Consider the following 57164-nt stretch of genomic DNA (forward strand, 5'->3'; position numbering starts at 1 on the left):
TCGCCCCCGGGGGGGGCCGCCCCCGGGCCGGGGGGGGCCCCCGGGTGGGGGGTTCCCGGGGGGGGTGGGGGGGGGGCCCCCCCGGGGGGGGGGGGGGGGCCCGCCCCCCCCCCCCGGCCGGTGAGGTTCGTATGGATGGTGACCGTCCGACGGCGCGAGGCTGGGCGCGACAGGACGTTCGCGCCGCCGGACGGAGTGCGGGGCCCCGGTGCGAGGCAGGGGGGCTGGGACCGCGGCGGCGGCGACGGCACCGGGGGCTTCTTCCCTCAGGTCGAGAAGGAGGCCTCGGGACCTTCACCACCGCACTGGCTCGCACGCCGCCGCGGTCCTCGCCCGGCCCGCCCGGCCGGCGACCACCCCTCATCCGGGTCGCTCGGCGGCGGCGGGCTACGCGTCCGGCGCATGACCTCCCGTCAGGCTCCGGACGCCGTCTTCGTGGTTCGGTCCTCGCGCAGGGCGCGGACCGCCTCCGTCACGCGCTTGCCGTAGTCCTGGTCGGCGGCGTGGAAGTGGGCCAGGTTGTTCTCGATCACGTCGTCGCGGGAGACCTGGGACAGACCGCCCGCGATGTTCGCGACCAGCCGGGACTTCTCCTCCTCCGAACCTTCCGTACGAGGGGGGTAGCGGAAACCTTCTTCCGCTTCATGGAGCTTCCGCTTGGTGGAGCCTGGGTTCGGGCCGTCTGGGCGCCAACAGTTTGTTGAATCTCGTGGGATGGTTCCGGACGGCGCCGCCGCCTGGGCGCGACAGGACAGATGTCGGCGCCGGCGCCGCCCGGAGTCTCGGGGTGCGTCAGACCTGTGCGCCGGAGAGGCGCTCGACGGCCCGCAGCAGGGCCGTGTGGTCCAGGCCGCCGTCGCCCTGGGCGCGCAGACTGGCGACCAACTGGGCGACCACGGCACCGACGGGCAGGGCGGCGCCGACGTTGCGGGCCGCGTCCGTGACGATGCCCATGTCCTTGTGGTGCAGATCGATCCGGAAGCCGGGCTTGAAGTCGCGGTTGAGGAAGTTGTCCTTCTTCCGCGTCAGCACGGTGGAGCCGGCCAGTCCGCCGTTGAGGACGTCCAGCGCCGCCTTCAGGTCCACGCCGGACTTCTCCAGGAAGACCACGGCCTCGGCGCACGCCTGGATGTTCACGGCGACGATCAGCTGGTTGGCGGCCTTCACGGTCTGGCCGGAGCCGTGCGGGCCGCACAGCACGATGGTCCTGCCCAGCGCCTCGAAGAGCGGCTCGGCCTCGTCGAAGTCGGCCTGCTCGCCGCCGACCATGATGGACAGCACGGCCTCGACGGCGCCGGCCTCGCCGCCGGACACCGGGGCGTCCAGCACGCGGATGCCCCTGCCCTTCGCCGCCTTCGCCAGGTAGACCGAGGTCTGCGGGGTGATCGAGGACATGTCGATGAGCAGGGCGCCGGGGCGGGCGTTCTCCAGGATGCCGTCGGGGCCGTATGCGATGGCCTCGACCTGCGGGGAGGCCGGCACCATCGTGACGATCACGTCGGCGTCCCGTACGGCCTCGGCGATCGAACCGGCCGCGGTGCCGCCGGCGGCGGCCAGCCGGTCCAGCTTGTCCCGCTCCAGGGTGAAGCCGGTGACGTCGTAACCCGCCTTGATCAGGTTCTCGGACATGGGGGAGCCCATGATGCCGAGACCTATCCAGGCGACCTTGGGAAGACTGCTCATGGTGAGGGTGCCTCTCTGACTGCTGTGCTGTGTCTGCGTGTTGGCGCTCAGCGGGCCGCTCGGACCTCGGTCGGCAGCCACTCGAAGGCCTCGGCGCTCGGGCGGTCGCCCGGCCTGTACTCCAGGCCGACCCAGCCCTCGTAACCGGCCTTCCTGAGCCGGCCGAGGAGGTCTTCCAGCGGGAGCGAACCCGTGCCGGGGGCGCCACGGCCCGGGTTGTCGGCGATCTGCACATGGCCGGTCCTCGACGCGTACCGCTCGATCACCTGCGGCAGGTCTTCGCCGTTCATGGACAGGTGGTAGATGTCCATGAGGAAGCGGGCGTTGTCGAGGCCCGTGGCCTGGTTGACCTTGTCGACGACGCCGATGCCGGCCGGGGCGGTCACCAGCGGGTAGAGCGGTGACTCCGGCTTGTTGAGGGTCTCGATCAGCAGGATCGCGCCGATCCGGTCCGCCGCCCGGGCCGCGAGCACCAGGTTCTCCAGCGCCAGCGCGTCCTGTTCGGCCGGGTCCACGCCCTCGACACGGTTGCCGTACAGGGCGTTGAGCGCCCCGCAGCCCAGGGACTGGGCGAAGTCCGCGGCCACGTCGATGTTGGCGCGGAACCTCTCCGACTCCTCGCCGGGGATCGACAGGGCGCCACGGTCCGGGCCGGGGAGCTGTCCGGCGTAGAAGTTCAGGCCCGTGAGCCGCACGCCCGCGTCCTCGATCGCCTTCTTCAGGGCGTCGAGCTCGGACTGCTCGGGAGTGGGGGAGTCGACCCAGGGCCACCACAGCTCGACCGCGGTGAAGCCGGCCGCGGCGGCGGCCGCGGGGCGCTCCAGGAGCGGGAGTTCCGTGAAAAGGATCGACAGGTTGACGTTGAAGCGCTGCTCTGCGGCTGTGCTCGATTCAAAACCCGGCATGAGGCTCGGCGCTCCCTTCCGTGGTCGTAATTCCGTATTACGGAAGTTTGTTTCTGCTTAATGGAAGATTGCCGTCGGCGGTCGTCGCTTGTCAAGAGGGGTCGGCGGATGTCGGTGCCGCGCGTTAGGTTGAGCGCGTGCGATTGAGAGTGGAGTTCACGACCGAGCCCTTCGACCTCGAGGAGGCGCCCGCGCATGCGCTGGTGGCCCGCGAGGTCATCGAGGGTGCCGCGCTGGACGCCGTGGACGTCGGCCCGTTCGGCAACACGGCGGAGGGTGGCGCCGACGCGGTGCTCACGGCCGTGGACGCCCTGCTGCGCAGAACCCTGGCGGCCGGTGCCACCCGGATCTCGCTCCAGGTCAACGTGGTCGGGGAGGGCGACAAGTGACCGGCGCCGGGGACGAGCCCTTCATCACGGCCGTGAAGCCGCTGGTCGACGCCATGGGTGGCGAGATGCTCCCGCCCGACGAGGCCGGCCCCGACGACGTCGTGCTGTCCTGGGAGGGTGTCGACGCCGTCGCCGTACGCCTGCCGCAGCTCGCCGACTCCCTCGACCACATCCTGGCCGCCATGGAGCGCAAGAAGGGAAAGCCGCTCGCCGACCTGGACCGCAAGGCCAAGCAGGAGGTCGTGCGGATACTCGAGGCGCGCGGCGCCTTCTCCGTACGGCACGGCGTGGAGACCGTGGCGAGCGCGCTCGGGGTGAGCCGCTTCACGGTCTACAACTACCTCAACCGCGAGAAAGAGGGCTGACGGAGACTCCCGGGTTTCGTTACCCGGAATTTTCAACAAAGTGTTGACGGGGTGTCGCGGAGGGGCGTTAGCTGGCCGCAGCCCGTTCAGCACGAAGGCCGTTCGCGGCCACGGAGGCTCCCGTGACTTCGACTTCCACGCCCCCGGGCCTCGCCCGCTTCAACGACCTCGAGGAGTCCGCGGCCGTCGCCGCCCTCCACGAGGCGTGCGCCTCGACGGCATGGGCGAACCGGCTGTGCACGGCCCGCCCCTACGCCACCACCGGCGACCTCTACGCCGCCAGTGACGCCGCCATGGCCGAGCTGACCGCCGCGGACCTCGCGGAGGCGATGGCCGGACACCCGCCGATCGGCCGCCCCAAGCCCGGCGACCCGGCCTCCGCCCGCGAGCAGCGCGGCATGGCCGGCGCCTCCGAGGAGCTCAAGGCGGAGATGCTCGAACTGAACCTGGCCTACCAGGACAGGTTCGGCCACGTCTTCCTGATCTGCGCCACCGGCCGCACCGGCGAGCAGATGCGCGACGCGGTCAAGCAACGGATCGGCAACTCGCCGGAGCAGGAGCGGGAGATCGTCCGCACCGAGCTCGGCAAGATCAACCGCATCCGACTGGCCCGACTTGTCGAAGAGGACTGACGCAGCATGAGCATCAGCACCACGGCCTCGGTGTCCACCCACATCCTGGACACCAGCATCGGCCGCCCCGCCGGGGGCGTCGCCGTCCGGCTCGCCGCCCGCGCCGGGCGCGACGCCGACTGGCAGGCGCTCGGCGGCTCCGCGACCGACGCGGACGGGCGGTGCAAGGACCTGCCGGCGCTGCCGGAAGGGACGACCCACGTACGGCTCGACTTCGCGGTGGAGCCGTACTTCGAGAAATCCGCGAAGAAGCAAGCCGATGCGCAGCAGGACGCCCCCGCGAGTCGGGACAGCGGTGCGTTCTTCCCCGAGGTGGCGATCACCTTCGCCGTGAAGCCCGGCGAGCACTACCACGTACCGCTGCTGCTCAACCCGTTCGGCTACTCCGTTTACCGAGGGAGCTAGCTCATGCCCACGATTCTGGGACAGAACCAGTACGGCAAGGCCGAGAACCGAGTCGTAAAGATCACGCGGGACGGCGCCACCCACCACATCAAGGACCTGAACGTCTCCGTCGCGCTCTCCGGCGACATGGACGAGGTCCACTACTCCGGCTCGAACGCCAACGTCCTGCCGACCGACACCACCAAGAACACGGTGTACGCCTTCGCCAAGGAACACGGCATCGAGTCCGGCGAGCAGTTCGGCATCCACCTGGCCCGGCACTTCGTCACCAGCCAGGAGCCGATCAAGACCGCCCGTATCCGCATCGAGGAGTACGCCTGGGAGCGGATCGAGACCTCCGACGCCAACTCGCAGTTCATCGGCGCGGACGAGGCCAAGCACTCCTTCGTACGCAAGGGCCAGGAGACCCGCCTGACCCAGATCACGTACGACGGCTCGTCGTGGGAGGTCATCTCCGGTCTCAAGGACCTCGTCGTGATGAACTCGACGAACTCCGAGTTCTGGGGCTACGTCAAGGACAAGTACACGACGCTGCCGGAGGCGTACGACCGTATCCTCGCCACCCAGGTCTCCGCCCGCTGGCGGTTCAACTGGACCGACGACGCGGACCTCATGCCCAACTGGGAGAAGTCCTACGAGCAGGTGAAGAAGCACATGCTCCAGGCCTTCGCCGAGACGTACTCGCTGTCGCTCCAGCAGACCCTGTACCAGATGGGTTCGCGGATCATCAACAGCCGCAGCGAGATCGACGAGGTCCGCTTCTCGCTCCCGAACAAGCACCACTTCCTGGTGGACCTGGAGCCGTTCGGCCTCAAGAACGACAACGAAATCTACTTCGCGGCCGACCGCCCGTACGGCCTGATCGAGGCGACCATCCTGCGTGACGGCTGCGAGCCGCACATCCCGGTGGACCTCACCAACCTCTGACGCGTCCCTCTTTCGGCACCCGTGGGCGGGGAGCCCGCCTCCCCGGCCACGGCACTCAAAACTCCCGGGGTCCTGCCGTGCCCTCTCCACAGAGCGAAAAGGACGAACCATGGCAGCAGCCCAGCGCATCGTCATCGAGAACTGTGCGATCGCGACCGTCGACGCCGGCGACACCGAGTACGCCTCCGGGCACGTGGTCGTCGCCGGCAACCGCATCGAGGCGGTGGGCGCGGGCAGGGCCCCCGAGGGCCTGGAGAACGTCGTACGCCGCATCGACGCCACCGGGCACCTGGTCACTCCCGGCCTGATCAACACCCACCACCACTTCTACCAGTGGATCACCCGGGGCCTGGCCACGGACCACAACCTCTTCAACTGGCTCGTCGCGCTGTACCCCACGTGGGCGCGCATCGACGAGAAGATGGTGTACGCGGCGGCGCAGGGCTCGCTCGCGATGATGGCCCGCGGCGGTGTCACCACCGCCATGGACCACCACTACGTCTTCCCGGAGGGCTCCGGCGACCTGTCCGGCGCCATCATCGGCGCCGCCCGCGACATGGGCGTCCGCTTCACCCTCGCCCGCGGCTCCATGGACCGCAGCGAGAAGGACGGCGGGCTGCCGCCGGACTTCGCCGTCGAGACCCTCGAAGGCGCGCTGGCCGCCACCGAGCGAACCGTCGACGAGCACCACGACGCCTCCTTCGACGCCATGACCCAGGTGGCCGTGGCCCCCTGCTCCCCGTTCTCCGTCTCCACCGAACTCATGCGTCAGGGCGCGGAGTTGGCCCGTAGCAAGGGTGTGCGGCTGCACACCCACGGTTCGGAGACGGTCGAGGAGGAGAAGTTCTGCCACGAGCTGTTCGGCATGGGCCCGACCGACTACTTCGAGTCCACCGGCTGGCTCGGCGAGGACGTGTGGATGGCCCACTGCGTCCACATGAACGACTCCGACATCGCCGCCTTCGCCCGCACGAAGACGGGTGTCGCCCACTGCCCGTCCTCCAACGCCCGACTGGCGGCCGGTATCGCCCGCGTCCCCGACATGCTCGCGGCCGGCGTCCCGGTCGGCCTCGGCGTCGACGGCACCGCGTCGAACGAGTCCGGCGAACTCCACACCGAACTGCGCAACGCGCTGCTCATCAACCGCCTCGGCGCCCACCGCGAGGCCGCCCTGAACGCCCGCCAGGCGCTGCGCCTCGGCACCTACGGCGGCGCCCAGGTCCTGGGCCGCGCGGCCGAGACCGGCTCCCTGGAGCCGGGCAAGCTGGCCGACCTGGTGCTGTGGAAGCTGGACACCCTGGCCCACGCCTCCATCGCCGACCCGGTGACCGCGCTGGTCTTCGGCGCCGCGGCCCCGGTGACCGCCTCGTTCGTGAACGGCCGGCAGATCGTGGAGAACGGGCGGCTCCTCACCGCCGACGAGGACGCGATCGCCCGCTCCACACGGACGGAAGCGCAGCGCCTGGCGCGGATCGCCGCCCAGGGCTGAGCAGTCGAAGGACTCCGGCCGGGAGGGACGGCTCCCGGCCGGCAGCCGTGGACCCGAACAGGGTCCGCGGCGGCCGTCACCGGGGCGCGCGTGGACGCGCGCGCCCCGGCACGGTCACCGTCCCCCTGGTCCCTCCCCCACTCTCGGCTTCTCCCTCATTCTCGGCTCCGCTCGAGCGGGGGGACCCCCAGCGGGAGGCACCCCCATGACCCCACGCACCACCTCCTTGAACTCCGCGTCAGAGCCGACGTGTCACCCACCGGAGGAACCGCCGTGTCCGTTCACCCCGTCGACGAGAAACTCCCCGCCCTCAAGATGGCGACCACAGGTCTGCAACATGTGGCCGCCATGTACGCGGGAGTCGTCGCCCCGCCCCTGATCGTCGGCGCGGCCATAGGCCTGACCGGCACCGAACTGACCTTCCTCACCGGAGCCTGCCTGTTCACCGCGGGGCTCGCCACCTTCCTCCAGACCCTCGGGTTCTGGAAGATCGGCGCCCGCCTGCCGTTCGTCAACGGTGTCACCTTCGCCGGGGTGGCCCCCATGACGGCGATCGTCGCCTCCACCAAGGACAAGTCCGACGCCCTGCCGATCATCTTCGGCGCGGTGATCGTCGCAGGCGTCCTGGGCTTCGTCGCGGCCCCCTTCTTCAGCAAGGCGGTCCGCTTCTTCCCGCCGGTCGTCACCGGCACGGTCATCACGCTCATCGGAGTCTCCCTGCTGCCCGTCGCCTTCGGCTGGGCACAGGGCCCGAACCCCGCCGCGGACGACTACGGTTCGACGACCTACCTCGGTCTCGCGGCCGCGACTCTCTTGATCGTGCTGCTGCTTCGTCGCTTCACCCGCGGCTTCGTCAAGCAGATCGCCGTCCTGCTCGGCCTGGTCATCGGCACCCTCGTCGCCATCCCCTTCGGTGTCACGGACTTCGCCCCGGTCGCGGACGCGGACGTGATCGGTTTCCCGACCCCGTTCCACTTCGGCGCACCGCAGTTCCAGGTCGCCGCGATCCTGTCGATGATCGTGGTGATGGTGGTCTCGATGACCGAGTCGACCGCCGACATGCTGGCGCTGGGTGAGATCGTGGAACGCCCGGCGGACGAGCGGACCATCGCGGCCGGCCTGCGTGCCGACACCCTCGGCACGGCGATCAGCCCCCTGTTCAACGGCTTCATGTGCAGCGCCTTCGCGCAGAACATCGGCCTCGTCGCGATGACGAGGATCCGCAGCCGCTACGTCGTCGCCGCCGGCGGCGGTTTCCTGGTCCTGATGGGTCTGTGCCCGATGGCCGCCTCGCTCATCGCCGTCGTACCGCGCCCGGTGCTCGGCGGCGCGGGCGTGGTCCTGTTCGGCTCGGTCGCCGCCAGCGGCATCCAGACCCTGGTCAGGGCGGGCATGGAGAAGGACAACAACGTCCTGATCGTGGCCGTCTCCCTGGCCGTCGGCATCATCCCCATCACGGCGCCCGAGTTCTACCACGCCTTCCCGGAGACGGCGAAGATCGTCCTGGACTCGGGCATCTCGACGGGCTGCGTGGCGGCGGTGGTCCTGAACCTCGTCTTCAACCACCTCGGCGGGGCTCGTGAGGCCGACGACGACGTCACGGCGCCGATGGAACCGGGTGAGGGGATCGTGGGCGCGCGCACGGCAGGCGCGCACTGACCTGGACGGATGAGGGGGTACGGCAGTTGCCGTCCCCCCTTATCCGTGTGTCAGCCGATCTCGTAACTGTCCCCGTACACCTTCCACCGGAGCGGTGGGTCGAGATCGAGGTTGCCGGCGTCGAGGAACACCCGCTGGGCCGTCTCGACCCGGCTGACGTCGCTGTGGGCCTCCTCCTGCTTCATCGCCCACACGCGGGCGTCGAGGAAGGCGTTCAGGTACGTCGTCTCGTCGCCGCCCTCCGCCGGGGTGTCCGCGTGTCCCCGGGCCCGCTCGCGGATGCCACCGAAGCTGACGGCGTCCGCGCCGGGGCCGTGCATGACCATGGCGTCGTAGTAGACGAACTGCCCGAGCGTGCCCACGCCGTCCTTCTTGGCGCGCGCCACGGCCGGGTCGAAGTAGCCGCGGTCCCGCTCGTCGCACTGGGCCTCGCAAAAGCCCGACGTCTTCGCGGCCTTGCGCCAGGCGTCGGGGAAGCCCGGGTCGAGGCCCTCGTGCGAGTCGCTGCCGTTCACCGTGCGCAGCGCGGGCAGATAGCCGGCCAGGACGTTGCCCGGGTGCCGTTCGGTGTACAGCTCCACCAGGGCCAGCATGTCGCTCGTACCGGAGCAGAAACCGATGATGCCGGCGGTGTAGCCGCGGCCGTCGCCGATGTCCTCGATGTACGCGTACTGCGCCTTCCAGTCCAGGGACGAGTTCTCCGCGCTGGACACCAGCCGCATGGCGATGTCCTTCTTCACCGGATCATCCAGCCCCGTCGCCGCGGCGTCCGCCCCGGCCGAGGGCCACCCCAGGGCCGCCATCGCGGTACCGAAAGCGGCGATCAGGCTGCGACGGGCGGCATGTCTGTGAAAGATCGGCACGTCATCTCCGAAGGGGCGCTGTGGACGGCGGTCGAGACTCGCGTGCCAACATGGCAACGCCGTGAGGTGGCCTTGGCAAGTTACTGTGACTCGAGAGGGACCCGGGTGAACGAGTCCGGTCGTGTCGAGGCCTTCGGTGAAGGCGTCTTCGCCATCGCCGTCACTCTGCTGGTCCTGGATGCCCGGGCGCGTCATGAGATGCGTGAGCGTCTCGGCCCCCAGCGTCGGCGGGCCGCGTCTCGGGGGAGCCGGCCGGTGCGGGTGCGCAGACGGCACCTGACTCGTACGCCCTGACATCGGCGGGTACGGATCTCGCCGCCGCGACGACCTGCCGACCTCACGTCGGCAGGTGCCACGGCGGCGGAGTGCCGGTCCCGCGCCGGCCCTGAGGCCTTCCGCAGTGTGGCCGTCGCCGCGGGCCGTCAGCCCTGCGCCCGCTCGGTGCGCTGCCGGAGTGTCACCGCCGCCAGCGTCAGCGCGCCCGTCGCGATCACCGCGGCCACCCGGAACGCCAGCCGGTAGCCCTCCGCCGTGGCCGGGATCAGCTCCGCGCCCCGGTCGAGCAGTCCGTCGGTGCGGCTCGCCGCGAGCGTCGACAGCACCGCCAGACCCAGCGAACCTCCCACCACCTGCGTGGTGTTGAAGAGGCCGGAGGCCAGCCCGGCGTCCTCCGCTCGCGCTCCCGACATGGCGAGCCCGGTCAGCGCGGGCATCGCGGCCGCGAATCCGACGGCGAGCAGCAGCAGCGACGGGAGTACGTCGGTGACGTACGAGCCGTCGACGGGGGCGCGGCTCAGCAGTGCCATCCCGGCGATGACGAGCACCAGCCCGGCGAGCAGCACCCGGTACGCGCCGAACCGGCCGATGGTCCGCGCGGACAGGCCCAGCATCAGCACCCCGATCGCGATCGGCGCCGGAAGGAAGGCCGTACCGGTGGTCAACTCGTCGTAACCGAGGACGCGTTGGAGGTAGAGCGCGCCGATGAACTGGAAGCCGTACATCGTGGCGATCATCAGGACCTGGACGACGTTCGCCCCGCTCAGCAGCCGCGAGCCGAACAGCCGCAGCCGCAGCAGCGGGCGTGCGGTCCTCGCCTGGCGGACGGCGAACGCCACGAACAGGGCCAGGGCGAGCGCCGCCAGCAGCAGGGTGGCGGTGAGCCCGCGGTCACCGGCGCCGACGATGACGTACACCGTGAGCATCAGTGCGCCGGTGACCAGCGCGGCGCCCGGATAGTCGGCGCCCCTGCCCAGGCCGGCACCCTGCTCCGGCGCGAGGACGCGGACCGCCGCGAGCAGCGCGACCACCCCGATCGGCAGGTTGATCAGGAAGATCCAGTGCCAGTTCAGTGCCTGCGTCAGCGCCCCGCCCAGGAACGTGCCGAGCGCCCCGCCCGCCGCCCCGACCGCGCTGAACACCGCGATGGCACGGGCCTGTTCACGCGGCTCGGGAAACAGCGCGACCAGCATGCCGAGCACCACGGCCGCGGTCATCGCCCCGCCGGCGCCCTGCACGGCACGCGCCGCGATCAGCACGCCCTGGCTGGTGGCGACCCCGCACAGCACGGAGGCCGCGGTGAACACGGCGAGCCCGGCAACGAACATCCGCTTGCGGCCGACCAGGTCGCCGAGGCGGCCCACCAGCAACAGCAGCCCGCCGAAGGGGATCAGATACGCGTTGACGACCCACGCCAGACCGGGCCCGCCGAAGCCGAGGTCGCTCTGGATCGCGGGCATCGCCACGGTGACGACGTTGCCGTCCAGGATCGTCATCAAAGTGCCCGCGCACAGGACGACGAGGGACGCCCAGCGGGAGTACGTTCGGGGCAGCGTCGGCCGTGTCGGTGACTCGGCCCGGCTGGACGTGGACATGGACGTGGACATGGCCTGCTGGCCTCCGCATTCTCCGTAGGAACCGCGCGTGCCGTTGGTGCACGACTTGTAACGGAGTTCATGGTGGGTGACCATGGAGGCAGACGTAAGGAGGCAGTCGGATGTCCCAGAGGAACACCGGTGTTACCTCGCAGGTCGTGAACGCGCACGCCTGCCCCGTCCGCGAAGTTCTTGACAGGGTCTCGGGGAAATGGAGCGTGCAGATCCTTGTCGCGGCCGCGCACGGCCCCATTCGCTTCACCGAGTTGGAGCGCAGCATCGAGGGCATCAGTCGCCGCATGCTCACGCTCACCCTGCGCAATCTGGAGCGCGACGGACTCGTCACCCGCACCGTGCACCCGACGGTTCCGCCGAAGGTCGAGTACGAACTCACCCCGGTGGCCCGGGAGTTGCACGAGACCCTGCAGCGCCTGACCGATTGGGCCGAGCGGAACCGGGTCTACATCGCTCAGGCGCGTGCGGCCTACGACACCGAGCACGAGCCGGAACTGGTGTGACCTGCAGGCCGAACAGGCGGGGGTCCGACGCCAGTTCCTTGGAGTGGTCCTGCGGATTCCCCGGCATCCGTTTCTTTTCGACAAGAAGGCGAAGCCCTGGACGCCGATCTGGGCATGTCTGTCACACCCGGCGTGGGGAAGCCAGCAGATAGCGAGCTCTCGTACGGGGATCGGTGTGCTCGCCGACCTGCCAGCCCGCCTTCTCCAGGGTGAGCGCGCACGCCCGCAGCGCCCCGCCGTCCGGCTCGTGCACGGCGACGGCCTCCGGCTGCGGGGTCGCGCGGACCCGGTAGCCGTCCGTGTCGCGGCCCGCGGGCCGGTGTCCGGCCGCCTCCAGGGCGAGCGCGGCGGCCCGCACCAGGTGTGTGCGCTCCCAGTCGCACGGCAGGTCGGTGGCGCCGCCCGGGTTGGTCATACGGCGCAGCTCCAGCAGGCCCTGCCAGGCGCTGTGCACCTCACGGACTCGGGCGGGGCCCGGGGCCGCGTCCGGCTCGTCCTCGCCCCCGATGCGCGCGGCGAACACCCCGGCGGTCGCCGAGGTCCCGGTCGCGGAGGTCCCGGCGGCGGGTTCTGGGGGCGGCTGGGCCGCCGCCTCCCGTATCCGGTGCCCGGCCGGCGTCAGGAAGTGGTCGTGCGGCGGCCGAGGGTGCCGGAAGGCGAGGCCCCGCTTCACCAGGGCCGCGAGCTGCGTCTCCGTCCCCCGCAGCCGTCCGGTCACGGGGTCGGCGGCATCGATCACACGCCGCTGGGCGGCGGTCGGCGGTCGTGTCACGGCATGCCCCTCCCTGGCGCGTGGACCCGGCGCCTGGGCCCGGCGTATGCAACCGGCCCATGGGTGGCCCTGGCGCACGGGCCGCCGGACGACGACCCACCTGAAGGCTACGGCCGGGGTCTGACATTCCAGCCCGCGATCACCGGCCGCCCGTGCTCCGTGCCCAGCCTGGACAGCGCCCCCGTCCCCAGCTGGAACAGCGCCCCGCCCGCCGGCGGCAGCCCCAGCCGGCGGGCGGTGAGGACCCGCAGGAAGTGGCCGTGCGCGACCAGGACGACGACGCCCTCGGTGTTGGCGAGCGCGGCGTCCACCTTGGCCAGCACGCGGTCGGCGCGCTCCCCGACCTGCTCCGGGGTCTCCCCGGGGTGGTCGGGCGGCCCGGGCGCGACACCGTCCGTGAACAGGAACCAGTCCGGCCGGGTGCGCTGGATCTCGACGGTCGTGACGCCCTCGTACCCGCCGTAGTCCCACTCCTGGAGATCCACGTCGATCCGCACGTCGTCGAGCCCGATGAGCTGCGCGGTCTCCCGTGCCCGCTGCAGGGGGCTGACGAAGGCGGCTCCGACGCGGTGCGAGCGGATCAGCGGCACCAGCAGGCGCGCCTCCTCCCGGCCGCGCTCGGTCAGCGGGACGTCCGTCCGGCCGGTGTGCCGTCCGGACCGCGACCACTCGGTCTCACCGTGCCGGACGAGAAAGAGATCACCCATGGGGCACAGGCTAGGAGCCGCTACTGCCGGTACCCGCTCAGGAACCGCCCGATCCGTCCGATGGCCGCCTCCAGGTCGTTCGCGTGGGGGAGCGTGAGAATGCGGAAGTGGTCGGGGGTCGGCCAGTTGAAGCCCGTGCCCTGGACCACCTGGATCTTCTCCCGCAGCAGCAGGTCCAGGACGAACTTCTCGTCGTCGTGGATCTTGTGCACCTTGGGGTCGAGACGCGGGAACGCGTACAGCGCGCCCTTCGGCCGCACGCACGACACGCCCGGGATCTCGTTCAGCTTCTCCCAGGCCACGGTGCGCTGTTCGTACAGCCTGCCGCCCGGCGCGGTGAGTTCGCGGATGGACTGGCGGCCGCCGAGCGCCGCCTGGATGGCGTACTGGGCCGGCGCGTTGGCGCACAGGCGCATGGAGGCCAGCATGGTCAGGCCCTCCAGGTAGTCCTTCGCGTGCTGCTTGGGGCCGGTGACGACCAGCCAGCCCGAGCGGAAACCCGCCACCCGGTACGTCTTCGACAGACCGCAGAAGGTGAGGACCACCAGGTCGGGGGCGAGCGCGGCGGCCGAGTGGTGGACGGCGTCGTCGTACAGGATCTGGTCGTAGATCTCGTCGGCGAGAACCATCAGGCCGTGCCGGCGGGCCAGGTCGAGGATGCCCTCGACGATCTCCTTCGGGTAGACCGCGCCGGTCGGGTTGTTCGGGTTGATGATCACGACCGCCTTGGTGCGGTCGGTGATCTTCGACGCCATGTCCTCGAGGTCCGGGTACCAGTCGGCCCGCTCGTCGCACAGGTAGTGGACCGCCTTGCCGCCCGCGAGGGTGGTGACGGCCGTCCACAGCGGGAAGTCCGGGGCGGGGATGAGGATTTCGTCGCCGTCCTCGATCAGCGCCTGTACGGCCATCGAGATCAGCTCGGAGACGCCGTTGCCGAGGAAGACGTCATCGACCTCGACCTGCAGGCCCAGGGTCTGGTAGCGCTGGGCGACCGCCCGGCGGGCGGAGAGTATGCCGCGGGAGTCCGTGTAGCCGTGCGCCTGCGGGAGCATGCGGATCATGTCCTGGAGGATCTCCTCCGGCGCCTCGAAGCCGAACAGCGCGGGGTTGCCGGTGTTCAGACGCAGCACGCTGTGGCCCGCCTCCTCCAGCGCGTTGGCGTGCTCGATCACCGGGCCGCGGATCTCGTAACAGACCTCGCTGAGCTTGTTCGACTGCCGGAACTCCATGCGCTGCGCCCTCCGGTTCGTGATGTTGCTTACTTGGTTTTACCAAGTGGCTGCTTGGAAAGTCCAACAACATGTCTAGACTGCGTCGCATGTCACCTCGCCGAAGCTACGACCAGTACTGTTCCGCCGCCCGCGCGCTCGACGCCGTCGGTGACCGCTGGACCCTGCTGATCGTCCGGGAGTTGCTCGCCGGCCCGCGCCGTTACACGGACCTGCACGCCGACCTGCCGGGCGTGAGCACGGACGTACTCGCCTCGCGGCTGAAGGACATGGAACGCGACGGCCTGACCACGCGGCGCCGACTGCCGCCGCCCGGCGCGGCCTACGTGTACGAACTCACCCCACGGGGACGGGAGTTGCTGCCGGTGCTGCAGGCCCTGGGGGAGTGGGGGCAGGCCGAGCTGGGGGAGCGGCGGCCCACCGACGCCGTACGCGCGCACTGGTTCGCGCTGCCGCTGCTGAGGGCCCTGCGCGGGGAGGGTCTCGTCGAAGTCCGGCTGGAGGAAGGCGACTTCCACCTGTACGTGGGTGCCGAGGACGGCCCGGTCTACGGAGACGGGCCCGCGCCCCGGGAGCCCGACGCCCGGCTGGTCCTGGACACCGGCACGTGTACGGCCATCGGCCGGGGCGAGTTGACCGTGGCGGACGCGGTACGCGACGGACGGGTCGACGTGACCGGCGACGGCACCCTCGCCAAGGTCCTGCGGGAGGCGTGAGACGGGCAGAAGGCCCGCCGCAGGGGTGCGACGGGCCTTCTGGTGGGGGTCAGACGGTCGGGGGCACCCGGGACGGCCGTCCCGAACCGCGCGTCAGCGCGTACCCGCCGATGCCCGCGAGCGCGGCCAGCACTCCGCCCAGCGCGGTCCACACCCAGCGGTCGGACCACCAGCCGGAGGACCAGCCGTCGTCGGGCTCGATGCTGGACAGCACCGCCGACGTCGTCGAATCGTCGGACTCGGCCTCGGACTTGACCGCGATCCCCGGCACCAGCGGCTTCGCCAGCGAGCCGTCCACCGCGGCCGAGCCGCCGATGTCCTTGGAGTCCACCCGCACCTCGGCGTTCACCGGCAGGCCCAGGTCGGCGGTCGTCAGGCCCACGACCGTGAGCCGGACGTAGTAGGTGCCCGGCAGCGGGTCGTTGTCCCAGGCCTCCGACCAGGCGCGCACCGTGCGCAGGGTGCAGGCCAGGTCGACGGAGGTCGCGTCCTGGGAGGCGGTGCGCGTCTGCGCCCCGTACTGGCAGGCCTGGCGGCGGCGCAGACCGTCGTACACGTCGATCTGCCAGGACTGGCCGGCGTGCGACTCCGGCAGCTTCACCGTCGCCTTCACGGTCGGCCGCTGTCCGGCGTCCGCCGGGAACGACCAGTACAGGTAGTCGCCCGCGGAACCGCTCGCCGTGGCCGTCCGGCCCTGTTCGATCTCGGTCGCCGTACGGAACGACGTGCCCGCCGAGGTGGGCGCCTTGCCGTCGTCGGACGGACTCGCGGAGGGCGAGGAGTCGGCCGCCGCGGGGCCCGCGGCCAGCCCCAGCGTCAGCAGCGCCAGGATCGACACACGTGTGATTCGCATCAGTTGGTCCTCCAGACCGCGACGCGCCAGCGCGACAGCCAGCCCCACAGCACACCGGCGAGGAAGCCGGCCAGGATCAGCGCACCGAGCAGCCACCAGCCGCGGCCGAGGCCGAAGGAGGCCACGTCGCTCGCCTGGGACGGGCCGTCCACGACGTCGACGGTCAGCTCCAGCGGCAGACCGGGCGTGGTCTTCACCCCGGAGGCCGCGGAGAAGGAGTTGGTCACCTGGAGACACACCGTCTCGGCGGGCGCGGCGTCCTCGTCGCTCTCGGCCTTCGGGTAACGCAGCCCGGTCGAGATGACGTCCGTACGGCCGTTGCCGGCCGCCTCGCCGCGCACGATCTCACGGGCGTGCACGGTGACCGCCCGCAGCAGCACCCCGTAGTCGGGGTTCACGGCCCGGTCGGCCGCCACGCTCACCGAGGCGCGCAGCTCCTGGCCGGGGTTCACGTCCACGCGGTACCAGCGCTCCTGGCCGAACTCCTCGCGGTCGGTGTACAGACCGGACTTCAGGGCCGGCGCCTCGGTGCACGAGGCCGCGCCCTCCGTGGCGACCGGCGTCACCACCGGATCGGCGGCCCGGTCCACCAACTGGTTGACCTTGTCGGTCAGTTCGTCGGTGTGCTCCACCGAGGTGTAGGTGCCGCCGGTCGCCTCGGCGATGCAGCTCAGCTGCCGGCGCAGCTTTGTGCTCGGCACCAGACCGAGGGTGTCGATGGTGAGGCCGATGCCCTTGGCCGCGATCTCGCGGGCCACCTCGCACGGGTCGAGCGGGGCGCAGGTGTCCTCACCGTCGCTGATCAGCACGATGCGCTTGGAGCCGGTGCCGCCGTCGAGGTCGTCGGCCGCCTTCAGCAGGGCGGGACCGATCGGCGTCCAGCCGGTGGGCGTCAGCGTCGCCACCGCCGTCTTCGCCTCGGTCCGGTCCAACGGGCCGACCGGGTAGAGCTGCGCGGTGTCCTTGCAGCCCGTCTTGCGGTCGTCGCCGGGGTAGTTGGCGCCCAGGGTGCGAATCCCGAGCCGGACCTCCTCGGGCGTCGCGTCCAGCACCTCGTTGAACGCCTGCTTCGCCGCGGCCATCCGCGACGTGCCGTCCATGTCGTTCGCGCGCATCGACCCGCTCACGTCGAGGACGAGGTCGACCTTCGGTGCGTCGGCGGTGGTCTCGTCGGCGACCGCCCCGGCCGGGAACGCGATCCCGGCCGTGAGCGCGGCGAGCAGGGCGCAGATCCCCGCCGCCAGCCGTTGTGTTCTGATCATCGGCGGATCTTATTGATCAGACAGGCCTCGCCACAAAGCGGGGTTCGCCTCGCCTCGGAACGGGCCCGTCCCGAACGGACCGGGCAGCTGCGCCCACTGGTCCCCGGCCACCCCCGGCGACAGCCGCATCAGCGTCAACGCCTTCGTCGGCAGCGGCCCTTCGAGCAGCGCCACCAGGTCCGGGGTGCGCGGCAGATCCCGTACGGCTGTCTCGAGCGCCTCGCGCAGCGCGCCCGCCGACCCGGCCGTCCCGGCCAGCGCGCCCGCCACCAGCGAACCGAACAGCTTGCGCCGCAGGGTCGTCACGTCGTCCGTGACGATCCGTCCGGTCAGCTCGGGGAGCGGGATGCCGTGCCGGGCCAGCCGCTCCGGGCTGACGCGGATGTCGGCGAGGTCGCGGTAGACCAGCCGTAGCGGGGTGCCCGTCTCCGACAGCACCACGAGGAGGTTCTGGCCGTGCGCCTCCAGGGCGACACCCAGCTCCAGCAGGCACAGCCCGACCGTGAGCGCGAGCCGGGTGAACTCGGCGAGCCAGCCGGGGGACTGCGGCAGCTTCGTGGTGGCGAGGGCGGCCACCGGCACCACGTGCTCGCCCGGCGCCGCGTACACCTGCGGCGACTCCCGCAGCACGGCCGCCAGGTCGGGCGAGTTCGCCGTGGCCGCGCCCAGCGTGCGGGTGACGTGCAGCAGGCCGTCCGTGCGCGCCGCCAGCGCCTGCGCGAACGCCGACAGGGTCGCCGACATCGAGACCGAGGAGACGGAGATGTCCCGCACCGAGGACGTCAGCCGGGCACTGAGCGCCGTCTTCACGTGCGGCCCGCCGGGCAGGGCGAGGGTGCGCAGGGACATCAGCGGATGCGCGGCGATCCCGGCGTCACCGGCCCGCTCGAGCACGTGCGCCGCCTGCCAGGGATGCACCGGCAGCACCACGCGCTCCCCGTCCCGCAGCCACTCCGGCCACGCGCCCGTCACCAGGCACTCGTCGGCCGCCACCGGCACCAGCCCCAGCTCGACCAGTGGCCGGTGCTCGGGCCCGTACGCGAGCTGCTCGGCCACCGAGAAACCGGGCCGGGAACGGCAGTTGGGGTGAAACGGATGCCCGTCGACCACCCGCTGCTCCCACTCCCATCCGCTCGCGGGCCACTCGTCCGTGTGGTCCGGCTGACCGGCCCGGGACAGCGCCAGCGACGCGACACTGTGACCGAGTTCCGCCGCGAAGGCCGCGCCGTGCGGCACGGCGAGCGCCGTGAGCAGCAGCTCCGGACGGTCGTACGCCACCTCCTCCAGTCGGACGGCGGTGACGTACGCGGCGGTGGCGTACGGGTCCGGGGCCGGGCCGTGCAGCCGGCGGCCGTCGGAGAGACGCAGGGCGACCCCGTCCCGGCCGGGCTCGCGGCGGGTGATCCACGGCAGCGGCTCATGGGTCAGCGCACGCCACAGCCGGGTCAGGACGGCCGCCCGGGCACCGGGCAGCTCGGCCGCGAACCGCGACACGAGGTCGGGGCGTACGGCGGCCAGTTCGGCGGCGACCTCGGCCTCGGCGTTGGGGGGTCGGTACACGGTCGGGCTCCTCGGGTACGAGTAGGGCGTCACGGCGGGCGGTGAGGACAGCGATACTGATCGTCTCCGCCCGACTGGACCGTTAGGGAACGAGTGGATCGCGTGGACCTCCTGCCTCCGCACGCCGGCGGCGACGCCGTACCGCACCACGGCGCCGCCGCGGTGCTCGACGGCGTCGCCGACCTGGCCGACGCGTACGCGGCCGCGCCCCTGCTCAATTGTCTGCTGCGCGAGGTGGCCCGCCCGCTGGACGACCCCGGCGGGCGACCGGTCCACCGGCTCCCCAGCGGCCGTCTGCTGCGGGTGCGCGGGACGCGGCGGCCCGCCGAACCCGAGGTCCACGCGGCGGGCGCCTGGCACCGCCTCGGCCACACCGAGCTCGTCAAACTCGTCGCCGAGGAGCTGCGCGGGCACACCGGCCTGTCCAACCACGAACTGCCCGCCGAGATGATCGACAGCCGGGAGGCGGTCGCCGCACTGCTCGCGGCCCGCGCCCGCGCCACCCCGCCCGACGGTCTCTACCTGCGCTCCGAGCAGTCCTTGATCACCGGCCACCCCCACCACCCGGCCCCGAAGGCGCGCGGCGGCGGCCCGGTCGCCGGCTGGCTGCCGTACGCCCCCGAGGCGTACGCCCGCTTCCCGCTGGTGCTGCTCGGTGTGCGCGAGGACACCGTCGTCGAGGAGGGCGACACCTCGGCCCTCGACTCCCTCGGCGAGGCCCCGCCCGGGTACCGGCTGCTGCCCGCCCACCCCTGGCAGCTCGACCTCGTCGGCCGTGAACTCGCCCCCGCCTTCGCCGACGGCCGTCTGATCCGGCTGGGCGCGACCGCGTCCGAGGCGTGGCCGACGGCCGCGATACGCACGCTGTACGCCCCCGAGCGCGACCTGTTCCTGAAGTTCAGCCTGGACGTCCGCATCACCAACGACATCCGTCGGCTGTGGCGCCACGACCTGCTGAAACTGCGCCGCACCGATGCCGCGGTCGCACGTGCGTTCGCGTCGACCGACGGATCCGCGGCCTGGCTGAGCGACCGCGGCTACCGCACCGCCGACTTCGCCTTCGAGGAGCTGGCCGTGCTGGTCCGCGACGGACTGCGCGACCACGTCCGCCCCGGCGCGACGCCGCTGCTCGCAGCGGGCCTCGTGGAGGGCTTCGCGGGCAGCCCGCTGGACCGTACGGCGGACCCGGCGGCCTGGTGGGGGGCGTACCTGGGCGCCGTCGTACCCCCGGCCCTCGCGGCCTTCGCCGACCACGGCGTCGTACTGGAGGCGCACCTGCAGAACACGCTGGTCGCCGTCGACGCCGACGGCACGCCGGTGCAGGCGCTGTTCCGGGACGCCGAGGGGGTCAAGCTGCTGCCGGACGTGTCCCGGGCGGCCGGCTGGGAGCGGTTGGTGTACTGCCTGGTCGTCAACCACCTCACCGAGGTCGCCGGGGCCCTGGCCGAACGCCACCCCGGCCTCGACCCCTGGCCCGCCGCCCGCCGGGAACTCGCCCGCCACGACCTCCCCGAGATCGAGGCCCTGCTCGCCTCGCCGACCCTCCCCGGCAAGACGAACCTGCTGCTGCGCTGGACCGGCGCGGACGGCGCGGAGGCGCGCTACCTGCCGCTGTCCAACCCGCTGGCCGGGGCAGGGTGAGCGGCTGGCTTACCCTGGCCGGTGTGCTGCGGGATGTGACTGCTGTTCGATACGTGACCCCTCTGCGGTCCGGCGGCTCCGTGCCCGGAGTCGTCGAGGCCGATGACCTGGGCACCTACGTCGTGAAGTTCACCGGCTCCGCGCAGGGCCGCAAGGCGCTGGTCGCCGAGGTGATCGTCGGTGAGCTGGCCCGCGCGCTCGGGCTGCGGTTCCCCGAGCTGGTCCTGGTGCGCTTCGACCCGGAGATCGGCGCGCACGAACCGCACCAGGAGGTCCGGGACCTGCTGAACGCCAGCGCGGGCGTCAACCTCGGCATGGACTACCTGCCGGGCGCGAAGGACTTCACGCCCGAGGTGGCCAGGACGTTCCCCGTCGATCCGCTGGAGGCGGGCAAGGTCGTCTGGCTCGACGCCCTGACCGTGAACGTCGACCGCACGGTCCACAGCTCCAACCTGATGGTGTGGCCCACGTTCGGGACCGCGCCCCCGCGCCTGTGGCTCATCGACCACGGGGCCGCGCTCGTCTTCCACCACCGCTGGTACGCCGCGGCGCCCTCGAAGGCGTACGACTTCCGGCACCATGCCCTCGGCCAGTACGCGCCGGACACCCGGGCCGCCGACGCCGAACTGGCCCCCAGGGTGACCGAGGAACTGCTGCGCGAGGTCGTCGCCGAGGTCCCCGACGCCTGGCTGGCCGGCGAGCCGGACTTCGCCACGCCCGACGACGCCCGCACCGCCTACGTGGATCACCTCCACGCGCGCGTGCGGGCCTCCGAGGCCTGGTTGCCCACCGACTTCCCCAGCCGGGAGGAGCTCGCCGCCGAGGAGGCCCGGCGGGCGGCGAAGACACAGGAAGGCCGGCCGAACTGGCTCAAGCGGGTCCCCGACCTGCACGGCAAGCCGGCCGCTGAACAGGATTGGTCGGTGCACCTGGGATGACGGACGTCCAGCGCGTGGAGATCGAGTACTGCACCCAGTGCCGCTGGCTGCCGCGAGCCGCCTGGCTGGCGCAGGAGCTCCTGACGACCTTCGAGGCCGAGCTGACCGAGCTGTCGTTGAAGCCGGGCAAGGGCGGGGTCTTCGTCGTCCGCGTGAACGACGAGATGGTGTGGGACCGGCGTGAGCAGGGCTTCCCGGAGCCCACGGAGGTCAAGAAGGCCGTACGCGACCGAGTGGCCCCGGGGAAGTCCCTGGGCCACTCGGACAGGTGAGGGTGCTGAGGGCTCAGCCCTTGAGCTGCTCGTAGGCGGGCAGTGTCAGGAAGTCCGCGTAGTCCTCGTCGAGGGAGACCGTCAGCAGCAGGTCGTGGGCCTGCTGCCAGTGGCCGGCCGCGAAGGCCTCCTCGCCGATGTCCGCGCGGACGTTCGACAGCTCCTCCGCCGCGACCTTTCGGGCCAGCTCCGGCGTGGCCTTCTCGCCGTTCTCGAACTCCACACCCGCGTTGATCCACTGCCAGATCTGCGAACGGGAGATCTCGGCGGTGGCCGCGTCCTCCATCAGGTTGAAGATCGCGACCGCGCCGAGGCCGCGCAGCCAGGCCTCGATGTAGCGGATGCCGACCTGGACGGCGTTGACCAGCCCGTTGTACGTCGGCTTGGCGTCCAGCGAATCGACGGCGATCAGGTCGGCCGCCTCGACGTGGACGTCCTCGCGCAGCCGGTCCTTCTGGTTGGGCCTGTCGCCGAGCACGGCGTCGAAGGAGGCCATGGCGATCGGCACCAGGTCCGGGTGGGCCACCCACGACCCGTCGAAACCGTCGTTCGCCTCGCGGTCCTTGTCCGCCTTGACCTTCTCGAAGGCGACCTTGTTGACCTCCTCGTCGCGCCGCGACGGAATGAACGCCGCCATACCGCCGATCGCGTGCGCGCCGCGCTTGTGGCAGGTGCGGACGAGGAGTTCGGTGTACGCCCGCATGAACGGGGCCGTCATCGTCACGGCGTTGCGGTCCGGGAGCACGAACTTCGCCCCGCCGTCACGGAAGTTCTTGACGATGGAGAACAGGTAGTCCCACCGCCCGGCGTTCAGCCCGGAGGCGTGTTCGCGGAGTTCGTAGAGGATCTCCTCCATCTCGTACGCCGCCGTGATCGTCTCGATGAGGACGGTGGCGCGGACGGTGCCCTGGGGGATGCCGACGTAGTCCTGCGCGAAGACGAAGACGTCGTTCCAGAGGCGGGCCTCCAGGTGCGACTCCGTCTTCGGGAGGTAGAAGTACGGGCCCTTGCCGAGGTCGAGCAGGCGCTGGGCGTTGTGGAAGAAGTACAGGCCGAAGTCGACGAGGGCGCCGGGGACCGGCGTGCCGTCGGCGTCGACGAGATGACGCTCGTTCAGGTGCCAGCCGCGCGGGCGCATGACGACGGTGGCGAGTTCGGCATCGGCCTTCAGGGCGTACGACTTTCCGGTGCGCTCATCGGTGAAGTCGATGTTCCGGGTGTAGGCGTCGCTCAGGTTGAGCTGGCCGTGGACGACGTTCTCCCAGGTGGGCGCGGAGGCGTCCTCGAAGTCGGCGAGCCAGACCTTGGCGCCCGAGTTGAGGGCGTTGATGGTCATCTTGCGGTCGGTGGGGCCGGTGATCTCCACCCGGCGGTCGTTCAGGGCCGCGGGGGCCGGGGCCACCTTCCAGGAGTCGTCCGCGCGGACGGCCGCGGTCTCCGGGAGGAAGTCGAGCGTGGAGGTGCGGGCGATCTCGGCGCGGCGCTCCGCTCGGCGGGCGAGGAGCTCGTCCCGGCGCGGCGTGAAACGCCGGTGCAGCTCGGCCACGAAGGCGAGCGCGGCGTCGGTGAGAACCTCGTCCTGCCGGGGCAGGGGCTCGGCGTCGACGATGGCCAGCGGGGACGGCGCTGGTGCGGACATGAGCTGTCACTTCCTTCAGCGAGCGTGGCACCGGGTGCCAGTCGACCCGGGTAGGGGAAGGAACGCCCGAGGAGCGGGCGGGCGCTTCTGAACAGTGGATACTAGTTTCCTCATGGTGGAAGTTCAATGTTTTGTTGATGTCGAGATTCTCCGAGTCGAGGCAAGGTGGCGCTCGGTGCCATCCCGCTCACTCAAGGTGGACCAGGTCGGCTTCCGTGTCGATGTCGTACGGCCGGGCCACGTCCCCGCACTCGACGAGCGTGATCGCCTCGGCGTGCTCCGTCAGGTAGCCGCGTGCCCCCCGGTCCCCGGTCGCAGTCGCGGCGATGCCCGCCCAGTGGTCGGCGCCGAACAGAACGGGGTGGCCGCGCACGCCCTCGTAGGCGGCCGAGACCAGGGACGTCGCGTCCCGGAACCCGGCCAGGACCCGCCCCACCGCCTCCGCGCCGATGCCGGGCTGGTCGACGAGCGAGACCAGCGCCGCCCGTACGCCCGTCCCGGTGAGCGAGTCGAGTCCGGCCCGCAGTGAGGTGCCCATGCCCCGCTCCCACTCCGGGTTGTCCACCAGCACGCAGTCGCCGAGTTCCGCCCGTTCCCGTACGGCGGCCGCCTGTGCCCCCAGGACCACGTGGACGCGGTCGCACCCGGCCGCACGCAGCACCGCCACCGCATGCTCCACCAGCGGCCGCCCCCGATGCGTGAGCAGTGCCTTGGGCCGGCCGCCGAGCCGCCGTCCGCCGCCCGCGGCGAGCAGCAGCCCCGCAACCGCGGGCGTCTCCCGGGTCGTCTCAGGTGTCGTCATGGACCCTGCATACCGCATCGTGCGGGTGGTGGCCGGAGCGGCGCATGGGGTTGGATGACGCCATACGAGGACCGGGGACGAAGTGGGCACTGGGGAGCGTGAGTTGGACTCGGCAGCGAATGCGGCGGCGAACGAGGGAGTCTTCAAGCCGCTGGAGGCGGGGGACCCCGAGGCGGTCGCCGGATACCGGCTCTCCGCGCGGCTCGGCGCGGGCGGCATGGGCAAGGTCTATCTGTCGTACACACCCGGCGGCAGGGCCGTCGCGGTCAAGGTGATCCGGCCGGAGTTCAGCGAGGACCCCGAGTTCCGGCGCCGCTTCAAGCACGAGGTCGACGCCGCTCAGCGGGTCCAGGGCCTCTACACCGCGCCCGTGATCGACGCCGAGACGGAGGGGCCGCGGCCCTGGCTCGCCACGGCCTACGTCCCCGGTCCCTCGCTCGCCGACGCGGTCGGCGCGCACGGGCCGCTGCCGGTGCCCACGGTGCTGCTCCTCGTCGCCGGGATCGCGGAGGCGCTGCACGTCATCCACGGCGCCGGCATCGTGCACCGCGACCTCAAGCCGTCGAACGTGCTGCTGGCCTCCGACGGTCCCCGAGTGATCGACTTCGGCATCGCGCGGGCAGCGGACGCGACCTCGCTGACGAGCAGCGGCGTCACCGTCGGCACCCCGTCCTTCATGGCGCCCGAGCAGGCAGCGGGACGGGAGGTCACCGCGGCGACCGACGTGTTCGCGCTCGGCCAGGTCGCCGCCTACGCGGCCCTCGGCACCCCCGCGTTCGGGGAGGGCACCGGCCACGGCGTGCTGTACCGGATCGTCCACGAGGACCCCGAGCTGACCGCGCTGCCCGACGAGGTGCGGGAGCTCGTCACCCGCTGCCTCGCCAAGGACCCCGCGGCCCGGCCCTCCGTCATGGACGTGATCACGCTGTGCCAGGCGGCCAACGCGGAGACGTCCTTGCGCCGCCCGGAGGAGTGGCTGCCCAGCGCGGTCGCCGCGGACATCACCTCCCGCGTGGCCGCCCCGGCCCCGCCGCTCGCACCGCCCGCGGCGCCGGCCGTGCCGCCGGCGCCGTCGATGGCTCCCGCCGTACCGGCCGCGCCGCCGGCCGGCTACGTGCCGACGCAGGCCTCCACCCCGACCACGCCCCCGCCGGGCTTCGGCCCGGCCGCGCCGTGGCCCGCCACCGCGCCGCCCACCCCCGTGCCCCAGCTGCCGACCCAGCCGTCGGCCGCCGTGACCGTGCCCGCTCCCGCTCCGGCGCGCCGGAAGGGCCGCCTCGTCGCGGCCGCGGTGGCCGGGATCCTCGTCTTCGCGGCGGCGGGGGCCGGGACGGCGTACGTCCTGACCAAGGACGACGGCTCGGACAAGGACCCGCAGTCGGCCCAGGGCGCCGGGGACACCGCGAGCCCGGCGGGACACGACACGACCCCGAGTACGACACCCGGTGACGACGGGACGCCCGGTGACGACGACGGGCAGGGGAGCGCGAGTCCCGAGCCGACCGGAACGGCGAGCAGCACGGTGGACGCGGGGGCGGCGCCGGACCTCGACAAGAGGGGCGTCAACGTCGTCGACAGCTACCACCTGACGTTCACCGACGACGCGCTCAGGCCGGTCGGGGACGATTCGGAGAGCGATGTCGGCTACAGCTGGCAGTCGGACTCGATCCAGACGGACGGCCGGCTCATCCTGCTCTCCCGTTCGGAGGCGGGCACGCTGGAGACCTGCCGCACGGAGACCCGCTACGCCTCCAGCGTGGGCACCGACAGCCTCTCCAAGGGACAGCAGATCTGCGTCCTCACCGACGCCGGGGACGTCGGCCTCGTCACCTACCAGGGGCTCTCACCCGACTCCGACCCGAGCCGCTACGTCACCCTCGACGTGAAGGTGTGGCGCGGCGCGCTCTAGGCCCACGACAGCCGTACGACGGCCCTGTGACGCAAGGAAGTTGACGACGCGCCGGACTGGCGTCCGCGGGCTCGCGTGGCGTTTACTGGGCGCCCTCACGGACCGGCCGGGCGCACGACCAGCGCCCGGTGCGGGGCATGCGGCAGAACGGAACGCGCACAACGACGTGCGAGGGGGAGGACTGTGTTGCGGAGTGTGGAGCAGAGGCCTGTGACCGGGAGCGACAACGATCCGCGGGTGACGGAGCTGTGCTCCGCCGTGTCCCGGCTGCGCCGCGAACTCGCCGCTCACCCTGCCGAGTTCCCCGACCGGGGCATCGCCGAGGAGGAGCTCGCCGCACTGAACGCCATGGCTCTCGGGGGCGCCCCCGAGATACCGCACCTGCGTCGCTCGCTGCTGCTGATCGCGGGCGCCATAGGCTCGGTCAGCGCCCTGGCGCAGGGGCTGTCGGACGTCCGCACGGCGGTGGAGGTCTTCGGTGAGCCCCCACGCCGCTGACGTCCGGCGCGTCTCCGGCCGCGTTACGCGCCGTTGCCGCCGCCCGAGCTGGCCAGGGCTTCGGACAGCTCGGCGGCCACCTGCTGGAGCACCGGCACGATCTTCTCCGTCGCCGCTTCCGTGACCCGGCCCGCCGGGCCGGAGATCGAGATCGCGGCGGCGGTGGGGGAGTCCGGCACGGAGACCGCGAGGCAGCGCACGCCGATCTCCTGTTCGTTGTCGTCGACCGCGTACCCGGCGCGTCGTACGTCCTCCAGCGCCGCGAGGAAGCCCTCGGGCGTCACGATCGTCTTCTCCGTCGCCGCGGGCATGCCGGTGCGGGCGAGCAGGGCGCTCACCTCGTTGTCCGGGAAGCCGGCGAGCAGGGCCTTGCCGACGCCCGTGGAGTGCGGCAGGACGCGCCGGCCGACCTCGGTGAACATGCGCATCGAGTGCTTCGACGGCACCTGCGCCACGTACACGATCTCGTCCCCGTCGAGCAGCGCCATGTTCGCCGTCTCACCGGTCTCCTCGACCAGGCGGGCGAGGTAGGGGCGGGCCCAGGTGCCGAGCAGCCGGGAGGCGGACTCGCCGAGGCGGATCAGGCGCGGGCCGAGCGCGTACCGGCGGTTGGGCTGCTGGCGTACGTAACCGCAGGCCACCAGGGTGCGCATGAGGCGGTGGATGGTGGGCAGCGGCAGCCCGCTGGTCGCGGAGAGCTCGCTCAGCCCGACCTCGCCGCCCGCGTCCGCCATCCGCTCCAGCAGGTCGAAGGCGCGCTCCAGTGACTGGACCCCACCACTGGCGGACTTGGCGGAGTCGGTGGTGCTGGCGCTGGACGTCGGCACGGCGCGTTCCTTTCGGTGGCAGGGGGAGCAGCAGCCTACCCGGCGGTCGGTCGACTCCCCGCTTGTGTGGAGCTACGTTCTGCCTGCTGGAATTCTAATTCCGCTTTGTGGAAACGTCCAGAGCGGTCGCGTCCGGCGCACTGTGGAGAAGTGTGCTCTTGACGGCGGGAGGGTGGGAGTGAAGACTCCTTCAACAGAACGTTGAATTCCGTTACGTGGAAGTAAATCCCGCGTCTCGGAAGCGAACGGCGGCAGAGAGAGGGGTCCGGGTGTCCGACGCTGAACTGGTGCTGCGCTCGACGCGCGTCATCACTCCGGAAGGGACGCGTGCCGCTTCGGTCGCCGTCTCCGCCGGGAAGATCACGGCCGTACTGCCCTACGACGCCGAGGTACCGTCCTCAGCGCGCCTGGAGGACTTCGGCGACGACGTCCTGCTGCCCGGCCTGGTCGACACCCACGTGCACGTCAACGACCCCGGCCGCACCGAGTGGGAGGGCTTCTGGACCGCCACGCGCGCGGCGGCGGCAGGCGGCATCACCACCCTCGTCGACATGCCGCTCAACTCCCTCCCGCCGACGACGACCGTGGACAACCTCCGTACGAAGCGGCGGGTCGCCGCCGACAAGGCCCACATCGACGTCGGCTTCTGGGGCGGCGCCCTGCCCGACAACGTCAAGGACCTGGGCCCGCTGCACGACGCCGGCGTCTTCGGCTTCAAGGCGTTCCTGTCGCCGTCGGGCGTGGACGAGTTCCCGCACCTCGACCAGGACCGGCTCGCGCGGTCGCTCGCGGAGATCGCCGGGTTCGGCGGGCTGCTGATCGTGCACGCCGAGGACCCGCACCACCTCGACGCCGCCCCGCAGCACGGCGGTCCCAGGTACGCCGACTTCCTCGCCTCCCGCCCGCGCGACGCCGAGGACACCGCCATCGCCGGCCTCATCGCCCAGGCGAAGCGCCTCCACGCGCGCGTGCACGTCCTGCACCTGTCGTCGAGCGACGCACTGCCGCTGATCGCCGCCGCCAAGGCCGAGGGCGTACGCATCACCGTCGAGACCTGCCCGCACTACCTGACCCTGACCGCGGAGGAAGTCCCCGACGGCGCCAGCGAGTTCAAGTGCTGCCCGCCCATCCGCGAGGCCGCCAACCAGGACCTGCTGTGGCAGGCGCTCGCGGACGGCACGATCGACTGCGTCGTCACCGACCACTCGCCGTCGACGGCCGACCTGAAGACCGACGACTTCGCCACCGCCTGGGGCGGCATCTCCGGCCTCCAGCTGAGCCTGGCGGCGGTCTGGACCGCGGCCCGCGAACGCGGCCACGGCCTCGAGGACGTCGTCCGCTGGATGTCCACGCGTACGGCGCAGCTGGTGGGGCTGGACGATCGCAAGGGCGCCGTCGCGGCGGGCCGCGACGCCGACTTCGCCGTGTTCGCGCCCGACGAGGCCTTCACCGTGGACCCGGCGGCCCTCCAGCACCGCAACCGCGTCACCGCGTACGCGGGCCGGACCCTGTACGGCGTCGTGAGGTCCACCTGGCTGCGCGGCGAACGCATCGTGGCCGACGGCGAGTTCACCGAGCCGAAGGGCCGGCTCCTCACCCGCACCCCCTGACCCGCCCGCACCCGCAGCGGCCGACTCCCGAAAGGAACCCCTGATCACCGTGACGGCGACTCCGACTTTCACCGGCGACGCGAACCCCTACGGAGGCGGCGACCCGTACGCGGACTACCGCACCGCCGACTTCCCCTTCACCCACCACGCCAACCTCGCCGACCGGCAGCTCGGCGCCGGTGTCATCGCCGCCAACGACGAGTTCTTCGCCCAGCGCGAGAACCTGCTGCTGCCCGGGCCGGCCGAGTTCGACCCCGAGCACTTCGGGCACAAGGGCAAGATCATGGACGGCTGGGAGACGCGCCGCCGACGCGGCGCCTCGGCTGAGCACCCGTGGCCGACGGCGGAGGACCACGACTGGGCGCTGGTCCGCCTCGGCGCGCCCGGTGTCGTACGGGGCATCGTCGTCGACACGGCCCACTTCCGCGGCAACTACCCCCAGGCGGTGTCCGTCGAGGGCGCCTCGGTGGCGGGCTCCCCGTCCCCGGAGGAGCTCCTCTCCGGCGACGTGAAGTGGACGACGCTGGTGCCCCGTACACCGGTCGGCGGCCACGCCGCCAACGGCTTCGCGGTCTCGGTCGAACAGCGCTTCACCCACCTGCGCGTCAACCAGCACCCCGACGGCGGCATCGCGCGCCTGCGGGTGTACGGCGAGGTCGTACCCGACCCGGAGTGGCTGGCCGTGCTCGGCACCTTCGACGTGGTCGCCCTGGAGAACGGCGGCCGGGCCGAGGACGCGTCGAACCTTTTCTACTCCCCGGCGACGAACACCATCCAGCCGGGCCGCTCCCGCAAGATGGACGACGGCTGGGAGACCCGCCGCCGCCGCGACCAGGGCAACGACTGGATCCGCTACCGGCTGGCGGCCCAGTCCCAGATCCGCGCGATCGAGATCGACACCGCCTACCTGAAGGGCAACAGCGCCGGCTGGGCGTCGGTGTCCGTGCGGGACGTCGGTGAGGGCGGGGCGGGCGACTGGCGCGAGATCCTCCCGCGCACCAGCCTCCAGCCCGACACCAACCACCGTTTCGTCCTGCCGGCCCCCGCCGTCGGCACGCACGCGCGCGTGGACATCTTCCCGGACGGCGGCATCTCCCGGCTGCGTCTGTTCGGCTCCCTGACGGAGGACGGCGCGAGCCGCCTCGCGGCCCGCCACCAGGAGCTGGGCGGCTGACCCGCCCCACGCGCGCGTGGCGCACGCCGGCCGGACAAGCACCGGCCGACGTGCTCCACGTCGCGTCAGGCGGCGTGGCCGCCGTCCACGGCGAACTCCGCACCCGTGACGTAGCTGGCTCCCGCCAGGTGCGCGACCGTCGACGCCACCTCGTCGGCCGTCCCGAAACGGCCGAGCGCGGTCAGCGCCGCCTGGCCGGACGCGTACGGGCCGTCCGCCGGGTTCATGTCCGTGTCGACGGGACCGGGGTGGACGATGTTCGCCGTGATCCCGCGCGGGCCGAGCTCCCGGGCCAGGGCCTTCGTCAGGCCGATCAAGGCCGCCTTGCTCGTCGCGTACAGCGTTCCGCCGGGGCCCGGCACCCGCTGGGTCATGCAGGTGCCGACGGTGATGATCCGGCCACCGGCCGCCATCCGCGCGGCGGCCGCCTGGGAGGCCAGGAACACGCCGCGCACATTGACGGCGAGGACACGGTCGACATCGGCGGGCGTCAGGCTCTCCAGCGGCCCGAGCAGGCCCACACCCACGTTGTTCACCAGCACGTCCAGCCCGCCCAGCGCCCGCGCCGTACGCTCCACGGCCCCCGCCGCCTCGTCCGCGTCCGCGGAGTCCGCGCGCAGGGCCACCGCCCGCCGCCCCAACGCCTCGACGGCCCGTACGACGTCCTCGGCCGCCCCCTTTCCGTTCACGTAGGTGACGGCCACGTCGGCGCCCTCCCGGGCGAGCCGCAGCGCCGTCGCGGCGCCGATTCCCCGGCTGCCGCCGGTGACCAGAGCCACTTTGCCGTCCAGAATTCCCTGTGAGGTCATGGCTCCATCCCAGCGGCATCACCCCCGAGGTGCTGGCGGCGAACGGACACCGATGTCACATGGCCGGAACTCTTCCCTCCGTGTCCTGCGTTCTGTCCTCGTGACCCTTAAGCAAGAGATCGTCGGCAACGCCATGCAGATGGCGGTCGTCAACCTGTCCCCCGGCCAGACCGTGTACTGCGAGGCGGGGAAGTTCCTGTTCAAGACGACGAACGTGACCATGGAGACCCGCCTGAGCGGCCCGTCGAACAGCGGCGGGCAGTCGCAGGGCGGCGGCTCGGGCGGCTCCGGCGGCATGGGCGGGCTGCTGCGGCAGGCCATGGGGACGGCCATGCAGGTCGGCCAGCGCGCCCTCGCGGGCGAGTCGCTGGCGTTCCAGTACTTCACCGCCCAGGGCGGCGAGGGCACCGTGGGCTTCGCCGGTGTGCTGCCCGGCGAGATGCGTGCCCTGGAGCTCGACGGCAGGCGCGCGTGGTTCGCGGAGAAGGACGCCTTCGTGGCCGCCGAGTCCTCCGTCGACTTCGGCATCGCCTTCCAGGGCGGCCGCACCGGCAGGAGCGGCGGTGAGGGCTTCGTCCTGGAGAAGTTCACCGGCCACGGCACGGTGATCATCGCCGGCGCGGGCAACTTCATCGACCTGAACCCGGCCGACTTCGGTGGCCGCATCGAGGTCGACACCGGGTGCGTCGTCGCCTTCGAGGAGGGCATCCAGTACGGCGTCCAGCGCGTCGGCGGCCTCAACCGCCAGGGCATCATGAACGCCGTCTTCGGCGGCGAGGGACTGTCCCTGGCCACCCTGGAGGGCAACGGCCGCGTCATCCTCCAGTCCCTCACCATCGAGAGCCTCGCGAACGCCCTGAAGAAGGCCCAGGGCGGCGACAAGCAGGGCCCGACGGGCGGGCTGTTCTCGACCCACGCCGGTTGAGGCGATCGGCTCGTACGAACTCCCGGACAACGGCTGGCGCAGGTTAACTTCCCGAAAACTCATGGGACTTGACGGGAAAATCTGTGAGGTTGACATTGACATGCCACGGTCTACGCGCGTCATCATGAGGGCATGAGATTCCCCCCACGAATCACCCGCATCGGCGCCTCGGCCGCCGTCCTGTCCGCCCTCCTCGTCGGCGGCACCGTCTCCGCCACGACGGCGCACGCCGCGGTCGGCAGCGTCTGCTACACCAAGCTGCCGTCCCAGGCGTACGACACGCTCGAGCTGATCGATCAGGGCGGACCGTTCCCGTACTCGCAGGACGGGGCGGTCTTCCAGAACCGGGAGGGCGTCCTGCCCTCACAGTCGACCGGCTACTACCACGAGTACACGGTGAAGACCCCCGGGTCGTCGACGCGCGGAGCGCGCCGCATCGTGACCGGGCAGAAGACCGACGAGGACTACTACACCGCGGACCACTACGTCACCTTCAACCTGATCAACTACGGCTGCTGAGCCGACTGCCCGATCATGGTTGACCACGCAGGAACGGCGCGACCGGCCGGAGGTCCACCCCCCACTCAGCCGGACCTCCGGCTCCCCGCGGCCGCGAACGGCGCGAACGCCGGCACGACCGGCGCGACGCTCGCGTAGACCTCGTAGCCGTCGAGGAAGCCCAGCCGCTGCACGAGACCCGCATGCCGAGGGGCGAACTCGTGCACCAGGCCCAGGACGCCCCGCACCAGGGCGATGAACAGGACGCCCTGCACCAGGGCGATGAATCCGAGTAGCTCCAGTAGCTGTCTCATGCCCAGCCCCTCGCCCCGCGGACTCCCCACACGCATCGGCCGCGGGGCGAGGCACCTGCGACGGAAGTCTCCCGCCGGCCCCGCCGGCCGCGCCGAAAGTCCGGGGTGCCGCGAGGCCGCCGACGGCGGGGCGGTCGAGGCGCTCGTCGACCGCACCCGCCCCCACGTCGTGCTCATGGACGTCCGGATGCCGTCGGTGCACGGACTCACGGTCCCGCAGCGGCCGCGCGGACGCCCCTCATCCGGCGCCCGCCCGCAGGGCGCGCAGCACCTGCTCGTCGGCGTGGGATTCGTCCTCAAGGACACCCCGCCCGCGGAACTGTGATCGGCGAGCTGTGATCGGCGGGTCGGCTCACCGCGACGCCGAAGCCACCCCGCCCGGGATCTCCGCCAGACTCACCGCTCTGCGCTCCCGTCGGGACACGTCGCAGGCCTCGGCGATCCTGAGGGCCTGCAAGGCCTCGCGACCGTCGCACGGATTGGCCGACCCGCCCCGCACCACCTCGACGAACGCGCACAGCTCGGCCTCGTACGCGGGTCCGAAGCGCTCCAGGAAACCGGTCCACGGCTTGTCCGCGGCAGGCGGCCCGGTCGGCTCCGTGGACGCGATCGGCGTGCGGTCGTCCAGGCCGACCACGATCTGATCCAGCTCCCCGGCCAGCTCCATGCGGACGTCGTAGCCCGCGCCGTTCAGCCGCGTCGCCGTCGTGGTGGCCAGCGTGCCGTCGTCGAGGGTGAGGACGGCCACGGCCGTGTCGACGTCGCCCGCCTCGCGGAACATCGCGGGACCGGCGTCGGACCCGGCGGCGTAGACATCCACCACCTCGTGGCCCGTCACCCAGCGCAGGATGTCGAAGTCGTGGATGAGCGTGTCCCGGTACAGCCCGCCGGACAGCGGCAGCCACGCAGCCGGGGGCGGGGCCTGGTCGGACGTCACGGCGCGGACCGTGTGCAGCCGGCCGAGCCGACCCGAGCGGACCGCCTCGCGCGCACCCGCGTAGCCCGCGTCGAAACGGCGCTGGAAGCCCATCTGGAGGACCGTACCCGCCACCTCGACCTCGGCGATGGCCTGCAAGGTGCCCGGCAGGTCGAGGGCGATGGGCTTCTCGCAGAACACCGGAAGCCCCGAGCGCGCTGCCCGGCCGATCAGTTCGGCATGGGCCGACGTCGCCGTAGTGATCACCACGGCGTCCACGCCCCAGGTGAAGATCTCGTCAACCCCCGGCGCCGCCGTCTCGCCCAGCCGGTTCGCCAGCTCCTGGGCCCGCGCAGGGTCGACGTCCGTGAGGATCAGCGATCCGACCTCGCGATGGCGACTGAGTGTGTTCGCATGGATCGTGCCGATGCGACCCGTACCGATGACGCCGATGCGCATGTGAACAAACTGAGGGCAGACCTGGCACCCTGTCAATGTGCATGTCCGGACAATCGAACTACACGACTTCCCGTCAACCGGCCACGGGGCTACGCTCGGCCCGTGCCGAAACCAGATGTGGACCCGCCCGTGCAGCTCGAGCTCAGTGTGGACCGGAGTTCGCCCGTGCCGTTGTACTTCCAGCTGTCCCAGCAGTTGGAGGCCGCGATCGAGCACGGCACGCTCACTCCGGGCAGCCTGCTCGGCAACGAGATCGAGCTCGCCGCACGGCTCGGCCTGTCCCGGCCGACCGTCCGCCAGGCCATCCAGTCGCTCGTCGACAAGGGCCTGCTGGTGCGCCGTCGAGGCGTCGGTACGCAGGTCGTGCACAGCCAGGTCAAGCGCCCGCTGGAGCTCAGCAGCCTCTTCGACGACCTGGAGGCGGCCGGACAGCGCCCGGCGACCAAGGTGCTCGTCAACACCGTCGTCCCGGCCTCCGCCGGGGTCGCCGCCGCGCTCGCCGTGGCCGAGGGCAGCGAGGTGCACCGAGTGGAGCGGCTGCGCCTCGCGCACGGGGAGCCTATGGCGTACCTGTGCAACTACCTGCCGCCCGGCCTGCTCGACCTGGACACCGCGCAGCTGGAGGCCACCGGCCTGTACCGCCTGATGCGCGCCGCCGGCATCACTCTGCACAGCGCCCGCCAGTCCATCGGTGCCCGCGCCGCCACCGCCGCCGAGGCCGAGCGGCTCGCCGAACCGGAGGGCGCCCCGCTGCTCACCATGCAGCGCACGACCTTCGACGACACCGGCCGCGCGGTCGAGTTCGGCGACCACATCTACCGGCCGAGCCGCTATTCGTTCGAGTTCCAGCTGCTCGTACGGCCCTGAACCGCGCCCGTTCTCGGTCCCTGTCTCCCGCCTGCCCTCGGTTCCTGTCTCCCGTCTGTCCCCCGCCCGCGTTCGTCGCATTGTCCGGACAATGCGACCGTCTTGCGGTCCCCGGTCACCAGGCGTGTGGTCCCTGTGCTCCATAATGGGGCGTTTGGGGTAGGTGGTGTCACCGTCGGTGAGGCTGCCCGCCCCTTGCGTACCACTGAACACAGCAAGAAGGGCACCGCCTCGTGGCACGGTTTCGGACCTGGGCAGGGATCGCGTTGGCGGGGGCACTGTGCGTCTCCCTGGCCGGGTGCAGCAGCACCGGCGGAAAGCGCGCCGAGGACGCCCGCAAGGCCGCCGCGGCACAGGGCAAGGCGGCGGTGAACACACCCCGCTGGACCTTCGCGATGATCACCCACTCGGGAGACGGCGACACCTTCTGGGACATCGTCCAGAGCGGCGCCGAACAGGCCGCCGTCAAGGACAACATCAACTTCCTGTACTCCCACGACGACGAGGCCCAGCAGCAGGCCCAGCTCGTGGACGCGGCCGTGGACAAGAAGGTCGACGGCATCATCGTCACGCTCGCCAAGCCCGACGCCATGAAGGCCGCCGTCGCCCGGGCGGAGAAGGCCGGCATCCCGGTGATCACCGTGAACTCCGGCTCGGCCGAGTCCAAGGCCTTCGGCGCGCTCGCGCACATCGGCCAGGACGAGACCGTCGCCGGCGAGGCCGTCGGCGAAGAGCTGAACAAGCGCGGCCGCAAGAAGGCCGTCTGCATCCTGCACGAACAGGGCAACGTCGGCCACGAGCAGCGTTGCGCCGGAGTGAAGAAGACCTTCGACGGAGAGCTGGAGAACCTCTACGTCAACGGCACCAACATGCCGGACGTGCAGTCCGCGATCAGCGCCAAGCTCCAGGCCGACCAAGCGATCGACACGGTCGTCACCCTCGGCGCGCCGTACGCCGACACCGCCGTGAAGGCCCGGCAGGACGCGGGCAGCAAGGCCGAGATCGACACCTTCGACCTCAACGCCAAGGTGGCCGCCGAGCTCAAGGACGGCACCCTCGGCTTCGCCGTGGACCAGCAGCCGTACCTCCAGGGCTACCAGGCCGTGGACCTGCTGTGGCTGTACAGGTACAACGCCAACATGCTCGGCGGCGGCCAGCCCGTGTTCACCGGACCGCAGATCATCACCAAGGACCAGGCCGCCACGCTGGAGGAGTACACGAAGCGGGGCACCCGATGAGCGCGACGGCTGACGAAAGGATTCTGCACACCTCTCCGCTGCGCAGGCTGCTGGGCCGCCCCGAGCTGGGCTCGGTCGTCGGCGCGATCGCCGTCTTCGTCTTCTTCGCGTTCGCGGCCGACAGCTTCCTGCGTGCCTCCAGTCTCAGCACGGTCCTGTACGCGGCCTCGACGATCGGCATCATGGCCGTCCCGGTCGCGCTGCTCATGATCGGCGGCGAGTTCGACCTGTCGGCGGGCGTCCTGGTGACGTCGTCCGCGCTGATCTCGTCGATGTTCAGCTACCAGATGACGGCGAACGTCTGGGTCGGCGTCGGGGTCTCCCTGCTCGTCACCCTGGCGATCGGCGCCTTCAACGGCTTCATGCTCACCCGCACCAACCTGCCGAGCTTCATCATCACGCTCGGCACGTTTCTGATGCTGACCGGCATGAACCTCGGCTTCACCAAGCTGATCGACAGTACGGTCTCGACCAAGACGATCGCCGACATGGAGGGCTTCCCGACGGCGCACGACGTCTTCGCCTCGACCCTCACCCTCGGCGGCGTCGACTTCAAGATCACCATCCTGTGGTGGTTCGGCCTGGTCGCCGTCGCCTCCTGGATCCTGCTGCGCACCCGCACGGGCAACTGGATCTTCGCGGTCGGCGGCAACGAGGACGCGGCCCGCGCGGTCGGTGTCCCCGTGGACAAGACCAAGATCGGCCTCTACATGGGCGTCGCGTTCGGCGCCTGGATCTCGGGCCAGCACCTGCTCTTCTCCTACGACGTCGTCCAGTCCGGCGAGGGCGTCGGCAACGAGCTGATCTACATCATCGCGGCCGTCATCGGCGGCTGCCTGATCACCGGCGGCTACGGCAGCGCGATCGGCTCGGCGGTCGGCGCGTTCATCTTCGGCATGACCAGCAAGGGCATCGTCTTCGCCGAGTGGAACCCCGACTGGTTCAAGTTCTTCCTCGGAGCGATGCTGCTCCTCGCGACCCTGCTCAACGCCTGGGTCCGCAAGCGCGCGGAGGCCACCAAGTGACGCATTCCACGGAGACCACAGAACGTACGGCGCTCGTGGAGCTGTCCGACGTCAGCAAGCACTACGGCAACGTCCGCGCCCTCGAAGGCGTCTCCCTGGAGGTGCACGCGGGCGAGATCACCTGCGTCCTGGGCGACAACGGTGCGGGCAAATCAACATTGATCAAGATCATTGCTGGGCTGCATCACCACGACGGAGGCGTCCTGCGCATCGAGGGTGAGGACACCCGCCTGTCCTCCCCGCGCGATGCCCTGGACCGCGGCATCGCCACCGTCTACCAGGACCTGGCCGTCGTGGGACTCATGCCGGTGTGGCGCAACTTCTTCCTCGGTTCCGAACCCCGCAAGGGCAGCGGCCCCTTCAAGCGCATGGACGTCGAGCACATGCGCAGGACCACCCACGCCGAACTGCTGCGCATGGGCATCGACCTCCGCGACGTGGACCAGCCCATCGGCACCCTGTCCGGCGGCGAACGTCAGTGCGTGGCGATCGCCCGGGCCGTGCACTTCGGCGCGAAGGTCCTGGTCCTCGACGAACCGACGGCGGCGCTGGGCGTGAAGCAGTCGGGCGTGGTCCTGAAGTATGTGGCGGCGGCACGGGACGAGGGCCTGGGTGTTGTCTTGATCACCCATAACCCGCATCACGCGTACCTGGTAGGCGACCGTTTCGTGCTTCTGAAGCGCGGCACGATGGTGGGCAACCACACGCGCGAGGGGATCACTCTGGACGAGCTGACAAGCCAGATGGCAGGCGGAAACGAGCTGGACGATCTACGCCACGAACTGCAGCGCGCATAGGGCGCGGGGCAATATCGATGCGCGGCTCCGCCGTCCGGACGCGACCAGCCACAACGCACACCCCGCTGCTCCCCCGTACGGCACCGGGTGGAGCGGTGAGGCAGAATCGGGCCTGATGAGCACCTACCGCGACCTCAGCGCCCCCATCGGCTCCCGCCGCGCCCCCGTGCTGCGTACCGTGGGCACACGCGAGCGCCGCTCGCACCTCACCGCACCTCGTGTGCCCACGGTCGGCATCGACATCGGCGGTACGAAGGTGATGGCGGGCGTCGTCGACGCCGACGGCAACATCCTGGAGAAGCTCCGCACGGAGACCCCGGACAAGTCCAAGAGCCCGAAGGTCGTCGAGGACACCATCGTCGAACTGGTCCTGGACCTGTCCGACCGGCACGACGTGCACGCCGTCGGCATCGGCGCGGCCGGCTGGGTCGACGCCGAGCGCAACCGCGTCCTGTTCGCCCCCCATCTCTCCTGGCGGAACGAGCCGCTGCGCGACCGCCTCTCGGGCCGTCTGTCGGTGCCCGTGCTCGTCGACAACGACGCCAACACCGCCGCCTGGGCGGAGTGGCGCTTCGGCGCGGGACGCGGCGAGGACCACCTGGTCATGATCACGCTCGGCACCGGCATCGGCGGCGCGATCCTGGAGGACGGCCAGGTCAAGCGCGGCAAGTACGGTGTCGCGGGCGAGTTCGGCCATATGCAGGTGGTGCCCGGCGGCCACCGCTGCCCGTGCGGCAACCGCGGCTGCTGGGAGCAGTACAGCTCCGGCAACGCGCTGGTCCGGGAGGCCAGGGAGCTGGCCGCGGCCGACTCCCCGGTGGCGTACGGGATCATCGAGCACGTCAAGGGCAACATCGCCGAGATCACCGGCCCGATGATCACCGAGCTGGCCCGCGAGGGCGACGCCATGTGCATCGAGCTGCTCCAGGACATCGGCCAGTGGCTCGGCGTCGGCATCGCGAACCTGGCGGCCGCGCTCGACCCCTCCTGCTTCGTCATCGGCGGCGGCGTCTCCGCGGCCGACGACCTGCTGATCGGCCCCGCACGGGACGCCTTCAAGCGCCAGCTCACCGGCCGCGGCTACCGCCCCGAGGCCCGCATCGTCCGTGCCCAGCTCGGCCCCGAGGCCGGCATGGTCGGCGCCGCCGACCTCGCCCGCCTGGTCGCCCGTCGCTTCCGCCGCGCCAAGCGGCGCCGGGTGGAGCGGTACGAGCGCTACGAGCGGTACGCGGAGTCCCGCCGCACCCAGGACACCGCATGACCGCCTCGCTGCCCCGCCAGGCCGCAGCCCCGTCCGAGCCGGCCCGGCCGGCCGAGGACCGATGTCACCGGATCCACCGCCGGGCGCTCACCCTGCTGATCATCGTGCTGCTCATCGGTGTCCCGGCCGGCTACCTGGTGATCTCCGCCAACCAGAGCCGCGACAGCGGCAAGGACAAGGAGGCGAAGTACTCGGCGACCGGCCTGACCGAGGGCTGGCCGTCGAGGGTGCAGCGCCGCCTCTACCAGGTGCCGGTCCCGCACCCGGCGAACAAGGTCGCGTACTACGAGACGAACAACTGGAAGACCAGCCGTCTCTACGTGCAGTTTCAGACCACGAACGTCGGCTTGAACGCCTTCCTCAAGAAGCTGGGCGTCAGCCAGGAGCAGCTGAAGAAGGACGACATCGCCATCAGCGACCGCGACCAGGACGTCACCGGCTGGACGTTCGCGGGTCCTGGTGCCCGTCAGGGCCCGTACTGGGGGTTCGTGCACGAGCAGAAGAACCCGCAGCCGACGCACGACGTGGTCGTGAACTGGGGCAACCCCATATACCCCATGGTGTACGTCGTCGCGCGCACGGTTCCCTGATCCGGCGGGGCCCGGCCGGTCCCCGGAGCCGATTGTCAGACCCCGCCCGTAGAGTCGAAGACGTCTGATCCGACACACGGGCGGGAGGCGAACAGAGCGTATGAGCGACACGGCCGCGGTGGCCGAGCGTATGGGGGAGTCCGGGGCCGTTCCCCTCCGACTCGCCGCCGTCTTCCTGCCCGCGCCCCTCCCGCGCGACGGACGCGTCGCCTTCTGGGACCCGCAGGACGGACCGCTGCCCGCCGACGGAGCCGAACCCACGGAGCTCACCGTCGTACGACGCCACGGCGCCTCGGTCCGCCGCAGGCAGGCCCCCGCGCTGGCACTGCCCGTCGGCGAGGCGCTGCCCCTGCTCGTGCGCGCCCGCCGCGACCCCGCCGCCCACCCCGCCACCGTCTGCTGGGGCGCGGCCGCCCTGCACGCGCTGCGGCTCGCCGCCCGCGGACGGCTGCTGCCCGGCCTGACCCCCACCGGCCACGACGCCTGGCGGGCGGGCCCCCTGGACCCCGACGACATCGCCCATCTACGGGCGGTCGCCGCAGCCCTGCCGTACGAGGGTCATGCCGTCCCGCTGCCCGGCCCCGGCCCGCTCCGGCTGCCGCAACCGGAAGCGCTGATGCGCTCCTTCCTGGACGCGGTCGCGGACACCCTGCCCCGCACCCCCGCCGCTCCCCATGCCTCCGGGAAGCCCTTCGCCGACCGCCGGCCCCAGCGGCTGCCCGACGCCCAGGACTGGGCCGCCGAGGTCGCCGCCGGCATGGACGCGGGCGTGCGCGTCTCGCTGCGCCTGGACCTGTCGGCGTCCGACCTGTTCGACAGCGGCGACATCGCCCGCAACGCGGGCGCGGCGATCGTCCAGGTGCACAGCCTCGCCGACCCCACCCTCGTGGCCGACGCGGCGGCCCTGTGGGCGGGCGAGGCGGACGCGGCCTTCGGGCCACGCGCGCGCGTCGACGCGGCCCTCGCCGTGCGGCGCGCCGCCCGGGTCTGGCCGCCGCTGGACCGGCTCGCCGAGCAGGACGCACCCGACGTCCTGGCCCTGTCCGAGGAGGAGCTGGGCGACCTGCTCGGCGTCGCGGCCACCCGGCTCGCGGCGGCGGGGGTCGCCGTGCACTGGCCACGCGACCTGGCACAGGACCTGACCGCGACGGCGGTCGTACGGTCGGCGCCCGGCTCGGCGACCGACGGTACCGGCTTCTTCGAGAGCGAGGACCTGCTCCAGTTCCGCTGGCAGCTGGCCCTCGGCGGCGACCCGCTCACCGAGCCCGAGATGGACACGCTCGCCGAGGCCCACCGCCCGGTCGTACGGCTGCGGGACCAGTGGGTGCTGGTCGACCCGGCCCTCGTCCGCAAGGCCCGCCGACGCGAACTGGGCCTGCTCGACCCCGTCGACGCACTGTCCGTCGCGCTCACCGGCAGCGCGGAGGTCGACGGCGAGACGGTCGAGGCCGTCCCGGTCGGCGCCTTCGCGGCTCTGCGCGACCGCCTGACGGCCGGAGTGCGGCCCGCCGAGCCGCCCGCCGGACTGCACGCCACCCTCCGCGACTACCAGCTCCGCGGCCTGGCCTGGCTCGACCTCATGACCGGCCTCGGTCTCGGCGGCTGCCTCGCCGACGACATGGGACTCGGCAAGACGATCACCCTCATCGCCCTGCACCTCAAGCGCGCCCACAGCGAACCCACCCTGGTGGTCTGCCCGGCCTCACTGCTCGGCAACTGGCAGCGGGAGATCACCCGGTTCGCGCCCGGCGTCCCCGTCCGCCGCTACCACGGCCCGGACCGCACCCTCGACGACCTGGCAGGCGGCTTCGTCCTGACGACGTACGGCACGATGCGCTCGACGGCACCGACGCTGGCCCAGCAGCGGTGGGGCATGGTCGTCGCGGACGAGGCACAGCACGTCAAGAACCCCTACTCGGCGACGGCCAAGGCGCTGCGCACCATCCCGTCCCCCGCGCGCGTCGCCCTGACCGGCACACCGGTCGAGAACAACCTCTCCGAACTCTGGGCCCTGCTGGACTGGACGACACCCGGACTCCTGGGCCCCTTGAAGTCCTTCCGCGCCCGGCACGCACGCGCGGTGGAGAACGGCGAGGACGAGGAGGCGGTGACCAGGCTGGCCCGTCTGGTCCGGCCCTTCCTCCTCCGCCGCAAGAAGTCCGACCCCGGCATCGTCCCCGAACTTCCGCCCAAGACGGAGACCGACCACCCGGTCCCGCTCACCCGTGAACAGGCTGCGCTCTACGAGGCGGTGGTGCGTGAGTCGATGCTCGCCATCGAGACCGCGGACGGCATTGCCCGCCGAGGGCTGGTACTGAAGCTGCTGGGCGCCCTGAAGCAGATCTGCGACCACCCGGCGCTCTACCTCAAGGAGGAGTCCGCCCCCGGCGACCACCTTGCCGCCCGCTCCGGCAAACTCGCCCTTCTCGACGAGCTGTTGGACACCCTGCTGGCCGAGGACGGCTCGGCGCTCGTCTTCACGCAGTACGTCGGCATGGCCCGCCTGATCGCCGCCCATCTCGCCGCCCGCGCGATCCCCATGGACCTCCTCCACGGCGGTACACCCGTACCGGAGCGTGAGCGCATGGTGGACCGCTTCCAGAGCGGTGCGACGCCCGTCCTCGTGCTGTCCCTGAAGGCGGCCGGCACCGGCCTCAACCTCACCCGCGCGGGCCACGTAGTCCACTTCGACCGCTGGTGGAACCCGGCCGTCGAGGAACAGGCCACCGACCGTGCCTATCGCATCGGCCAGACCCAGCCGGTCCAGGTCCACCGCCTCATCACCGAGGGCACGGTCGAGGACCGCATCGCGCAGATGCTGGAGTCCAAACGCGCCCTCGCCGACGCGATCCTCGGCTCCGGCGAGTCGGCCCTCACGGAACTGACGGACCGTGAGCTGACCGACCTGGTGTCGCTGCGGAGGGAGGCGTGATGGGCGCGGAGGAGACACCGGTGGAGGACGGCCGGTCGCCGGACGAGTCACCGCGGCCGTCCGCAGAAGCGCGACCCGCAGATGCCGCGCGCCGGGCCCTGCGGGCCGCGCGCGAGCGCGAGCGCGGAGGCGGGGGAAGCGACGGGGGCGGCGACCTGGCGGCGGCCGGGACCGAGCGGGGGGACGGTCGAGACCTGTCGGGTCGCGCGGACCGCACGGAACTTCCGGACAGTGAGGGCCGTACGGGGCGTCCGGGGGCCGTGAAGCCCCTGGGACGACGCCCGGCGACCAGGGAGACCACCGGCCGTCGCGCGGGACCGGCCGACGCGGCCCGCGAGGCGCTGCGACGAGCGGTGTCCGCCGGCCGCGGCGCGAGCGCGCTCGTGGACAGCGACAGTGGCACCGACAGCGGCACGGGGATGGGCACATCCGCACCGCCCGAGAGCACGTGGGCAGCCGACTCCGGGGACGGGCAGAGGGCGACGGGGAGCCCTGAAGCGGCGGAGGCCACGCGCCCGGGGAGTCCCGGTGACCGTGACGCGGCGGACCCGCTGAACCGGACCTCCGACAGTTCGGCGAACGCCCGTGCCACGGCCGGTAAGGGGGAGCCCGATCCGCGAGGCGCGCGTCCTGCGGATGTCGCCCGCGAGGCGTTGTGGGCCGCTCGCGCCGAGGCACGGCAGGCCCGCGCGGACGCCGGAGAGACGCGGCCCGAGTCCGCGCCCCGGCCCGCCCGGCCCGAGCCCGCTGTTTCCCGGCGCCATGGCGAAGCGCAGGGTCGCACCCCCGCTGCCCGGGCCCGTGAACTACGGGAGATGCTCGCCGACGCCTTCCGGATGCCGTCCGACGCGTCGGCCCCTGTGGGCACCGGCGCCTCGGACTCCGGCTCTGCGGACGTAGGCGTCTCCTTGGACCCCGACTCCCCGGCTCCCTCGGACTCCGGCTCCCCGGACCTCGGCCGCGCCTCGGAAGGCGGCCTCTCGGACTCCGGCTCACCGGAAGGCGGCCTCTCGGGCTCCGATTCCTCGGTCGCCGGGCTGTCGGCCAACCGTCCGTCGGACTCTGACTCTCCGGCCCTCGGCCTCTCGGGCTCCAGCTCACCGGCCCTCGGCCTCGCGGGCTCCGATTCCTCGGTCCCTGGGCTGTCGGCCAACCGTCCGTCGGACTCTGACTCTCCGGCCCTCGGCCTCTCGGGCTCCAGCTCACCGGCCCTCGGCCTCGCGGGCTCCGATTCCTCGGTCCCTGGGCTGTCGGCCAACCGTCCGTCGGACTCTGACTCTCCGGCCCTCGGCCTCTCGGGCTCCGATTCCCCGGTCGCCGGGCTGTCGGCCACCCATCCCTCGGACCCGGGCCCCTCCGATGCTGGCCCCTCCTCCCTGCCCACAGCGCCTCCCGCCCGCAGGGCCCCCGCGCCCCACCTCTCTTCCACGCCCCGGGGGACATCCACACCTCCCGCCCCCTTCGCGCCCTCCGCTTCCTTCGCGCCCCCTGCACCCCACTCACGCCGGACGTCCCCCGCAACCCCCGCACCCACCACATCCCTCACACCCCCAGCCACCCCCCGCGTCCCCCCCTCCATGGCCTCTCCCCGCCGCGACGGCGACCTGCGCCGAACCTTCTCCGCCTTCCCACCCCTCGCCTCTGACGGTGACAGCCGGTTCGCCGAGAGTTGGTGGGGAAATGCCTGGGTCGCCGCGCTGGAGGAGGGCGCGTTGGACGTCAAGCGGCTTGCGCGTGGGCGGGGTTATGCCGAGCAGGGGTATGTGGACGCGATCACGGTGACGCCCGGGCTCGTGCTCGCGTACGTGCAGGGCAGCCGTCCCCGCCCGTACCGCGTCCAGGTTCGGCTGCGCACCCTCGACGACGCCGACTGGGAGCGCTTCCTGGATGCCGCCGCCGATCGCCCGGGGCACATTGCCGCGCTGCTCGACGGGGAGATGCCCCAGTCCCTCGCCGACTGCGGGGTCGGGCTGCTCCCGGGCCCCGGTGACCTCGAACCGCACTGCAGTTGCCCCGATCGCGGCCACCCCTGCAAACACGCGGCAGCTCTCTGTTACCAGACCGCCCGCCTACTGGACGCCGACCCGTTCGTGCTGCTCCTGTTGCGCGGCCGCGGCGAACGCGAGCTGCTCGACGCCCTGTCCCGGCTGAACGCCGCCCGCGCGGCCCGCGCCGCCCAGGAAAGGGAACCGCAGCAGCTCCCCGGGGTGCGGGCCACTGAAGCCCTCATAGCCCGCCACCTTCCGCCACTCCCACCCCCGTTGCCCGTACCCGCGCATCCCGAGCAGCCCCCCGCCTACCCCTCGGCGCCGGGCGGCCCCGACCCGTTCGCGCTGGACCAGCTGGCGACCGACGCCGCCGCGCGCGCCTACGCCCTGCTGAGCACCGGACGTGACGAGGCCGGCGAACTGACGCTGTGGCAGGACGCGGTACGGCTCGCCGCGGCCCGCCCCGGTTCCGGACTCACCGCCGGCACCCGCGCCCTCTACTCCTCGCTCGCCTCCGCGGCCGGCCGCACCCCGGCCGAACTGGCCCGTGCGGTCGCCGCCTGGCGGCAGGGCGGGCTCGACGGCCTCGCCGTCCTCGAAGAGCCCTGGGACCCGCCCGCCGGACGGTTCGACCGCGCCCGCCCGCTCCTCCTCGCCGCCGATCTGCCCGCCTTCCGTCCGGCGCGCAACCGCCTCACCCACCCCCACGGCCAGGTCCAACTCCGTTTCGGTCGCGACGGCTTGTGGTACGCCTACGAATCGGAACCCGGCGACGACGACTGGTGGCCCCGCGGCACCCCCGACCACGACCCGGTCGGGGCGCTGACGGGCCTGGGCGGCACCGGCGAGTTCTGAGCGGCCGGCCTCCTGGCGACTGCGGGACCGCCGCCCGACCGGCGCCCACAACACGGTCGGAACGGTGTCATGGGCAGGGAGACGGACCCGGAGTTCCCGCGGGCCCCTATGGTCGGATGGCCCAACCACCTGCGGACTCGGCCCGTACCCTCGTACGATGTCGCCCGTGATCCTCAACAACCACCGCCCTGCCCCGCGGTACCGCGCCCTTCTGTCGCGCGGCTGTTGTTGATTCCCCACTTCTGCCTCGCACGCGTCACCGTGCCTCGCACGCCTGTCGCGCGCCGCAGGCCTCTTGCGCGTCGTACGTCTCGCGCGCTGTGACGCCGTAACCGCGTCCCGACTCAGGCCCCCCCACGCGCCTCAACCCCGCCCTCAGAAGCTCTGAAAGGCAGGCCCTCCCATGCCCACCTCTCCGATGCCCACCCCCGAATCCGCCTACGACCGCCGCAGACTGCGCCAGTGGCTCGCCGGTGCGGCTCGCGCCGACGGTGTCTCCCGGCGTGACCTGCTCCGGCTCCTCGCCGCCGCCGGGCTGGCCACCGCCGCCGTTCCCACCGCCCTCGCCGCACCCGCGGCCGCAGCGGGAGGAATCGTCAAACCGCTCCCCGAAGACTGGTTCACCGTCCGCGGCACCAACGCCGAGACCAAGTTCGCCTCCCTCGCCGGCACCGGCTACCACACCCCCGTCGACCACTTCTTCGTCCGCAACCACACCTCCACCCCGGTCCTGGACGCCGCCGACTGGACCCTCACCCTCTGGGGCGACGGCCTCACCCACGACAAACCAGTCGAGTTCACCCTCGACGACCTGAAGAAGTTCCCCGCCGTCACCCGCACCGCGTTCGTCGAGTGCGCGGGCAACGGCCGCAGCTTCTTCACCGGCCAGCAGGGCCAGACCGTCACCGGCACGGCCTGGACGCTCGGCGCGATCGGCACCGCCCGCTGGCGAGGGGTGCGCCTGGCCGACGTACTGCGCCGGGCCGGACTGGGCCGGCACGCCGTGGACGTCATGCCCCGCGGTCTCGACCCCGACTACGTGACCGCCGACGGCACGAACCTCGGCCGGGTCCGGCGCCCGCTGCCGCTGTCCAAGGCCCTCGACGACGTCCTGCTCGCCTACGAGATGAACGGCGAACCGCTGCCGTACGACCACGGCTACCCCGTACGCGTCCTCGTCCCGTCCTGGATCGGCATCGCCTCGATCAAGTGGGTCGGCGACATCGAGGTGTCGGCCCAGCCCCTCTACTCGCCCTGGAACACCGACTTCTACCGCCTGTTCGGAGCCGCCCACCCCGAAGACGGCGGCGCGCCGCTGACCCGGCAGACCGTCAAGAGCGCCTGGGAGCTGGCCTGGGACGCGAGCCTCGACGCGGGCGCCGAGCACCGCCTCACCGGCCGCTCGTGGTCCGGTGCCGGCGGGATCGTTCGCGTCGACGTCAGCACCGACGGCGGGACGACCTGGCGCAGGGCCCGTCTCCATGACGCCCCGCAGCGCGCCGGCTGGGTCCGCTGGTCCACCGACTGGCGCCCGCCGGCCACGGGCTCGTACACCTTGCTGGCGCGGGCCACCGACAGCGCGGGCCGCACCCAGCCGGACACCACGGTCGTCAACACGCAGGGCTACCTCTTCGACGCGGTGGTCCGGCATCCGGTGCATGTGGTGTGAGCACTCGCCGGTGAAATGCGGCAGCCCGGTGTGAGGACCGGGGGCCCGGCGGTCGGGCTCCTGGAATCGGCGGTTGGCGTGGAGCGGCGAGTGAGACGAGTCAGGCCGAGACCGCCGAGCGGACGCTCGCCGGTGAGGAACCGACGGTCCGGGTGGACCGTACTGCCGGTTCGAGGAGCGACAGCGTCCGCTGCTGTGCAGCAAAGGTGGCGCAGATACCGACCTGCATCGGCAGGTTCGGTCCTGCGCGACCGGTCATTGGGCCAGTTCGATGTGGGGATGGCCCGGGGACTTCGGGCACACGTGGAGCTGGAGGTTGTAGCCGCCGAGGATGTCGATCAAGGTGAAGTTGCCGTCCTGGGCGCCCAGGGGAGGCGGGGCCGGGTTCGTCCGGTCCTCCTCGGCGATCCAGGTCCCGCTGCCGCCGTCCCATTCCAAGGAGGCGATGGTCAGGAGCGGGACCTCCTCGGTGCCGCACTCGGGGCAGGGGCGGGGCACGGGGTCCATGCGGTCCCAGAGGGTCCAGCCGCCGGTCTTCCAGCCGGGGGCGGTGGAGAGGTTGTTCAGGTAGAGCTCGCCCGGGTCGTCCGCGTACGTGTTGTACCGCGCGGGGTCGATCGTCTCCCAGCGGCTCATGTCGTCCAGCCGGTCCCGGAGCTCCTTGTCCAGCTCCCTGGGGTTGGGGAATTCGGTGACCTGCTCCGGTGAGAACAGGCACGGCTCCGGGAGGTAGTAGTCGAGCTGGACGATCGGCGGCTCGGGCGGTGCGTCGAGGACGTCGGTGACGGTGGCGGAGGAGCGCCAGAAGAGGGCTGTTCGGGGGTGGGCGGTCTCCTTGTGGTCGAAGGGGCACCAGAGGACCTGGAGGAGGTCCGCGTCGGGCGGGCATGGGAAGGGGACGTCGTGGGCGTAGAGCTGGGCGACGGGGAGGAGGGGGATCGGGCCGTCGAACCACGGGCGGCCCGCGCTGATCCGCTCCAAGGTCTCCCGTTCCTCCGGGGTCCACTGGGGTGCCTGAGGGTCGAGGCGCAGCCGCTCGGCCGATGCGGCGCGAACGCGGCGGTGCAGCCGGATGTCGTCCGGTGAGTGGACCACCGGCGCCGCGCGACTGTCGTGCGGCTCGTCGCAGTACGGCCACGGCTCGTCGGCGGGCCACAGGAGTGGCCCGCCGACGGAGCTGTCGTGCACCGTCGGCGCCCCGGGGCGCGGGTGCAGCCGGGTCGCCGTGCGCGCCAGCGGGGCCAGCTGAGGGAAGAGCGCGGTGATGTCGAACGGCCGCGGTGGGGTGGTGAAACTCATGCAGGCTCCCGTTGGCGCGAACTGAGTGGGATCAGTTACCGAGGTTGTACAACCCAGTGTCCGAATAAGTGTTGGTGACGTAGACGTTGGGGAACAGTTCCTCGGTCGTCCCGTCCGCACGTTCGATATCAGCGATCATCGTGACGCCCACCGGGATGGTGCTGTTCGCGTCCTTGTAGACGGGTGTCACCTGATAGAAGACCGCGTCGTTCGTTCCGAGGCCGGAGGCGGAGTCCTTGATCATTTTCTGCGCGATGGTCTCGTAGGTCCGCATGCTGGGCGTGCCCGTGTTCATCCCGCTCTGCCAGCAGGGGACGAGGTTGAACCGAGTGAGCGCACTCGTGCCCTTTCCGCCGAGGATGCTCGCGATGAGATGACACCGGGACTGGCCGTAGGTGAGGTTGTTCGCCTTCTTGAACGCCTCCGCGTCCTTCATGCCGGTGACGGGATCACTGGTTCCGGTTCCCCCACTGGTCTGCCGACCCAGGCATGCCTGTGCCTGGGTCGGCCTCTCTCCGGCCCCGCCCGCCGGGTCGCTCTGGTTGACGAGCGGAACCGCCTCGGTGGTGTTCTTGAACCAGCCGTCGCCGTTGGGAAGCGAGCCGGCCGGTGGGGGGTCGTTCAGGCAGCTGGCCTGCGGGCCGGTGTCCGGCAACGAGAACGTCAGCTCGAACTGGTCGGCGTCGATCACCCGCTGGTTCTTGAAACCGTCGGCGAGCTGGGTGTCGGCGAACTGCTTGTCGTTAGGCGTGACATGGGCCTGCACGCAGGGTGAGGCGGGGTCCAGGACATGGGCGTCGTTCAGGATGTAGGTGTCCCATTCGCCGTTGCCGAGATTGGGGATCACCTCGACGCACTGCGCGCCGGCGGCACCGCCTTCCTTCGCCTCGCCGAAGGGGAAGTCACCGCAGGAGTCGCTGTCGACGAGCTCCGTCTGGGCTGTGAAGCCGCCGCACGTGCTGGCGGTGCGGTTGGCCACTCCGCTCGTCGACCGGGTCAGGGGGCTGCCCTTCTTCCCCCAGGCGCCGTTGAGGTTCTTCTGCGCCCACGCGTAGGCGGCAACGGCGCCGCCGGCGTCGGAGCTCTGCGCGCTCATCGGCACGACGGGCATGACCGAGGGGACGGCGCAGCCCGCGGTCGAGGTGCCCCCGACCGCGTTGTCACAGCGGATCTTGCGGGGGTTGTCCCACGAGGCGTTCGGGTCGACGGCCGTGGCGCCCGGGGAGGTCACGTACAGCTTGTACGAGGTGAGGAACTCCGCGACGGCGCCCGCCGCGGGGGACGAGGAGTACGTGACGGTGCCGGTGAGGGACTGTCCCACGACCAGGTCGCCGCCGTACCACGGCGCGGTCTTCGTCGCTGTGCAGCCGGTTCCGCAGGCGGCGCGGAATTTGGCGTTGAGAGCGGTGACCTCGCCGATCGCGGAGGTCATCGTCACGGTGACCTGCTCGCTCCACGTCGTGCCGCTCGCGGGCAGTGACGCACTGGTGGAGATCGTCAGGGTGCCGCTCCCGATCTCCGCGCCGTTGCTGTCGCGCAGGATGTAGAGGACGTTCACGCCGGTCACGCAGTAACCGAAGCGCTCGTAGGAGTAGTTGCCGGGGCTGGTGACGGAGCAGCTGCCGGCGGCAGTGGCAGTGGCGGCAAGGCTCTGCGGCTGTGCCGTGGTACGCGGGGCCAGGGCGGGGCTGGTGCTCACACACGCCTCGACGGCGCCCGCCCGGCGCTCCTTCGAGCCTGCCTTCGTAGCCTCGCAGCGTTCCCCGGACTGCTTGGGGAAGGCGCTGGTCACGGTGGCGGGGGCCGGAGCGGCGGCCCGGTCCGGCGGGTCCACCCTCCCCACCTGCCGCGGCTTCTCGTCCGCGGTCTGCTGTGCCGTGGCCGTACCCGCCGTGGTGAGTCCCAGCGTCACCGCGGTCAGTACGGCCAGTACGGTCGACCGGGCCCGTATTCGAGCTGCGCCTCTGGGGCGTATCTCGTGCATGTGCGTCAGATCTCTCTTCCTTGATTCTTTGTCTTGGCGGAGGTGGAAGGGGGGCACCGGAGATGCGGTGCCCCCCGGGGCAGCGGTGGGTGGGCCGCGCTCTACCGCGTCAGGGCCGGACGAAAGGAACGCACTCGTCAGCTGACCAGGTCGTAGAGGCCCTTGGTGATGCTGGAGATCTTGTCCTCGGCAACGTGCGTGATCTCGCCGATGACGGGCTTGACGAGACTGCCGCCGGACTTTGCGGCTGCGCCCAGCCACTTGGACTGGCCGTAGGTGACCAGGCTCAGGCCGGTGCCGGCGGCGGACCACCAGAACTCGCTGCTGGTGAAGCCGTGTTCGATGCCGGTGAAGAGAGTGCCGAGGGCGCTCGCACCCGTGGAGACGCCGGCGAAGAAGCCGGCCGCGGCCAAGGCCGGCGGGAAGACGACGCTCGCGAGAGTGCAGCCGGCGGCCAGGAAGCCGGCGCCGATGCTGACCGCGTTGGCCGCGTCGGCATAGAACTGGGCGTCGTTCCACCACTCGTCGGAGTCGGCGGGGTCCTTGGTGCCGTTGGGGTTGACCTGGTTGTTCCGGTCGTTGGCGGCGGGGTCACGCTTGGCGTCGCGGTCCGCCTTGGCCAATTCGGCGGCTTCCTTGGCCTTGGCGGCCATTTCGGCCCGGTGCTTCTCGGCGGCGATCCGCTTGGCGTCGGAGTACGCGGCGGCGGCCTCCTTCGCGTCCGCCTGTGCGGCAAGCATGGCGGCACGGGCGGCGTTGGCCGAAGCCTGGGCGTCGGCGGAGGACTTGAGGGCGGCCCGCGCCGAGTCCATCGCCTTGTTGGCCGAGTAGTTGGCCGAACGGGCCGCGCTACGGGCGGTCGCGGCAGCCGCCTTCGCGGTGTCGGCGGAAGCCTGGGCGTCAGCGGCCGACTTGTCGGCGGCGTCCGCGTTCGCTCGCGCCTCGTCCGCGTAACTGTCGGCCTTGGCGGCCGAGTCGATCGCCTTGTCCGCCCACTCCTGGGCCTTGGCGGCGTTGTTACGGGCCTCGTAGGAGGCCTTGGTCGCCAGCGCGGCGTTCTCCTGCGCCTGCTCGGCGATCTTCGCGGCGGCGGCGATCGCACCGCGGATCGCGGCGACATGGGTGGCGGTGTCGTGGTCGAGCTGGGCCGTCCGGAACTGCACCACGGAGATGAAGTTGCGGAGCATCCACGCCGGGCCCTCGAGGGCGACCTCGGCGTAGGCCTTGGTGAAGGCGCCGGCGGTGGCGATGAGCTGGCTGGCGAGGACCCTGTCGTCCTCCTGTTGCGCCAGCGGGTAGTCGTGGTCGAAGAAGTAGTTGAGGGAGTCGGTGGTGTTCTCGTCGAGTGCCTTGTTGGCGGCGGCGGTGACGGCCTTGCCCGCACCATCGGAGATGATCTTGCTGATCGCGACGCGCAGCTCCTCGTCGGAGGCCTTCTTCATGCCGCTGGTGAGGAAGTCGCCGACGGCCGTGGAGCTGGAACTCTCCAGGGCGAGCTGGGCGGCCTCGGCGATCTTCGGTGCGGCGATCGTCGCCACATGGAGGGTGGTCTCGCGGTCGTCCTGGCCCTGGGCGACGGCCCGGTCGAGGTCGATCCAGGCGAAGATGTCGTCGTCGGAGCCGGCCAAGGCGTGCTGGGCGGCCTGCCGGGTCCAGGCACCCCGGGCGTCGATCAGGCCGATCGCGGCCTTGCGCCCCAGGGTCGCGGCGAGTGCCAGATCGCCGGAGTACAGGGCCTGTTCGGCCCTGGTGGTGAGGTCCTTGATCTCCTGGGTGGTGCGGTCCGCCAGGAGCCGCTTGTCGCGGACGTCGGACAGCTCGGTCGCCTCGATGGAGGCGAGCAGCTGCGCCTCCTCGATCGCCTGCTGCTTGTCCTGCTCCAGGGTCTGCGCCTCGGCGGCGCGGGCGTTCTTCTCCACCTCGATGGCGTCGGTGACGGCCTTGGTGGCGACGTTCGCTGCCTTCACGGCCTCATCGGCGTGCGCGGTCGACTTGTTGGCGTAGTCGATGGCCTGGCCCGCGTACTTCACGGCCTCCTCGGCGGCGGCTGCCGCCTTGTCGGCGTGGTCGGCGGCGGAGTTGGCGGCGTCGCGGGCGGTGCGGGCCGCGGTGGCGGCGGTGCTGGCCAGGGCCTGCGCGGTGGAGGCCGCGTTGGTGGCACGGTTGGCGGCAGTGGTGGCGATGGCGGCCTGACGCTTGGCCTCTTCGGCCTCCGACTGGGCGACACCGGCGGCGGCGGCGGCCTCGGCGGCAGCTGTGGCGGCGGCGGCCGAGTTGCGTGCGGCGGAGGCGGCGGCCCGGCCGGCGGCCGCGGACGCATCGCCGGCGATGGCGGCCTTGTCGGCGGCCTGGGCGGCGCTACGGGCCTTGGCGGCCGCGTTCCTGGCGGCGACCGCGGCGTTCTTGGCCTCCTCCGTCTTGCCCGCATCCTTGGAGGCGGCTATCGCTGCCTTGTAGGCACGGGCCGCGGCGCTGCCCGCCTTCGAGGCGGCCTGAGCGGCGCCGGTGGCCGCCCAGGAGGCGCGGCGGGATGCACTCACCGCGGCATTGGAGGCGTTGATGGCGTTGCGTGCGGCGTCCGCCGCGCCCTTCGCCGCGCTCGCCGCCTTACGGGCCGCTGCCGCCGACTTCTGCACATCGTTCTGGGCGGCGGACGCCTCGGCAGCGGCCTTCTCGGCGGCTTCCTTGGCCTTCCCGGCGGCGGTCTCGGCGCGGGCCGAGGCCTCCACGGCCAGGTTGGTCTCGCTTTCGGCGCGCTTGCCCTCGCGCTCGACGAGGGCCACCAACTCCTCGATGGTCGCCGACTCCTGGTCACGTGCGCGCGCGATGTGCTGGCCGGTCTCGATGAACCACTCCACATCGGTCGCGGCGCCGTCGAGCGCACGGCTCGCGTACTTCTGCACTTCCGGGCCACCGGTCATCAGCATGGTGCTGACCTGGACCCGGGTGTCCTCCAGGCGCGAGTCGTACTGCTTGTCGGTGAGGAAGGTGATGAGAGCCGGTTCGGTGGCGGTGTCGAGGGCGGTGTTGGCGCTGCGCACCACCGCCTTGCCGCCGGTGGTCGAGACGGTGGTGGTGGCGACTCGGAGATCTTCGAGGATGGCCGGTTTGAAGCTGTCCTTCAGGAACGCGGCGATCGCGGCGTCGCCGTTGTCGAGGGCGGCGACAGCCTCCCGACGCAGGCCCTTGCCCGCACGGTCCAGGCTGCGGACGATCGCGACCCGGTTGTCCTCCACGGTCTGCCTCGGCAGCGTCTCGGCGAGGAAGGTCTGGATGTCGGCGTCCGAACCGTAAAGGGCCACGGCGGCGGCGGCCTTGACGCCCTTGCCACCGGTCAGCCACGCCCTGACGACCTTGGCGCGCTCGGTGTCCGGCAGCGGCACCGGTTCGGGTGCGGTGCCTTCGGTGGCAGCGGCGGTGGCCGGCATCAGGACCGAAGGAGTGGCCGCGACGGCGGTCGCGGCGGCGAGCGCACCGAGCACGCGGCGTCTGCTCCAGAAACTTGTCTGCATAAAGGGATTTCCTCGCGTGAGAAGAGGGATGAGCTCCGCTGAAACCGCGCGGGCAGGATCCGGCATGGGTATACGTGGGAACGTCGATGAATGGCGGTGACCCTACCAACTCACCACAGTAAAAGTGGAGGCAAAGGACCGGGAAGGTCGTAGGCGCCACGCGAGGTGTTGCTCAATTGTCGCTTCTTTCCGCGCAACCCTTTCGGGGAGTGGTGAACGTCACGTCTGACGCGTCGTCAATATCCGTTTTTCGAGCGGGTTTTGACGGTTGACCAGCGCTCCGCCTTGTGTTGCCATGGTTGCGTTCGTGAAGACCGTGCAGGTCTGCAGCCCTCGCGGTGAGAGGTCGGGCGAGCCTTTACGAGGTGGCTGCGACACCCCTCGATATGAGGGTTATTTCGCATGTCTGCCATTCCCTTTTTGAGGCGGGGGGTGCAATGAGGGAACATGGCGTAATGGCTGTGAAGGGCGAATAAATCGACTTGTTGCGCGGATTCTTGGCGCGGCGGCGGCAGGCGCACTTGCCGTACTCGCCACGACCGCTGGTGTCCTTGTCCCGCCGTCCGAGAAGGCCGACACGGCGAGCGTCGCAGACAGCACCCCCGGCCATGCCGTGGAGGACTTCGACTGCCCGCAGGCCGACAAGATCCTGGCGGAGAAGAACCTCGTCCTGAAGCGCGGCGACGGCCACATCACGCTCGCCGACTGAGTGGTCGGCACCGGGCAGCTCGAGCTCCCGGCCCGCCACAACAGCGGCAAGGTCTGCTTCAAGGTCGTCGGCAACGAGAGCTGGCCGACCTTGGAGATCCCCGCCGTCTACTCGGTCAAGGGCAACGACTGCTCCACCATCGTCGACATGACCGTCGGCACCGAGGAGAAGGCATTCGACATCGCCCGGAACGCCTGGACTCCGGTGGGCGAGGCCGCCGAACCGGAAGGCCCAGCCGTCCCGTGACCGCCATGCTGCGGTCCGGCGTGTACCGGACGAGCAGTCCTCGCTCCGAGGGAAATACTCACCCATGAGTCGTTGCGGGGTTGTAGGGATCGCCCCGTTGGCCTGGTGATCGATTCGGTGGTTGCGGTGGTGCTGGAACCTTGTGGTCCTGCTGTTGTGTCGGTGTGGATGGGTAGGGTCCGGTGATGGGGAAGATCGAGGTCGTTCCGGAGAAGGTGGCCTGGGTTCTGGTGTGTGACGGGCGGGTGCTGGTGACGCGCAACCGGGGTGTGGATGTCTTCTACTTCCCGGGCGGGAAGCGGGAGCCGGGTGAGTCCGATGCCGAGACCTTGGCGCGCGAGATCGCCGAGGAACTCCAGTCCCGGGTCGATACGGCCACGATGGTGCACGTCGGCACCTTCGAGACGCGGAGGGATTACGACGGATGCACCGAGTTCCGGATGATCTGTTACACCGCCGAGTACACCGGTCCGCTGGTTGCCTCAAGGGAGATCGCAGAGTCGGACTGGTTCGGCTATGGCGATCGTGCGCGGGTCTCGGCAGTGGACCAGATGGTGTTCGACGTGCTTCACACCTCTGGCCAACTGCTTTGAGGAGCAGGCTCACGGTGTGAGGCTCTGTGATCCACGACTTGCCGAGCCGTATGGCCAGGAAGATTGAGGTGGATGCGGAGTCCGGCTGCTGGTTGTGGACCGGCAGCTGCAACCGGGCGTCCGGCTCTCGTCGGTGCCGCCACACTCGATGCTGCAACCCGAACCGCTTGGAGGCCACCCCGGCGATGTGACATCTCGTGACAGATGAGAGGGTCAGGCGGGTGAGTGAGACACCGATGAACACCCTGCAATACCGCTTTGACGGGCCAGAAGACGCCCCGGTCCTGATTCTCGGTCCCTCACTGGGTACCACATGGCACAGGTCGTAACGATCGTCCATGGGTGTCCAGCCGCTCCGGGGCGCGCATAAAATTGCAGGTCAGGTCCCTATGGTTCGCGGGTGTCCGCTCAGTTCGTGACAGCGGCGTGAGAGAGGGCGAAGCAGTGAAGCCCTTCCGGGAACCATCCCCCGACGGGGCTTCTGCTCGGAGCCATGAGACGAAGCCCCGCCGGAGCGCTCCGGCGGCGCTTCGCCGTGATCTCGACTGTGCTTGCGCGCATGACCGCGTTCGGCTCCGCACACAGTGCGCGCTCCTGCGATGCTGGCGGGACGCTGGATTTGCGATTGCGCCCATCTGGGAGGGGAGCCGTAAGACGACGCAGCCGCGCCGGGAAGCCGACGGGGCTGTTCCAGCCGCTGGGTCTCACCGGATCACTTCAGCCGGGCACCGGGACAAGGCGCTGGAGTACGGCAAGGGCATCTGGATGCGTTACAGCTGCCGACTCATGCAAGCGGTTCGACGGGACTGCCTCCTGGTTCAGACAGGGCGGCGAGATCATCTACCGTCGGCGCCGGTGCGTCATGCTCGGGCGCTGCTGATACGGGCTCGCCGCAGTGGCGCTCCTGCTCGGTGGAGGCTGGCGAGTGCCTGCCGGTAGGAGGCGATCAGTCCGGTTTCCAGATAGTCGACTCCCAAGTCCTGGCAGTAGCAGCGGACGATGGACCGGGCCTTGCGCAGGTGGGGGCTGGGCATGCTGGGGAACAGGTGGTGTTCGATCTGGTGGTTCAGGCCGCCCAGGGCGAGGTCGGTGAACCAGCTGCTGCGTACGTTGCGTGCGGTGAGGACCTGCCGGCGCAGGAAGTCGGGGCGGTCGTTGCCGGTCAGGGTCGGCATGCCCTTGTGGTTGGGGGCGAAGAGGCAGCCGAGGTAGAGGCCGAACAGGCCCTGGTTGACGGCCAGGAACGCGATCGCCATGCCGGGTGGGAGGACGAGGAACAGTGCGGTCAGGTAGGCGGCGATGTGCCCGTAGAGCAGCGTGCCGTCCAGGGCGCGGTTCTTCAGGGTGCGGTTGCCCAGTGCTCGCGCGCTGGAGACATGAAGGTTGACCCCTTCGAGCAGGAGCAGGGGAAAGAAGAGGAACGCCTGCCGACGGCCGACGATCCTCGGCAGTCCGGTCGCGGCGCGGGCCTGGTCCTGGGACCACACCAGCAGGTCCGGGGCGATGTCGGGGTCGAGGTCCTCGTGGTTGGGGTTGGCGTGGTGGCGGGTGTGTTTGTCCTGC

General features: G+C 71.4%; 49 protein-coding genes and 3 pseudogenes (1 of these 52 running past the window's edge). 31 read left to right on the forward strand and 21 right to left on the reverse strand.

Annotated features, from left to right (window positions below; translation table 11 throughout):
• Positions 1-413: 413 nt before the first annotated feature.
• The 3 genes and pseudogenes from ACFY16_RS40720 to ACFY16_RS40730 all read right to left on the reverse strand — a co-directional run.
• Positions 414-602: pseudogene (locus tag ACFY16_RS40720) on the reverse strand (catalase-related domain-containing protein); the annotation flags it as partial.
• Between the two features lie 190 nt (positions 603-792).
• Positions 793-1683 (reverse strand): 2-hydroxy-3-oxopropionate reductase, encoded by an 891-nt coding sequence (locus ACFY16_RS40725; protein ID WP_390652285.1) that lies wholly within the window; start codon positions 1681-1683, stop codon positions 793-795.
• A 47-nt stretch (positions 1684-1730) separates the two neighbouring features.
• Entirely contained in the window at positions 1731-2588 is an 858-nt protein-coding gene (locus ACFY16_RS40730) for a TIM barrel protein (RefSeq protein WP_390652286.1), read from the reverse strand.
• Positions 2589-2725: 137 nt separating this feature from the next.
• On the opposite strand from ACFY16_RS40730, the gene ACFY16_RS40735 reads away from it, so the two are divergent.
• From ACFY16_RS40735 to ACFY16_RS40765, 7 genes are all read left to right on the forward strand, one after another.
• A complete protein-coding gene (locus tag ACFY16_RS40735) occupies positions 2726-2977 on the forward strand; it encodes a hypothetical protein (protein ID WP_390652287.1) in 252 nt (83 codons plus the stop codon).
• Entirely contained in the window at positions 2974-3342 is a 369-nt protein-coding gene (locus tag ACFY16_RS40740) for a helix-turn-helix domain-containing protein (protein WP_390652288.1), read from the forward strand. The genes ACFY16_RS40735 and ACFY16_RS40740 overlap by 4 nt, the downstream gene beginning before the upstream one ends.
• A gap of 122 nt (positions 3343-3464) precedes the next feature.
• Positions 3465-3974, forward strand: a complete 510-nt coding sequence (uraD, locus tag ACFY16_RS40745) for a 2-oxo-4-hydroxy-4-carboxy-5-ureidoimidazoline decarboxylase (protein WP_390652289.1) — start codon at positions 3465-3467, stop codon at positions 3972-3974.
• Between the two features lie 6 nt (positions 3975-3980).
• A complete protein-coding gene (uraH, locus tag ACFY16_RS40750; protein WP_390652290.1) occupies positions 3981-4379 on the forward strand; it encodes a hydroxyisourate hydrolase in 399 nt (132 codons plus the stop codon).
• A gap of 3 nt (positions 4380-4382) precedes the next feature.
• The gene (pucL, locus tag ACFY16_RS40755; RefSeq protein ID WP_390652291.1) at positions 4383-5306 is read left to right on the forward strand and encodes a factor-independent urate hydroxylase; all 924 of its coding nucleotides are present in this window, start codon (positions 4383-4385) and stop codon (positions 5304-5306) included.
• 109 nt (positions 5307-5415) lie between these two features.
• Entirely contained in the window at positions 5416-6795 is a 1380-nt protein-coding gene (locus ACFY16_RS40760) for an 8-oxoguanine deaminase (protein WP_390652292.1), read from the forward strand.
• Positions 6796-7068: 273 nt separating this feature from the next.
• Positions 7069-8454: a nucleobase:cation symporter-2 family protein gene (locus ACFY16_RS40765; protein WP_390652293.1), complete on the forward strand. Its 1386-nt coding sequence runs from the start codon at positions 7069-7071 to the stop codon at positions 8452-8454.
• A 50-nt stretch (positions 8455-8504) separates the two neighbouring features.
• Here the strand turns inward: ACFY16_RS40765 and ACFY16_RS40770 are convergent, their stop codons facing one another.
• Positions 8505-9257, reverse strand: a complete 753-nt coding sequence (locus ACFY16_RS40770) for a chitosanase (RefSeq protein WP_390652337.1) — start codon at positions 9255-9257, stop codon at positions 8505-8507.
• A 482-nt stretch (positions 9258-9739) separates the two neighbouring features.
• Positions 9740-11188, reverse strand: a complete 1449-nt coding sequence (locus ACFY16_RS40775) for an MFS transporter (protein ID WP_390652338.1) — start codon at positions 11186-11188, stop codon at positions 9740-9742.
• Positions 11189-11310: 122 nt separating this feature from the next.
• On the opposite strand from ACFY16_RS40775, the gene ACFY16_RS40780 reads away from it, so the two are divergent.
• Complete coding sequence (locus ACFY16_RS40780) at positions 11311-11706, forward strand: winged helix-turn-helix transcriptional regulator (RefSeq protein ID WP_390652294.1); 396 nt, start codon at positions 11311-11313, stop codon at positions 11704-11706.
• A 121-nt stretch (positions 11707-11827) separates the two neighbouring features.
• On the opposite strand, the gene ACFY16_RS40785 is transcribed toward ACFY16_RS40780, so the two are convergent.
• The 3 genes from ACFY16_RS40785 to ACFY16_RS40795 form a co-directional block, all read right to left on the reverse strand.
• A complete protein-coding gene (locus tag ACFY16_RS40785) occupies positions 11828-12478 on the reverse strand; it encodes a hypothetical protein (RefSeq protein ID WP_390652295.1) in 651 nt (216 codons plus the stop codon).
• A 107-nt stretch (positions 12479-12585) separates the two neighbouring features.
• Complete coding sequence (locus ACFY16_RS40790) at positions 12586-13185, reverse strand: histidine phosphatase family protein (protein WP_390652296.1); 600 nt, start codon at positions 13183-13185, stop codon at positions 12586-12588.
• 20 nt (positions 13186-13205) lie between these two features.
• A complete protein-coding gene (locus tag ACFY16_RS40795) occupies positions 13206-14414 on the reverse strand; it encodes a pyridoxal phosphate-dependent aminotransferase (RefSeq protein WP_390652297.1) in 1209 nt (402 codons plus the stop codon).
• 89 nt (positions 14415-14503) lie between these two features.
• Here ACFY16_RS40795 and ACFY16_RS40800 point away from each other — a divergent pair, with 89 nt between their 5' ends.
• On the forward strand, positions 14504-15130 hold the full coding sequence (locus tag ACFY16_RS40800; protein ID WP_390652298.1) for a winged helix-turn-helix transcriptional regulator: 627 nt from the start codon (positions 14504-14506) through the stop codon (positions 15128-15130).
• 49 nt (positions 15131-15179) lie between these two features.
• Here ACFY16_RS40800 and ACFY16_RS40805 read toward each other — a convergent pair whose 3' ends face one another.
• Genes ACFY16_RS40805 through ACFY16_RS40815 form a run of 3 tightly spaced genes read right to left on the reverse strand, consistent with a single transcriptional unit; the run spans position 15180 to position 18805 of the window.
• Complete coding sequence (locus ACFY16_RS40805; RefSeq protein WP_390652299.1) at positions 15180-15983, reverse strand: hypothetical protein; 804 nt, start codon at positions 15981-15983, stop codon at positions 15180-15182.
• A complete protein-coding gene (locus ACFY16_RS40810; protein ID WP_390652300.1) occupies positions 15983-17245 on the reverse strand; it encodes a VWA domain-containing protein in 1263 nt (420 codons plus the stop codon). Before ACFY16_RS40810 ends, ACFY16_RS40805 begins: the two co-directional genes overlap by 1 nt.
• A gap of 9 nt (positions 17246-17254) precedes the next feature.
• The gene (locus tag ACFY16_RS40815) at positions 17255-18805 is read right to left on the reverse strand and encodes an IucA/IucC family protein (protein ID WP_390652301.1); all 1551 of its coding nucleotides are present in this window, start codon (positions 18803-18805) and stop codon (positions 17255-17257) included.
• 93 nt (positions 18806-18898) lie between these two features.
• Between ACFY16_RS40815 and ACFY16_RS40820 the strand changes: the two genes are divergently transcribed.
• Genes ACFY16_RS40820 through ACFY16_RS40830 form a run of 3 tightly spaced genes read left to right on the forward strand, consistent with a single transcriptional unit; the run spans position 18899 to position 21656 of the window.
• A complete protein-coding gene (locus ACFY16_RS40820) occupies positions 18899-20446 on the forward strand; it encodes an IucA/IucC family protein (protein WP_390652302.1) in 1548 nt (515 codons plus the stop codon).
• Positions 20447-20469: 23 nt separating this feature from the next.
• A complete protein-coding gene (locus ACFY16_RS40825) occupies positions 20470-21384 on the forward strand; it encodes a HipA family kinase (RefSeq protein ID WP_390652303.1) in 915 nt (304 codons plus the stop codon).
• Positions 21381-21656, forward strand: coding sequence for a SelT/SelW/SelH family protein (locus ACFY16_RS40830; protein ID WP_390652304.1), 276 nt, complete (start codon positions 21381-21383; stop codon positions 21654-21656). Before ACFY16_RS40825 ends, ACFY16_RS40830 begins: the two co-directional genes overlap by 4 nt.
• A gap of 13 nt (positions 21657-21669) precedes the next feature.
• Here ACFY16_RS40830 and aceB read toward each other — a convergent pair whose 3' ends face one another.
• Positions 21670-23295 (reverse strand): malate synthase A, encoded by a 1626-nt coding sequence (aceB, locus tag ACFY16_RS40835; RefSeq protein ID WP_390652305.1) that lies wholly within the window; start codon positions 23293-23295, stop codon positions 21670-21672.
• 187 nt (positions 23296-23482) lie between these two features.
• Entirely contained in the window at positions 23483-24097 is a 615-nt protein-coding gene (locus ACFY16_RS40840) for an NTP transferase domain-containing protein (RefSeq protein ID WP_390652306.1), read from the reverse strand.
• A gap of 103 nt (positions 24098-24200) precedes the next feature.
• On the opposite strand from ACFY16_RS40840, the gene ACFY16_RS40845 reads away from it, so the two are divergent.
• Together ACFY16_RS40845 and ACFY16_RS40850 are read left to right on the forward strand one after the other, a co-directional pair.
• The gene (locus ACFY16_RS40845) at positions 24201-26006 is read left to right on the forward strand and encodes a serine/threonine-protein kinase (RefSeq protein WP_390652307.1); all 1806 of its coding nucleotides are present in this window, start codon (positions 24201-24203) and stop codon (positions 26004-26006) included.
• A gap of 210 nt (positions 26007-26216) precedes the next feature.
• Entirely contained in the window at positions 26217-26504 is a 288-nt protein-coding gene (locus ACFY16_RS40850) for a DUF5955 family protein (protein WP_390652308.1), read from the forward strand.
• Positions 26505-26527: 23 nt separating this feature from the next.
• Here ACFY16_RS40850 and ACFY16_RS40855 read toward each other — a convergent pair whose 3' ends face one another.
• Positions 26528-27331: an IclR family transcriptional regulator gene (locus ACFY16_RS40855; RefSeq protein WP_390652309.1), complete on the reverse strand. Its 804-nt coding sequence runs from the start codon at positions 27329-27331 to the stop codon at positions 26528-26530.
• Positions 27332-27600: 269 nt separating this feature from the next.
• Between ACFY16_RS40855 and allB the strand changes: the two genes are divergently transcribed.
• The gene (allB, locus tag ACFY16_RS40860) at positions 27601-28941 is read left to right on the forward strand and encodes an allantoinase AllB (RefSeq protein ID WP_390652310.1); all 1341 of its coding nucleotides are present in this window, start codon (positions 27601-27603) and stop codon (positions 28939-28941) included.
• 49 nt (positions 28942-28990) lie between these two features.
• Entirely contained in the window at positions 28991-30115 is a 1125-nt protein-coding gene (gene alc / locus ACFY16_RS40865; RefSeq protein WP_390652311.1) for an allantoicase, read from the forward strand.
• Between the two features lie 65 nt (positions 30116-30180).
• On the opposite strand, the gene ACFY16_RS40870 is transcribed toward alc, so the two are convergent.
• Positions 30181-30924: an SDR family oxidoreductase gene (locus tag ACFY16_RS40870; protein WP_390652312.1), complete on the reverse strand. Its 744-nt coding sequence runs from the start codon at positions 30922-30924 to the stop codon at positions 30181-30183.
• Between the two features lie 100 nt (positions 30925-31024).
• Here ACFY16_RS40870 and ACFY16_RS40875 point away from each other — a divergent pair, with 100 nt between their 5' ends.
• Entirely contained in the window at positions 31025-31849 is an 825-nt protein-coding gene (locus tag ACFY16_RS40875) for an AIM24 family protein (protein ID WP_390652313.1), read from the forward strand.
• A gap of 132 nt (positions 31850-31981) precedes the next feature.
• The gene (locus ACFY16_RS40880) at positions 31982-32368 is read left to right on the forward strand and encodes a ribonuclease domain-containing protein (RefSeq protein ID WP_390652314.1); all 387 of its coding nucleotides are present in this window, start codon (positions 31982-31984) and stop codon (positions 32366-32368) included.
• 65 nt (positions 32369-32433) lie between these two features.
• Here the strand turns inward: ACFY16_RS40880 and ACFY16_RS40885 are convergent, their stop codons facing one another.
• Positions 32434-32661 carry a hypothetical protein gene (locus ACFY16_RS40885; protein ID WP_390652315.1) on the reverse strand — a complete coding sequence of 76 codons (228 nt, stop codon included), beginning with the start codon at positions 32659-32661 and terminating at the stop codon, positions 32434-32436.
• 112 nt (positions 32662-32773) lie between these two features.
• Here ACFY16_RS40885 and ACFY16_RS40890 point away from each other — a divergent pair.
• Positions 32774-32896 (forward strand): annotated as a pseudogene (locus ACFY16_RS40890) (DNA-binding response regulator); the annotation flags it as partial.
• A gap of 117 nt (positions 32897-33013) precedes the next feature.
• On the opposite strand, the gene ACFY16_RS40895 reads toward ACFY16_RS40890, so the two are convergent.
• A complete protein-coding gene (locus ACFY16_RS40895; protein ID WP_390652316.1) occupies positions 33014-34036 on the reverse strand; it encodes a Gfo/Idh/MocA family oxidoreductase in 1023 nt (340 codons plus the stop codon).
• Positions 34037-34165: 129 nt separating this feature from the next.
• Here ACFY16_RS40895 and ACFY16_RS40900 point away from each other — a divergent pair, with 129 nt between their 5' ends.
• The 9 genes from ACFY16_RS40900 to ACFY16_RS40940 all read left to right on the forward strand — a co-directional run bounded on the left by ACFY16_RS40900 (position 34166) and on the right by ACFY16_RS40940 (position 47258).
• On the forward strand, positions 34166-34903 hold the full coding sequence (locus tag ACFY16_RS40900) for a GntR family transcriptional regulator (RefSeq protein WP_390652339.1): 738 nt from the start codon (positions 34166-34168) through the stop codon (positions 34901-34903).
• Between the two features lie 233 nt (positions 34904-35136).
• Positions 35137-36141, forward strand: coding sequence for a sugar ABC transporter substrate-binding protein (locus tag ACFY16_RS40905; RefSeq protein WP_390652317.1), 1005 nt, complete (start codon positions 35137-35139; stop codon positions 36139-36141).
• Positions 36138-37166 carry an ABC transporter permease gene (locus tag ACFY16_RS40910; RefSeq protein WP_390652318.1) on the forward strand — a complete coding sequence of 343 codons (1029 nt, stop codon included), beginning with the start codon at positions 36138-36140 and terminating at the stop codon, positions 37164-37166. Before ACFY16_RS40905 ends, ACFY16_RS40910 begins: the two co-directional genes overlap by 4 nt.
• A complete protein-coding gene (locus ACFY16_RS40915) occupies positions 37133-37963 on the forward strand; it encodes an ATP-binding cassette domain-containing protein (protein WP_390652340.1) in 831 nt (276 codons plus the stop codon). The genes ACFY16_RS40910 and ACFY16_RS40915 overlap by 34 nt, the downstream gene beginning before the upstream one ends.
• Before the next feature lie 115 nt (positions 37964-38078).
• Positions 38079-39224, forward strand: coding sequence for an ROK family glucokinase (locus ACFY16_RS40920; protein ID WP_390652319.1), 1146 nt, complete (start codon positions 38079-38081; stop codon positions 39222-39224).
• Positions 39221-39814 carry a sugar kinase gene (locus ACFY16_RS40925; RefSeq protein WP_390652320.1) on the forward strand — a complete coding sequence of 198 codons (594 nt, stop codon included), beginning with the start codon at positions 39221-39223 and terminating at the stop codon, positions 39812-39814. The genes ACFY16_RS40920 and ACFY16_RS40925 overlap by 4 nt, the downstream gene beginning before the upstream one ends.
• A 100-nt stretch (positions 39815-39914) precedes the next feature.
• Complete coding sequence (locus tag ACFY16_RS40930; protein ID WP_390652321.1) at positions 39915-42746, forward strand: DEAD/DEAH box helicase; 2832 nt, start codon at positions 39915-39917, stop codon at positions 42744-42746.
• A gap of 836 nt (positions 42747-43582) precedes the next feature.
• A complete protein-coding gene (locus ACFY16_RS40935; protein ID WP_390652341.1) occupies positions 43583-45589 on the forward strand; it encodes an SWIM zinc finger family protein in 2007 nt (668 codons plus the stop codon).
• A gap of 403 nt (positions 45590-45992) precedes the next feature.
• On the forward strand, positions 45993-47258 hold the full coding sequence (locus ACFY16_RS40940) for a sulfite oxidase (RefSeq protein WP_390652322.1): 1266 nt from the start codon (positions 45993-45995) through the stop codon (positions 47256-47258).
• 255 nt (positions 47259-47513) lie between these two features.
• Here the strand turns inward: ACFY16_RS40940 and ACFY16_RS40945 are convergent, their stop codons facing one another.
• The 3 genes from ACFY16_RS40945 to ACFY16_RS40955 all read right to left on the reverse strand — a co-directional run bounded on the left by ACFY16_RS40945 (position 47514) and on the right by ACFY16_RS40955 (position 54053).
• Complete coding sequence (locus tag ACFY16_RS40945) at positions 47514-48557, reverse strand: hypothetical protein (protein ID WP_390652323.1); 1044 nt, start codon at positions 48555-48557, stop codon at positions 47514-47516.
• Positions 48558-48588: 31 nt separating this feature from the next.
• Entirely contained in the window at positions 48589-50541 is a 1953-nt protein-coding gene (locus tag ACFY16_RS40950) for a DNA/RNA non-specific endonuclease (RefSeq protein ID WP_390652324.1), read from the reverse strand.
• A gap of 137 nt (positions 50542-50678) precedes the next feature.
• Positions 50679-54053: an ALF repeat-containing protein gene (locus ACFY16_RS40955; RefSeq protein WP_390652325.1), complete on the reverse strand. Its 3375-nt coding sequence runs from the start codon at positions 54051-54053 to the stop codon at positions 50679-50681.
• A 709-nt stretch (positions 54054-54762) separates the two neighbouring features.
• On the opposite strand from ACFY16_RS40955, the gene ACFY16_RS40960 reads away from it, so the two are divergent.
• The 3 genes and pseudogenes from ACFY16_RS40960 to ACFY16_RS40970 all read left to right on the forward strand — a co-directional run.
• The gene (locus ACFY16_RS40960; RefSeq protein ID WP_390652326.1) at positions 54763-55008 is read left to right on the forward strand and encodes a hypothetical protein; all 246 of its coding nucleotides are present in this window, start codon (positions 54763-54765) and stop codon (positions 55006-55008) included.
• Between the two features lie 185 nt (positions 55009-55193).
• Positions 55194-55601 carry an NUDIX domain-containing protein gene (locus tag ACFY16_RS40965; RefSeq protein WP_390652327.1) on the forward strand — a complete coding sequence of 136 codons (408 nt, stop codon included), beginning with the start codon at positions 55194-55196 and terminating at the stop codon, positions 55599-55601.
• 221 nt (positions 55602-55822) lie between these two features.
• Positions 55823-55921 (forward strand): annotated as a pseudogene (locus ACFY16_RS40970) (3-oxoadipate enol-lactone hydrolase); the annotation flags it as partial.
• A gap of 540 nt (positions 55922-56461) precedes the next feature.
• Here ACFY16_RS40970 and ACFY16_RS40975 read toward each other — a convergent pair.
• A protein-coding gene (locus ACFY16_RS40975; RefSeq protein ID WP_390652328.1) for a fatty acid desaturase family protein crosses the window boundary here: on the reverse strand, positions 56462-57164 show its 3' portion. Its footprint extends 350 nt past the window's final position; the window shows 703 of its 1053 coding nt (coding positions 351-1053); the start codon falls outside the window, past its right edge; its stop codon occupies positions 56462-56464.

Origin of the sequence: Streptomyces sp. NPDC001315 (genome assembly GCF_042896175.1) — a bacterium.
Lineage (GTDB): Bacteria > Actinomycetota > Actinomycetes > Streptomycetales > Streptomycetaceae > Streptomyces.

Bases quoted from the DNA above. Each gene is read 5' to 3' on its own strand.
- ACFY16_RS40965 (WP_390652327.1), top strand. From the start codon at position 55,194: ATGGGGAAGATCGAGGTCGTTCCGGAGAAGGTGGCCTGGGTTCTGGTG.
- ACFY16_RS40925 (WP_390652320.1), top strand. From the start codon at position 39,221: ATGACCGCCTCGCTGCCCCGCCAGGCCGCAGCCCCGTCCGAGCCGGCC.
- ACFY16_RS40840 (WP_390652306.1), bottom strand. From the start codon at position 24,097: ATGACGACACCTGAGACGACCCGGGAGACGCCCGCGGTTGCGGGGCTG.
- ACFY16_RS40810 (WP_390652300.1), bottom strand. From the start codon at position 17,245: ATGATCAGAACACAACGGCTGGCGGCGGGGATCTGCGCCCTGCTCGCC.
- ACFY16_RS40870 (WP_390652312.1), bottom strand. From the start codon at position 30,924: ATGACCTCACAGGGAATTCTGGACGGCAAAGTGGCTCTGGTCACCGGC.
- ACFY16_RS40930 (WP_390652321.1), top strand. From the start codon at position 39,915: ATGAGCGACACGGCCGCGGTGGCCGAGCGTATGGGGGAGTCCGGGGCC.
- ACFY16_RS40945 (WP_390652323.1), bottom strand. From the start codon at position 48,557: ATGAGTTTCACCACCCCACCGCGGCCGTTCGACATCACCGCGCTCTTC.
- ACFY16_RS40725 (WP_390652285.1), bottom strand. From the start codon at position 1,683: ATGAGCAGTCTTCCCAAGGTCGCCTGGATAGGTCTCGGCATCATGGGC.
- ACFY16_RS40780 (WP_390652294.1), top strand. From the start codon at position 11,311: ATGTCCCAGAGGAACACCGGTGTTACCTCGCAGGTCGTGAACGCGCAC.
- ACFY16_RS40795 (WP_390652297.1), bottom strand. From the start codon at position 14,414: ATGGAGTTCCGGCAGTCGAACAAGCTCAGCGAGGTCTGTTACGAGATC.
- ACFY16_RS40910 (WP_390652318.1), top strand. From the start codon at position 36,138: ATGAGCGCGACGGCTGACGAAAGGATTCTGCACACCTCTCCGCTGCGC.
- ACFY16_RS40790 (WP_390652296.1), bottom strand. From the start codon at position 13,185: ATGGGTGATCTCTTTCTCGTCCGGCACGGTGAGACCGAGTGGTCGCGG.
- ACFY16_RS40880 (WP_390652314.1), top strand. From the start codon at position 31,982: ATGAGATTCCCCCCACGAATCACCCGCATCGGCGCCTCGGCCGCCGTC.
- ACFY16_RS40895 (WP_390652316.1), bottom strand. From the start codon at position 34,036: ATGCGCATCGGCGTCATCGGTACGGGTCGCATCGGCACGATCCATGCG.
- ACFY16_RS40730 (WP_390652286.1), bottom strand. From the start codon at position 2,588: ATGCCGGGTTTTGAATCGAGCACAGCCGCAGAGCAGCGCTTCAACGTC.
- ACFY16_RS40935 (WP_390652341.1), top strand. From the start codon at position 43,583: ATGCCGTCCGACGCGTCGGCCCCTGTGGGCACCGGCGCCTCGGACTCC.
- ACFY16_RS40775 (WP_390652338.1), bottom strand. From the start codon at position 11,188: ATGTCCACGTCCAGCCGGGCCGAGTCACCGACACGGCCGACGCTGCCC.
- ACFY16_RS40800 (WP_390652298.1), top strand. From the start codon at position 14,504: ATGTCACCTCGCCGAAGCTACGACCAGTACTGTTCCGCCGCCCGCGCG.
- ACFY16_RS40885 (WP_390652315.1), bottom strand. From the start codon at position 32,661: ATGAGACAGCTACTGGAGCTACTCGGATTCATCGCCCTGGTGCAGGGC.
- uraH (WP_390652290.1), top strand. From the start codon at position 3,981: ATGAGCATCAGCACCACGGCCTCGGTGTCCACCCACATCCTGGACACC.
- pucL (WP_390652291.1), top strand. From the start codon at position 4,383: ATGCCCACGATTCTGGGACAGAACCAGTACGGCAAGGCCGAGAACCGA.
- ACFY16_RS40830 (WP_390652304.1), top strand. From the start codon at position 21,381: ATGACGGACGTCCAGCGCGTGGAGATCGAGTACTGCACCCAGTGCCGC.
- ACFY16_RS40950 (WP_390652324.1), bottom strand. From the start codon at position 50,541: ATGCACGAGATACGCCCCAGAGGCGCAGCTCGAATACGGGCCCGGTCG.
- ACFY16_RS40955 (WP_390652325.1), bottom strand. From the start codon at position 54,053: ATGCAGACAAGTTTCTGGAGCAGACGCCGCGTGCTCGGTGCGCTCGCC.
- ACFY16_RS40760 (WP_390652292.1), top strand. From the start codon at position 5,416: ATGGCAGCAGCCCAGCGCATCGTCATCGAGAACTGTGCGATCGCGACC.
- ACFY16_RS40940 (WP_390652322.1), top strand. From the start codon at position 45,993: ATGCCCACCTCTCCGATGCCCACCCCCGAATCCGCCTACGACCGCCGC.
- aceB (WP_390652305.1), bottom strand. From the start codon at position 23,295: ATGTCCGCACCAGCGCCGTCCCCGCTGGCCATCGTCGACGCCGAGCCC.
- ACFY16_RS40805 (WP_390652299.1), bottom strand. From the start codon at position 15,983: ATGCGAATCACACGTGTGTCGATCCTGGCGCTGCTGACGCTGGGGCTG.
- ACFY16_RS40920 (WP_390652319.1), top strand. From the start codon at position 38,079: ATGAGCACCTACCGCGACCTCAGCGCCCCCATCGGCTCCCGCCGCGCC.
- ACFY16_RS40770 (WP_390652337.1), bottom strand. From the start codon at position 9,257: ATGGCGGCCCTGGGGTGGCCCTCGGCCGGGGCGGACGCCGCGGCGACG.